This is a genomic window from Stenotrophomonas sp. SMYL11 (genome assembly GCF_036320005.1).
GTDB lineage: Bacteria > Pseudomonadota > Gammaproteobacteria > Xanthomonadales > Xanthomonadaceae > Stenotrophomonas > Stenotrophomonas maltophilia_A.
The window spans coordinates 7,501-63,429 of sequence record NZ_JAWIRS010000015.1 but is presented as its reverse complement, the minus strand read 5'-3'; the positions used below and the strand labels follow the sequence as shown (position 1 = coordinate 63,429).

General features: G+C 67.6%; 52 protein-coding genes (1 of these 52 only partly in view). 18 read left to right on the top strand and 34 right to left on the bottom strand.

Going from position 1 to position 55,929, the window contains the following annotated elements; genetic code table 11:
* Positions 1-53: 53 nt before the first annotated feature.
* From V3B46_RS17895 to V3B46_RS17875, 5 genes are all read right to left on the bottom strand, one after another.
* Entirely contained in the window at positions 54-2,912 is a 2,859-nt protein-coding gene (locus V3B46_RS17895; protein ID WP_329892511.1) for a TonB-dependent receptor plug domain-containing protein, read from the bottom strand.
* 426 nt (positions 2,913-3,338) lie between these two features.
* A complete protein-coding gene (locus V3B46_RS17890) occupies positions 3,339-4,655 on the bottom strand; it encodes an ABC transporter permease (protein WP_329892510.1) in 1,317 nt (438 codons plus the stop codon).
* A gap of 12 nt (positions 4,656-4,667) precedes the next feature.
* A complete protein-coding gene (locus V3B46_RS17885; RefSeq protein ID WP_329892509.1) occupies positions 4,668-5,825 on the bottom strand; it encodes an ABC transporter permease in 1,158 nt (385 codons plus the stop codon).
* Between the two features lie 14 nt (positions 5,826-5,839).
* Positions 5,840-6,529, bottom strand: coding sequence for an ABC transporter ATP-binding protein (locus V3B46_RS17880; RefSeq protein ID WP_004137569.1), 690 nt, complete (start codon positions 6,527-6,529; stop codon positions 5,840-5,842).
* Positions 6,530-6,631: 102 nt separating this feature from the next.
* Positions 6,632-7,885, bottom strand: a complete 1,254-nt coding sequence (locus V3B46_RS17875; RefSeq protein ID WP_154261995.1) for an efflux RND transporter periplasmic adaptor subunit — start codon at positions 7,883-7,885, stop codon at positions 6,632-6,634.
* 202 nt (positions 7,886-8,087) lie between these two features.
* Between V3B46_RS17875 and V3B46_RS17870 the strand changes: the two genes are divergently transcribed.
* Genes V3B46_RS17870 through V3B46_RS17855 form a run of 4 tightly spaced genes read left to right on the top strand, consistent with a single transcriptional unit; the run spans position 8,088 to position 11,577 of the window.
* Positions 8,088-8,984 (top strand): ABC transporter ATP-binding protein, encoded by an 897-nt coding sequence (locus V3B46_RS17870; RefSeq protein ID WP_154261996.1) that lies wholly within the window; start codon positions 8,088-8,090, stop codon positions 8,982-8,984.
* Entirely contained in the window at positions 8,981-9,757 is a 777-nt protein-coding gene (locus tag V3B46_RS17865) for an ABC transporter permease (RefSeq protein WP_329892508.1), read from the top strand. Before V3B46_RS17870 ends, V3B46_RS17865 begins: the two co-directional genes overlap by 4 nt.
* A gap of 6 nt (positions 9,758-9,763) precedes the next feature.
* Complete coding sequence (locus V3B46_RS17860; RefSeq protein WP_329892507.1) at positions 9,764-10,978, top strand: sensor histidine kinase; 1,215 nt, start codon at positions 9,764-9,766, stop codon at positions 10,976-10,978.
* Positions 10,975-11,577 (top strand): response regulator transcription factor, encoded by a 603-nt coding sequence (locus tag V3B46_RS17855; RefSeq protein ID WP_005407733.1) that lies wholly within the window; start codon positions 10,975-10,977, stop codon positions 11,575-11,577. The genes V3B46_RS17860 and V3B46_RS17855 overlap by 4 nt, the downstream gene beginning before the upstream one ends.
* A 555-nt stretch (positions 11,578-12,132) precedes the next feature.
* Here V3B46_RS17855 and V3B46_RS17850 read toward each other — a convergent pair.
* The 10 genes from V3B46_RS17850 to V3B46_RS17805 all read right to left on the bottom strand — a co-directional run bounded on the left by V3B46_RS17850 (position 12,133) and on the right by V3B46_RS17805 (position 20,641).
* Complete coding sequence (locus tag V3B46_RS17850; RefSeq protein WP_329892506.1) at positions 12,133-12,669, bottom strand: cytochrome b; 537 nt, start codon at positions 12,667-12,669, stop codon at positions 12,133-12,135.
* Entirely contained in the window at positions 12,666-13,769 is a 1,104-nt protein-coding gene (locus V3B46_RS17845; protein WP_154262002.1) for a catalase family peroxidase, read from the bottom strand. The genes V3B46_RS17850 and V3B46_RS17845 overlap by 4 nt, the downstream gene beginning before the upstream one ends.
* 136 nt (positions 13,770-13,905) lie before the next feature.
* Positions 13,906-15,273, bottom strand: a complete 1,368-nt coding sequence (locus V3B46_RS17840) for a leucyl aminopeptidase family protein (RefSeq protein WP_329892505.1) — start codon at positions 15,271-15,273, stop codon at positions 13,906-13,908.
* A gap of 3 nt (positions 15,274-15,276) precedes the next feature.
* Complete coding sequence (locus tag V3B46_RS17835) at positions 15,277-15,996, bottom strand: HAD family hydrolase (RefSeq protein ID WP_106466806.1); 720 nt, start codon at positions 15,994-15,996, stop codon at positions 15,277-15,279.
* A 63-nt stretch (positions 15,997-16,059) separates the two neighbouring features.
* Entirely contained in the window at positions 16,060-16,530 is a 471-nt protein-coding gene (locus tag V3B46_RS17830; protein WP_329892504.1) for a hypothetical protein, read from the bottom strand.
* 96 nt (positions 16,531-16,626) lie between these two features.
* Entirely contained in the window at positions 16,627-17,736 is a 1,110-nt protein-coding gene (locus tag V3B46_RS17825; protein WP_329892503.1) for an AI-2E family transporter, read from the bottom strand.
* Between the two features lie 67 nt (positions 17,737-17,803).
* The gene (locus V3B46_RS17820; RefSeq protein ID WP_329892502.1) at positions 17,804-18,265 is read right to left on the bottom strand and encodes a protein sip-5; all 462 of its coding nucleotides are present in this window, start codon (positions 18,263-18,265) and stop codon (positions 17,804-17,806) included.
* On the bottom strand, positions 18,262-18,732 hold the full coding sequence (locus V3B46_RS17815; protein WP_049398102.1) for a phage holin family protein: 471 nt from the start codon (positions 18,730-18,732) through the stop codon (positions 18,262-18,264). Before V3B46_RS17815 ends, V3B46_RS17820 begins: the two co-directional genes overlap by 4 nt.
* Before the next feature lie 8 nt (positions 18,733-18,740).
* A complete protein-coding gene (locus V3B46_RS17810) occupies positions 18,741-19,106 on the bottom strand; it encodes a hypothetical protein (RefSeq protein ID WP_004153835.1) in 366 nt (121 codons plus the stop codon).
* 101 nt (positions 19,107-19,207) lie between these two features.
* Positions 19,208-20,641: a Do family serine endopeptidase gene (locus V3B46_RS17805; RefSeq protein WP_049462587.1), complete on the bottom strand. Its 1,434-nt coding sequence runs from the start codon at positions 20,639-20,641 to the stop codon at positions 19,208-19,210.
* Positions 20,642-21,132: 491 nt separating this feature from the next.
* On the opposite strand from V3B46_RS17805, the gene V3B46_RS17800 reads away from it, so the two are divergent.
* Together V3B46_RS17800 and V3B46_RS17795 are read left to right on the top strand one after the other, a co-directional pair.
* Positions 21,133-22,005: a histone gene (locus V3B46_RS17800; RefSeq protein WP_329892501.1), complete on the top strand. Its 873-nt coding sequence runs from the start codon at positions 21,133-21,135 to the stop codon at positions 22,003-22,005.
* Between the two features lie 107 nt (positions 22,006-22,112).
* Complete coding sequence (locus V3B46_RS17795; RefSeq protein WP_329892500.1) at positions 22,113-22,793, top strand: hypothetical protein; 681 nt, start codon at positions 22,113-22,115, stop codon at positions 22,791-22,793.
* Positions 22,794-22,808: 15 nt separating this feature from the next.
* Here V3B46_RS17795 and V3B46_RS17790 read toward each other — a convergent pair whose 3' ends face one another.
* The gene (locus tag V3B46_RS17790) at positions 22,809-23,168 is read right to left on the bottom strand and encodes a DUF1428 domain-containing protein (protein ID WP_032130337.1); all 360 of its coding nucleotides are present in this window, start codon (positions 23,166-23,168) and stop codon (positions 22,809-22,811) included.
* A gap of 91 nt (positions 23,169-23,259) precedes the next feature.
* Positions 23,260-25,665, bottom strand: a complete 2,406-nt coding sequence (locus V3B46_RS17785; protein ID WP_329892499.1) for a S9 family peptidase — start codon at positions 25,663-25,665, stop codon at positions 23,260-23,262.
* A 210-nt stretch (positions 25,666-25,875) separates the two neighbouring features.
* Between V3B46_RS17785 and V3B46_RS17780 the strand changes: the two genes are divergently transcribed.
* Positions 25,876-26,448, top strand: a complete 573-nt coding sequence (locus V3B46_RS17780) for an OmpO family porin (protein ID WP_032130335.1) — start codon at positions 25,876-25,878, stop codon at positions 26,446-26,448.
* A 190-nt stretch (positions 26,449-26,638) separates the two neighbouring features.
* Positions 26,639-27,316, top strand: a complete 678-nt coding sequence (locus V3B46_RS17775) for a response regulator transcription factor (RefSeq protein WP_329892498.1) — start codon at positions 26,639-26,641, stop codon at positions 27,314-27,316.
* Positions 27,317-27,322: 6 nt separating this feature from the next.
* Here the strand turns inward: V3B46_RS17775 and V3B46_RS17770 are convergent, their stop codons facing one another.
* A complete protein-coding gene (locus tag V3B46_RS17770) occupies positions 27,323-27,712 on the bottom strand; it encodes a DUF6165 family protein (protein ID WP_026347234.1) in 390 nt (129 codons plus the stop codon).
* A gap of 178 nt (positions 27,713-27,890) precedes the next feature.
* Here V3B46_RS17770 and V3B46_RS17765 point away from each other — a divergent pair, with 178 nt between their 5' ends.
* Positions 27,891-28,589, top strand: coding sequence for a TorF family putative porin (locus V3B46_RS17765; RefSeq protein WP_329892497.1), 699 nt, complete (start codon positions 27,891-27,893; stop codon positions 28,587-28,589).
* Here the strand turns inward: V3B46_RS17765 and V3B46_RS17760 are convergent.
* Positions 28,586-29,734 (bottom strand): MFS transporter, encoded by a 1,149-nt coding sequence (locus V3B46_RS17760; protein WP_329892534.1) that lies wholly within the window; start codon positions 29,732-29,734, stop codon positions 28,586-28,588. The genes V3B46_RS17765 and V3B46_RS17760 overlap by 4 nt on opposite strands.
* 144 nt (positions 29,735-29,878) lie before the next feature.
* Here V3B46_RS17760 and V3B46_RS17755 point away from each other — a divergent pair, with 144 nt between their 5' ends.
* Complete coding sequence (locus V3B46_RS17755) at positions 29,879-30,766, top strand: LysR family transcriptional regulator (protein WP_329892496.1); 888 nt, start codon at positions 29,879-29,881, stop codon at positions 30,764-30,766.
* Here V3B46_RS17755 and V3B46_RS17750 read toward each other — a convergent pair.
* Entirely contained in the window at positions 30,735-31,202 is a 468-nt protein-coding gene (locus tag V3B46_RS17750; protein ID WP_005411992.1) for a YehS family protein, read from the bottom strand. The two genes, V3B46_RS17755 and V3B46_RS17750, sit on opposite strands and share 32 nt — an antisense overlap.
* A gap of 86 nt (positions 31,203-31,288) precedes the next feature.
* Between V3B46_RS17750 and V3B46_RS17745 the strand changes: the two genes are divergently transcribed.
* Both V3B46_RS17745 and V3B46_RS17740 read left to right on the top strand, forming a co-directional pair.
* Positions 31,289-31,771, top strand: coding sequence for a hypothetical protein (locus V3B46_RS17745; protein ID WP_329892495.1), 483 nt, complete (start codon positions 31,289-31,291; stop codon positions 31,769-31,771).
* Positions 31,772-31,864: 93 nt separating this feature from the next.
* Positions 31,865-32,617, top strand: coding sequence for an SDR family NAD(P)-dependent oxidoreductase (locus tag V3B46_RS17740; RefSeq protein ID WP_154262019.1), 753 nt, complete (start codon positions 31,865-31,867; stop codon positions 32,615-32,617).
* A 219-nt stretch (positions 32,618-32,836) separates the two neighbouring features.
* Here V3B46_RS17740 and V3B46_RS17735 read toward each other — a convergent pair whose 3' ends face one another.
* The 4 genes from V3B46_RS17735 to V3B46_RS17720 form a co-directional block, all read right to left on the bottom strand.
* A complete protein-coding gene (locus V3B46_RS17735; protein WP_329892494.1) occupies positions 32,837-33,742 on the bottom strand; it encodes an SPOR domain-containing protein in 906 nt (301 codons plus the stop codon).
* 21 nt (positions 33,743-33,763) lie between these two features.
* On the bottom strand, positions 33,764-35,452 hold the full coding sequence (gene argS, locus V3B46_RS17730; protein ID WP_329892493.1) for an arginine--tRNA ligase: 1,689 nt from the start codon (positions 35,450-35,452) through the stop codon (positions 33,764-33,766).
* A 114-nt stretch (positions 35,453-35,566) separates the two neighbouring features.
* A complete protein-coding gene (gene radC, locus V3B46_RS17725) occupies positions 35,567-36,271 on the bottom strand; it encodes a RadC family protein (protein ID WP_154351924.1) in 705 nt (234 codons plus the stop codon).
* Positions 36,272-36,341: 70 nt separating this feature from the next.
* Entirely contained in the window at positions 36,342-36,968 is a 627-nt protein-coding gene (locus V3B46_RS17720; RefSeq protein ID WP_329892492.1) for a response regulator transcription factor, read from the bottom strand.
* A 228-nt stretch (positions 36,969-37,196) separates the two neighbouring features.
* On the opposite strand from V3B46_RS17720, the gene coaBC reads away from it, so the two are divergent.
* Genes coaBC through V3B46_RS17705 form a run of 3 tightly spaced genes read left to right on the top strand, consistent with a single transcriptional unit; the run spans position 37,197 to position 41,287 of the window.
* On the top strand, positions 37,197-38,459 hold the full coding sequence (gene coaBC, locus V3B46_RS17715; protein WP_329892491.1) for a bifunctional phosphopantothenoylcysteine decarboxylase/phosphopantothenate--cysteine ligase CoaBC: 1,263 nt from the start codon (positions 37,197-37,199) through the stop codon (positions 38,457-38,459).
* The gene (gene dut, locus V3B46_RS17710) at positions 38,456-38,929 is read left to right on the top strand and encodes a dUTP diphosphatase (RefSeq protein ID WP_154262026.1); all 474 of its coding nucleotides are present in this window, start codon (positions 38,456-38,458) and stop codon (positions 38,927-38,929) included. Before coaBC ends, dut begins: the two co-directional genes overlap by 4 nt.
* 12 nt (positions 38,930-38,941) lie before the next feature.
* On the top strand, positions 38,942-41,287 hold the full coding sequence (locus tag V3B46_RS17705) for a phosphomannomutase/phosphoglucomutase (protein WP_329892490.1): 2,346 nt from the start codon (positions 38,942-38,944) through the stop codon (positions 41,285-41,287).
* 144 nt (positions 41,288-41,431) lie between these two features.
* On the opposite strand, the gene V3B46_RS17700 is transcribed toward V3B46_RS17705, so the two are convergent.
* The 8 genes from V3B46_RS17700 to pyrE form a co-directional block, all read right to left on the bottom strand.
* Positions 41,432-42,145, bottom strand: coding sequence for a response regulator transcription factor (locus tag V3B46_RS17700; RefSeq protein WP_004153862.1), 714 nt, complete (start codon positions 42,143-42,145; stop codon positions 41,432-41,434).
* Positions 42,126-44,786, bottom strand: a complete 2,661-nt coding sequence (locus V3B46_RS17695; RefSeq protein WP_329892489.1) for a sensor histidine kinase KdpD — start codon at positions 44,784-44,786, stop codon at positions 42,126-42,128. The genes V3B46_RS17700 and V3B46_RS17695 overlap by 20 nt, the downstream gene beginning before the upstream one ends.
* Positions 44,787-44,822: 36 nt before the next feature.
* Positions 44,823-45,473: a potassium-transporting ATPase subunit KdpC gene (kdpC, locus tag V3B46_RS17690; protein ID WP_049421487.1), complete on the bottom strand. Its 651-nt coding sequence runs from the start codon at positions 45,471-45,473 to the stop codon at positions 44,823-44,825.
* Positions 45,470-47,527, bottom strand: a complete 2,058-nt coding sequence (gene kdpB / locus V3B46_RS17685; protein ID WP_329892488.1) for a potassium-transporting ATPase subunit KdpB — start codon at positions 47,525-47,527, stop codon at positions 45,470-45,472. Before kdpB ends, kdpC begins: the two co-directional genes overlap by 4 nt.
* A 10-nt stretch (positions 47,528-47,537) precedes the next feature.
* Positions 47,538-49,244 (bottom strand): potassium-transporting ATPase subunit KdpA, encoded by a 1,707-nt coding sequence (gene kdpA, locus V3B46_RS17680; RefSeq protein WP_329892487.1) that lies wholly within the window; start codon positions 49,242-49,244, stop codon positions 47,538-47,540.
* A gap of 12 nt (positions 49,245-49,256) precedes the next feature.
* Positions 49,257-49,349, bottom strand: a complete 93-nt coding sequence (locus tag V3B46_RS17675; RefSeq protein WP_005407770.1) for a potassium-transporting ATPase subunit F — start codon at positions 49,347-49,349, stop codon at positions 49,257-49,259.
* A 291-nt stretch (positions 49,350-49,640) separates the two neighbouring features.
* Positions 49,641-50,303 (bottom strand): hypothetical protein, encoded by a 663-nt coding sequence (locus V3B46_RS17670; RefSeq protein WP_154262033.1) that lies wholly within the window; start codon positions 50,301-50,303, stop codon positions 49,641-49,643.
* Between the two features lie 19 nt (positions 50,304-50,322).
* Entirely contained in the window at positions 50,323-50,982 is a 660-nt protein-coding gene (gene pyrE, locus V3B46_RS17665; protein WP_010486876.1) for an orotate phosphoribosyltransferase, read from the bottom strand.
* Positions 50,983-51,144: 162 nt separating this feature from the next.
* On the opposite strand from pyrE, the gene V3B46_RS17660 reads away from it, so the two are divergent.
* The 3 genes from V3B46_RS17660 (at position 51,145) to V3B46_RS17650 (ending at position 53,623) form a co-directional block, all read left to right on the top strand.
* Positions 51,145-51,945 (top strand): exodeoxyribonuclease III, encoded by an 801-nt coding sequence (locus V3B46_RS17660; protein WP_014035707.1) that lies wholly within the window; start codon positions 51,145-51,147, stop codon positions 51,943-51,945.
* Entirely contained in the window at positions 51,942-53,315 is a 1,374-nt protein-coding gene (locus V3B46_RS17655; RefSeq protein WP_329892486.1) for an AmpG family muropeptide MFS transporter, read from the top strand. The genes V3B46_RS17660 and V3B46_RS17655 overlap by 4 nt, the downstream gene beginning before the upstream one ends.
* A gap of 77 nt (positions 53,316-53,392) precedes the next feature.
* Complete coding sequence (locus V3B46_RS17650; protein WP_005420465.1) at positions 53,393-53,623, top strand: hypothetical protein; 231 nt, start codon at positions 53,393-53,395, stop codon at positions 53,621-53,623.
* Between the two features lie 70 nt (positions 53,624-53,693).
* On the opposite strand, the gene V3B46_RS17645 is transcribed toward V3B46_RS17650, so the two are convergent.
* Positions 53,694-54,821, bottom strand: coding sequence for an anhydro-N-acetylmuramic acid kinase (locus V3B46_RS17645; RefSeq protein ID WP_329892485.1), 1,128 nt, complete (start codon positions 54,819-54,821; stop codon positions 53,694-53,696).
* Positions 54,822-54,887: 66 nt separating this feature from the next.
* Positions 54,888-55,929, bottom strand: the 3' portion of a protein-coding gene (locus V3B46_RS17640; protein WP_154262038.1) for a M23 family metallopeptidase. 431 nt of this gene lie beyond the right edge of the window; 1,042 of the gene's 1,473 nt are visible here — the last part of the coding sequence; the start codon falls outside the window, past its right edge; its stop codon occupies positions 54,888-54,890.

Sequence of the window (55,929 nt, the reverse complement as noted above, 5' to 3'; positions counted from 1 at the left end):
CTTCCATCCACAGCCAGGAGAGAGTTGGCTGTGACGGGAACGCGGTTGCAGGCTTAGAAGCGCTGCTGGTACTTCATGTACATGAAGCGGCCGATGTCGAAGCCACCGTAGTAGGTGAAGCTGCTGTTCGGCTGGCTGTACATGATCGGACCCTGGTGGTCGAAGACGTTGTTCACGCCCAGCGACACGGTGCCGTCCCACGGCAGGCTGTAACGCACCTGCAGGTCGTGGAAGGTGTTGGAGCCCACCTTGCGGCTCGGCTGCGCATCGGTGTACGGCGAGACGAAGCCGGCCATGTTGCAGTCCGGGCCACCGCCCAGGTCATACGAGCAGGCTTCCTTCATGCCGGAGTAGTAGCGGGCGGTCCAGCCAATGCCCAGGTCGCCGTACTGCCAATCCAGGTTGAAGGTCGAACGTACGCGGAAGTTGCCCTGCCAGCCGGTCTTCTGCTCCACCGGCGTGGTGGCGGCGCTGTCGTTGCGCTGCTCCAGGTAGTCGGTGTAGGTGGTGTTCCAGGTGGCGGCAAAGCGGCCGAACGAGGTTTCCGGCAGGCGGTAGCGCAGGCTGAAATCGTAGCCAGCGGTTTCGCGGTAGCCCGCATTGACCAGCGAGCGGTCCAGCGCCGTCACCTGGCCCAGCGTCTTGGCGCTGTTGGAACGGGTGAAGCGGCCGCAGGCCGAATCCACGCCCTGCACGTAGCACTGGTTGAGGATGTCGGTGGCCGACTCACCCACGATCGCGTTGTCGATGCGGATCTTCCACCAGTCCAGGCTGACGTCCAGGCCCGGCACGAACTCGGGGCTGTACACCAGGCCCACGGTCCAGGTCTTGGCGGTTTCCGGCTTCAGGTTCGCATTGGAACCGGAGTCGAAATCGGCGATGCCCTGCTGGCCCGGACGGTTGGCGACGTTGCCTTCCGACGCGGTCTGCTGGCGGAAGTTCGCCGGCACCTTCAGCGCCTGGCAGCGTGCGGCCACGGTCGAGCTGCTGGCAGCGATGCCGAACGAGGTATCGCACGGATCGGTGAACGAATCACGGCTCTTCACCGCACCGCCGTACAGGTCATCCACGGTCGGCGCACGGAAGCCGGTGCCATAGGTAGCGCGCACCAGCAGGCTGTCGATCGGCTTCCACTTCAGGCCGAACTTGCTGTTGGTGGTCGAACCGAAGGTGTTGTAGTCGGTGTAGCGGCCGGCCAGGTCCAGCGACAGTTCACGCGCGAACGGCATGTCGGCCAGTAGCGGTACCTGCAGTTCCAGGTAGACCTCGTTGAGCGAGTAGTCGCCACGGGTCGGCTGGCCGGTGGTGCCGGCGATCTGGCCCTTCTGCACCATCAGGTCCGGGGTGTAGCTGGCTTCTTCGCTGCGGTGCTCGAAGCCCATCGCGGCCATCACGTCGCCGGCCGGCAGGGTGAACACCGAACCGGAGATGTTGGCGCTGGCGACCTTGGTGGTGCTCTTTATCTTGTCGACGAAGCGGGTGAACAGGTAGTCCTTCACGTCCTGGTTGCTCAGCGAGCCCGGGCCCGCATAGCCCATCGGCGCGGCCGGGTTCCACGGCACGCAGCCGGCGATCACTGCACCCGGGCTGCCGCAGCGTGCCACGCTGCCATCCATGAAGGACGGGCCGACGGCCTGGTCGACGTGCGGCTGGTACATGCTGCCGGTACCGATGCGCTCGCCTTCATTGCGGTTGTACATGTAGCTGACGTTCCAGTCCCAGTAACGCGAACCGGTCTCGAAGCTGCCTTCCAGGCCGATGCTGGCGCGCTTGGTGTCCAGGTTGTTCTCGGTCGCACGCGGCATTTCTTCGGTGCGGTGCGAGAACAGCACGTCCTGGCCCCAGTGGTTGAACGCGCTGTCCTTGGACAGGGCAGCACGGGAACCGTTGCGCGCCTGTGCGGTGGACACCGAGTAGGGGTAGCCGGCCAGGTGCTTGGTCGACTTGCGCTTGCTGTACAGCGCGTCGGCCACGATGCGCAGGTCATCGGTGATCGAGAAGCCACCGTTGGCGAACACCGAAGTGCGCTCCATGCCGCTCAGCAGGCTCATGTTGGTCTTGGTGTTGGCGCCATCGGCCGGATTGGGCGTGTGGAAATTGCCCTTCTGGCTCGGGTCGCCGCCCGGCCCCACGGTCAGTGACTTGCCGTCGACGGTGACGCCGCCCCACTGCGTGGTCTGGTTCAGTGCCTTGACGTCGTCAGGATGGCGCGGGCCCCCCGGGTAACGGCTGAACTCGCGCTCGCTGCCGAGGATCTCGTCTTCCTTGGTGCGCTCGGCGCCAACGCTGAACCAGCCGCGGTCGAAGGTCTTGCCGAAGGTCGCGCTGTAGGAACGCTTCTGGCCGTCGCCTTCACCGTACTGGCCAACGTAGACGCTGGCTTCGCCACCATCGAAGTTCTTGCGGGTGATGATGTTGACCACACCGGCGATGGCATCCGAGCCGTACAGCGCGGACGCGCCATCAGTCAGTACCTCCACGCGCTCGACGATGGCCGAGGGAATCGAAGCCAGGTCGGAGTAGCCACCGGCGCTGACGCCCATGCGGCGGCCGTCGATCAGCACCAAGCTGCGTTCCGGGCCGAGGTTGCGCAGGCTGACGTACGTGCCGCCGAAGTCGCGCGAAGAACTCAGCGACGACGAGCGGCTCAGGCTCGGTGCGCCGGCAGCGGTGACGTCCTGCAGGATGTCGGCGACGTTGATGTAACCCTTCTTCTCGATCTCGGCGCGGCTGAGCGCGACGACCGGCTGTGCGGTCTCGACACTGGCCTGGCGGATGCGCGAGCCGGTGATTTCGATGCGGTCGAGGTTGGTGGGGGTATCGCCGGCGCTCTGTGCGAAGGCGGGGGTGGTGCAGCTGGCGGCCAGCGCGATGACGATCGCGTTGCGCAGCGGAGTGGTTTTCAGGGACATCCGTGAAATCTCGTGTTTCAGGAAAAACATGCGCCCGTTCTATGGGCGCGTGGGGTGCTGCAAACCAACGTGGGGGCGCGATTCTAGAATGTTTCCATTCGTAACTGTTTATCGCTGTGCCGCGGATGTGCGCGAAAATGAATCGCAACCAACAATCCACAGATGTGATGTGCGCAACGTCACGTGCGTTGCGTTTGCGGTGGGCAGAGGCATCGATAGCGGCGGATTCACCGCAATCTGTAGCAGTGCGTGTGCGCAGGCATCCATCACGCATGGCGTGGATCTACTGGACGTACTGGTTCATCACCAGGCCTGGCTGCATCGCCCTCGGTAGATCCACGCCATGCGTGGATGACGCGCAAAAAAAAAAGGACGGAGCCTTCGCTCCGTCCCCTGCGCAATGCGCGTTGTATCGCTGCGTGATGCTCAGGTTTCGCGCAGCGCCGTGGTGATCGGCAAACGTGCCGCGCGCAGTGCCGGGAACAGGCCGCCGACCAGGCCGATGCCCAGCGCCCACTTCAGCCCATTCCACAGCAGTTCCGGCGACACATGGAACTTGAACACCACCGCGCTGAAATTGCTGCCTATGGTGGACACGCTGTAGTTGTTGAACAGCAGCCAGGCCACCGCACAGCCCAGCAACCCGCCCATCAGCGCCAGCAGCATGGTTTCCAGCATCACCGCGGTCACAACCGGCAGGCCGCGGAACCCGATCGCACGCATGGTGGCGATCTCGCGTGCACGCGTCGCGACTGCGGCGTACATGGTGTTGAGCGCACCAAACACGGCGCCCACCGCCATGATCGTGCCGATCACCTTGCCAAGGATGTCGATCAGCTTGGTCAGGCCGCCGCCCTGCTTGCTGTAGTACGCACGCGTGGTTTCCACGTCCAGCTTCAGCCGAGGATCGGCCGCTACGGCCGCCTTGAACTGTTCGAAGCCAGCCTTGCCATCGGTGCGCACGCTGATCGACTGCCATGCACTGCGTTGGTAGGTGGTGGCCAGCGTATCGGCATCGGTCCACATTTCCGAATCGTGCGCATCCCCCGAGGCGAACACACCCACCACGGTCCAGGCTTGGTTGCCCAGGGTCAGCGTCTTGCCGACGTCCAGATCGCGGAACTGTCCCCGCGCGCCCTGGCCGACCACGATCTCGCGCAGGCCAGTGCCGAACGTGCGACCCTGCACGATCTTCACCTTGTCATGCACTGCCCACGCCTGTGGGCCAACGCCGCGGAACTGCGCGTTGACGTCGGTGCCATCGGCCTTGGAGACCAGGTTCACCACCTGCGACAGCTCCGGCGACAGCAGCGGTCGGCCTTCGCCATCGCAGCTGATGCCGGGCAGGGTGGACAGCATCGGCACCTGCTCGCGGGTGATGACCGAATTGGTCTCGGCCTGCGAGCCGCCACGCAGCACGATGGCGGTGGTGTCATCGCCGGTGTTGTTGAGCGTGGCCTGGAAGCCCTCACCCATGGCCAGCATCGCCACCAGCACGCCGACCACGCCGGCAATGCCCACCACGATCACCGAGGAGGCACCCCAGCGCTGCGGCAGGCTGGCGATGCCGATACGGGTGGCCGCCAGCGCCAGTCGCCCGCTGCGGGTCAGCAGCAGCCACAGCGCCACCAGCACCGCCACGGCCAGCACACCGACCCACGGCAAGCCGATCCACAGCACCAGGCCCACCGCCAGCAGCAGCACGGTCAGCGCATTGCCCAACCACTTCTTCATCCTGTTCATCGGGAGTCCTCCTCAGCGACCGGCCAGTGCATCGACGATCTTCAGGCGCTTGGCGCGCAGCGCGGGCAGCAGCCCGACCACGACGCCGATCACCACGATCAGGCCGATGCCCACCAGCCAGGTGGGGGTGGGTACGTGAGGTGGCAGCATGCCCATGCTCTTCGGTGCGATCGCCGGCAGCACCAGTGCGGCCAGTCCCATGCCGATCAGGCCGCCGAGGCCGATCAGCAGCACCGACTCGACCATCACCAGCGTCAGCACGGTGCTGTCCTTGAAGCCCAGCGTCTTCAGCGTGGCCAGCTCGGGAATGCGCTCGCGCACGGCCTGCGCCATGGTGTTGCCGGTCAGCAGCAGCAGGGTGAAGAACACCGCGCCCATGATCGAGGTGACGATCATGCCGATATCCGCGAACTGCTTGACGAAGGCCTGCTGGAACGCCGATTCGGTCTGGGTCTTGGTCTCGTGGTCGGAGTTGGCCGAGATCGCATCGATGGCCTGCGCCACGCGGGAGGCATGTTCGGGGTTGTCCAGGGTGATCGTGTACCAGCTCACCTGGTTCTTGATGTAGTCGTTGGATTCGTCGAAGTATTTCCAGTTCATCATCAGCTGGCGTTCTTCGTTGCTTGCCTGCGCGCGGTCCTTCGAGCGGAAGATGCCCTTCAGCTCCAGCGGCCAGTCATTGCTTCCGCCGCGCGGGAAGATCGTGGCCTGCAGCGGAATGGTGTCGCCGATCTTCCAGCCGAACTGGTTGGCCAGGGTCTCGCCGACGATGGCGCCGGTGCGGGTCTGCTTCCAGTCTTCCAGCTGCGCCGGGTCGATCTGCAGTTCGCGGTAGACGTCGAAGTAGTTGGGCGACACCGAGAAGTTCGGGAAGAAGTTCTTCGGGTCCTGGTAGATGCCGCCGAACCACATGCCATAGGCCACGTCGCGTACGCCATCGACCTGGCGGATCTGCGTTTCCAGGCGGATCGGCAGCGACTGGGTGATCGACAGGCGCGAGGCGGTGACCAGGCGGTTGGCACCTTCCACGCTGCCGCCGGAATTGAACGCCACGCGTACCGAGTCGAGCATGCCGAACAGCAGGAACGCCGCGACCACCGAAAGCAGGGTCAGCAATGTACGGGTGCGGCTGCGGAACAGCTGTGCCCACACCAACGAGAAATATTTCATCGCCGTGGCCTCCGTCAGTGGGCCAGCGGCGCGTCGGCCAGCTCGCCCTTGTCCAGGTGCACCGTGTGCGTGGCGTACTCGGCGGCCTTCGGGTCATGGGTGACCATGATGATGGTCTTGCCGTGTTCGCGGTTGAGCTGCTGCAGCAGGCCGAGGATCTCCTCGGCGGACTGGCGGTCGAGGTCGCCGGTCGGTTCGTCGCAGATCAGGAAGGTCGGGTCGGAGACGATTGCCCGCGCGATCGCCACGCGCTGCTGCTGGCCGCCGGACAGTTCATTCGGGCGATGGCTGCGGCGGTCGGCCAGGCCGACCAGGGTCAGTGCAATCTCCGCGTTGCGCCGGCGCTGCGCGGCATTGAGGTGGGTCAGCAGCAGCGGCAGCTCCACGTTCTTCTGCGCGGTCAGCATCGGCATCAGGTTGTAGAACTGGAACACGAAGCCGACGTGGTGGCTGCGCCAGGTCGACAGCTGGCCACCGCTCATCTGGTCGATGCGCTCGCCTTCGATGCTGATCTCGCCGCCGCTGGGGTTGTCCAGGCCACCGATCAGGTTGAGCAGGGTGGTCTTGCCCGAACCGGACGGGCCCATCAGCGCGACGAAGTCGCCGCTGGCGATGTCCAGGTCGATGCCGTGCAGCACCTGCACCTTTTCGGGGCCACGCTGGTAGGTCTTGGTGATGTTGCGCAATGAAACCAGGGTCGACATGGGTGGTTCTCCACGGAAGGCGGGAAACAGGGAAACGCGCCGGCGGCGGCCGCGGGCGTGCGTCGAACGGTGCTGCCGGCGGCGCCCGTGGGCGCCAGGCCGTTACTGCGCTTGTTTCTGTTGCACCTTGGCGCCATCGCGCAGGGTGTCGGGCGGGTTTACCACCACCAATTCACCTGCGCTCACGCCCTTGAGGATCTGGCGGTCCTTGCCCATCGCCTGGCCGGCCTCGACCGTGCGCTGCTGCACGCGGTTCTCGTCACCCAGCACGAAGGCCACCGAGGCGCCGTCGCGCTGGACCACGGCGCCGCCCGGCACGCGAACGCCCTGCGGCTTGGCCGCGGCCTGCGGCTGCGCCTGTTCCAGGAAGCTGACCCGCACGCCCATCTCCGGCACGATGCGCGGGTCTTTCACCTTCAGCGCCACGCGCACCTTCACCGTGGCCTTGCCGCGGTCGGCGGTGGGGATGATGGCGATCACCTCGCCGGGAATCTTCCACTCCGGATAGGCGTTGAGCGTGGCTTCCACCGGCATCTTTGGCTGCACGCGGCCGATGAAGGCCTCGCCGACCTCGACTTCGATCTCCAGCGAGTCCATGTCGACGATGGTGCCGATGCCGGTACGGGTGAAGCCACCGCCGGCCGACAGCGGCGAAACGATTTCGCCCGGCTGCGCCGCCTTGGCGGTGACCACGCCGGAGAACGGCGCGCGCACGATGTTGTTGTCCACGCCCAGGTCGGCGATGGCCAGCTGGTCGTTGGCAACCTTGACGTTGCGCTGTGCGGTGTCCAGCTGTGCACGCAGGCTGTCGCGCTGGGCCACCGCCTGGTCGTACTGCGAGCGCGACACCAGCTGCTGGCCGACCAGCGCCTGCAGGCGGCTGGCTTCGGCGGCGGCCTGCTTCTGCTGTGCTTCCAGCCCGGCCACCTGGCTGCGTGCGGCCTGCAGCTGCGAGGCATACAGGCTGCGCTGCGCGTCGGCATCGATCGGGTCCAGCGTGGCCATGATCTGGCCCTGCTCCACGCGCATGCCTTCCTCGATCATCACCTCGCGCACCTTGCCGGTGATCTTGGCCGAGACCGTGGCCATGCGCCGCGCAACTACATATCCGCTGGCGTCGAGCACCGAACTGCTGGCGTTGCCCTGCTGGATGGCCACCGCCGGCGCGGTTTCCACTTCCACCGCTGGCGTACGCCCGAACAGGGCGAAAGCGACAGCGGCCAGCAACAACACGACCACGATGATCGCGATCCACAGCCAGCGGCGGCCACCACCACTGCCACTCCCACCGGAGGCGGGCGGCGGGGACTTGCGGTCGATACGGAGTTCCTTCAACAGCTCGGCAGAAGCGTTCATTCGTTCCATCACAGGCATTCGGGCGGGTGTGACCGGAAGGGCAGACGGCGGCGGTTCCGGCGGTGGAGCGTGCGGCACAGCATGAAGGCAGGCACAGCGATGACGGCAGTGACAGCTGTCACCCGATGACACTGACGGCGGCAACTGCGAAATGTGACCACGGCGGCACAGGATGGCAACGTCCCCGCTACCGGTACCGCCCATGGATCCGATCGCCCCATCGCTGGCCCGCCTGCAGCAGGTGCAGGTGCGCTATAGCGACCATACCGCCCTGCATGGCATCGACCTGCAGGTACGCGCTGGCCAGGTGCTGGCGCTGCTGGGCCGCAACGGTGCCGGCAAGAGTACCGCGATCAGCGTGTTGTTGGGCCTGCGCCGCGCCGATGTCGGCCAGGTCGAGCTGCTCGGCGGTGACCCGCAGCAGCGCAGCAGCCGCCTCGGCCTGGGCCTGATGCTGCAGAGCACCAGCCTGCCGCCGATGCTGCAGGTGGACGAACTGGTGGCGCAGGCCAGCGCCTGCTATCCCGACCCGATGCCGTTGCAGGAGGTGCTGCAGCGCGCTGGCCTGCAGGCGCTTGCAGGCCGCCGCTATGGCCAGCTCTCCGGCGGCCAGCAGCGCGCCGTGCAGTTCGCCATCGCGCTGTGTGGGCGGCCACGCGTACTGTTCCTGGACGAGCCCACCACCGGCCTGGACATCCAGGCGCGGCAGGTGATGTGGCAGGCGATCCGGCAGCTGGTGGCCGAAGGCTGTGGTGTGCTGCTGACCACCCATTACCTGGAGGAAGCCGAAGCGCTGGCGCAGCAGGTGGTGGTGCTGGAGCAGGGCCGGGTACTGGCCGACGCGCCGCTGAGCGAGCTGCGCCTGGCCGATCGGCCGCGCCGCATCCGCTGCCGCAGCGGGTTGCCCATTGAGGACGTGCAGCAGTGGCCGGGCGTGCAGCAGGTGCAGCGCGACGGCGAGCACCTGCAGCTGCTGGCGAGCCCGGCCGAGCCGGTGGTGGCGCGCCTGCTGGCCGCCGACGCGCAGCTGCGCGAGCTGGAAGTACAGGGCGCGGCGCTGGCCGACGCCTTCCTCGACATGACCCGGGAGGCCGCATGAACACCCTGATCCGTACCGCCAGCGCGCCAGCAGCCTCATGGCGCAGCGTACTGCGCCCCTACCGCGCCGAACTGCTGGCCGAACTGCGCCGGGCCTGGCGCACGCCGGCGTTCGCGGTGCCCTCGCTGCTGTTTCCGGTGCTGTTCTACCTGCTGTTCGGCGTGCTGCTCGGGCGTGGTCACGCGCCGCTGTATCTGTTGGCCACCTACTGCGTGTTTGGCGCGATGGCCCCGGCCCTGTTCGGCTTCGGCGTGCAGCTGGCGCTGGACCGTGAAGGCGGCCTGCTGACCCTCAAGCGCGCACTACCGATGCCGGCGGCAGCACCGCTGCTGGCGCGGCTGGCGATGGCGGTGATGTTCGCGCTGCTGGTGGCGTTGCTGCTGATCGGCGTCGCGCGCGTGTTCGGTGGTGTGCAGCTGCAGGCGTTGCAGATGGTGCAGCTGCTGGCGGTGGCGGGCCTGGCGGCGTTGCCGCTGGGGGCGATCGGCCTGCTGATCGGCAGCCATGTCAGTGCCAGCGCGGCACCGGCGATGGTCAATCTGGTCTACCTGCCGCTGGCCCTGCTGTCGGGCCTGTGGCTGCCGCTGTCGGCGCTGCCGAAGCTTTTCTCGACGATGGCCCCACTGTGGCCGGCCTGGCATCTGGCGCAGCTGGCGCTGCCGGTGGTCGGGCTGCCGTCGGTGGGCAGCGTGGCCGGCCATCTGCTGGTGCTGCTGGCAGTGACCGTGGTCGCGTTGCTGCTGGCGCGCCGGCGCCTGCGCCGGATCGGCTGAACTGGCATGATCGGCAGCGATCGTCCCCGCCTGGATCCTCCCGTGTCGTCGAGCTGGCTTGCGTCCCTGCTGCGCCCCGCACCGGATTCGGCGGTGGCCGAGCTGCTGCGGCGTGGCAAATCGCCCTGGAGCGGTGCGATCCACCTGCTGTGGTCGGTATGGATCTTCCTCACCCCGGTGCTGGGGAACGGCTTCACCCTGCGCTGGCTGTTGCTGACCCTGGTCAGCTATCCGCTGTTCCTGCTGTTCTACGCCAAGGTGATGCTGGCGCCACGGCACCATGCATGGCGTTACGCGCTGGGCATGATCGTGATGGCCCTGGTACTGCTGCCGTGGTACCCCTCGGGACTGAGCTATTTCGTGTTCGGCTGCGTGATGATCCGCATGAGCAGCCGGGGCGGCTGGTGGCAGTACCTGCTGCAGCTCACCGGGCTGAACCTTCTGTTCTGCAGCACCGCGCTGTACTTCGGTTATCCGTGGCAGGCCATGGTGTGGATGCCGGCGGTCTCGTTCATCGTCGGCCTGGTGGTGAACGTGGAGGCCCTGAGCCAGCAGCGTGACGTCGCCCTGCAGCTGTCCCAGGACGAGGTGCGGCGGCTGGCGACCACCGCCGAGCGTGAGCGTATCGGCCGCGACCTGCACGATCTGCTGGGCCATACCCTGTCGCTGATCACGCTGAAACTGGAACTGGCGCGCAAGCTGCACGACCGCGGTGATGTGCGCGCGCGGCAGGAGATCGGCGAGGCCGAGGACATTGCACGCGAAGCGCTGGCACAGGTGCGCAGTGCAGTGACCGGCATCCGCGCCAGCGACCTTGCTGGCGAGCTGGCATCGGCGCGCCTGCTGCTGGAATGCCAGCAGGTACATCTGCAGTACACGACGCCGCCAGCGATGCCGGTTGAGGTGGAGCGCGGGCTGGCGCTGGTGTTGCGCGAGGCCGCCACCAACATCGTGCGCCATGCGCAGGCGACCCGGGTGCAGGTGGATTTCATGCTTGAGGATCGACAGTTGGTGATGCAGATACGCGATGATGGCCGTGGCGGCGTGCATGCCGAGGGTAATGGATTGAGTGGCATGCGTGAGCGGGCCGCAGCACTGGGTGGCCAGTTGACGCTGCAGTCGCCGCGCGGGGCCGGCACGGTGCTGACGGTACGGGTGCCGTTGATGGCCGCGACCACGCCGCTGTCATCCACGTCGTTGGCGCAGGACGGTGCCGCATGATCCGCATCCTGTTGGCCGAAGACCAGGCGATGGTGCGCGGTGCACTGTCGGCGCTGCTGGGCCTGGAGCCGGATATCGAGGTGCTGGGCAGTGCTGCCGATGGCGAGGCCGCCTGGCGCATGCTGCAGCAGCTGCAGCCGGACATCCTGGTGACCGACATCGAGATGCCGGGCCTGAGCGGGCTGGAGCTGGCGCAACGCATCGCCCGCCACGAACTGCCGATCAAGGTGGTGATCGTGACCACCTTCGCCCGTGCCGGTTTCCTGCGCCGCGCGCTGGAAGCGGGAGTGCTGGGCTACCTGCTGAAGGACGCACCGGCCGAGAACCTGGCGGACGCCCTGCGCAAGGTGAAGCAGGGCATCCGTGCGATCGACCCGCAGCTGGCGCTGGATGCGTGGTCTCAGGCCGACCCGCTGACCGACCGCGAGCGCCGCGTGCTACGGCTGGCGGGCGAGGGCCGCACCGCCAGCGAGATCGCCGAGCAGCTGGGGTTGTCGCACGGTACGGTGCGCAATTACCTGTCCGAGTGCATCGGCAAGCTGGGTGTGGCCAATCGGATCGAGGCGTATCGGCTGGCGCGGCAGAAGGGGTGGTTGTAGTGGCGCCCAGCTGTTCCCAATGATGTCGTTTCCGCGACCGCGGGTGGGTGTCACTTTCTTTGCTCGTGCAAAGAAAGTAACCAAAGAAACACGCCGCCAGATCGCGAGCCGGCGCTGCGCGCCGGTGCCCTGCGCTTCTCGGTGAATCAGGGGACGGCGCCGAACTCGCTGCGCTCAGACATCGGCGCCTCTTCGCCCCTGATTCCCCTGCGATGCTCGGCTCGCTAAAAGGCGGACCCAACGTCAAAAGCCGATGTTGCACCCCGTAGGTCCACGCCATGCGTGGATGCTGTTGCCATTGATCTTGACCTTCAAGTCCGCCTTGAGCGAGCCGAGCACCGCAGGTCCGGCGAGGGCGAAGAGGCGCGGGTGTCTGAGCGCAGCGAGTTCCCGCGCCGTCCCTCGACGGATCGAGGAGCGCAGGGCACCGGCGTGCGAAGCACGTCGGCTCGCGGCCGGCGGAGCGTTTCTTTGGTTACTTTCTTTGCGCGCAAAGAAAGTGACACCCCTCCGCAGTCGCGGAAACGATCCGGCGGGAACTCCCGGCGAACCCGCTCAATCCTTCCCGCGCGCCATCGCCTGGAACACCCCATCACGCCGCACCCACAGGTGGAACAGCGCCGCACCCACATGCATCAGCACCGTGGCGAACAACACATACGCCAGCAGGCTGTGTGCATTGCGCAACGCGGCGTACAGCGCCGGGGTGTGTGGCACGATCGGCGGCAGGTGCAGGCCACCCCACAGCACGATCGGGTAACCGCCGGCCGACAGCATCGCCCAGCCGATCAGCGGCATCGCCAGCATCAGTGCATACAGCATCCAGTGCGAGGCCTTGGCCGCCATCACCTGCCATACAGGAAGATCCGCCGGCAACGGCGGTGGGCGATGGCGCAGCCGGTTGTACAGGCGCAGCAGCACCAGTACGCCGATGGCGATGCCCAGCGGACGGTGCAGATCGATCAGCATCGGCCGCAGCTGCAGCGAGGCGACCATGGTCACGCCGATGAACAGCATAGCGATGATCATCAGCGCCATGGACCAGTGCAGCACGCGCGCGAGCAGGTTGAAGTGGCCGTTGCCGGTGCTCATCGTGCGGCCTCCTTCGGTTGCTCGACGTTGCCGGTGGCGCGCTCGCGTTCGCGTCGGTTGAAGGATTGCGAGTACACCGCCGAGCGGGCGGCCAGGATCGGATCGTCACTGCCGCGCACGCCGCTGGGCAGGATCAGCGGATCGAAGTTGATCTGGCCGCACGCGCCTTGTTCCTGCGACTGCATGCGGTCCAGGCTGAGTACGCCGGCCACCACCTGATCACGCGACTCGGGCCACGGTACCGACGGATCATCGATGGCATCGCCAGGCTCGGCGGTGGTGACGACCAGGTTCCAGCGCACCGGGCCGCTGGCCAGGCGCTGCTGCAGTTCCTGGCTGAGGAAATCGACGCTGGCGTGCTTGCGCGTTTCCGCATCCATCTCCACCACCGGTGCCTGCGGCTGCCAGCGCCAGCGCACCGCGCGTTTCTGGCCCTGCGCGTTGGTGAACCAGAAGCTGTTGACGCTGTTGAAGGTGGTGTCGGCCCAGCTGCTGGTCCACGGCGCCGTCTTGGCCCACTGCTGGAACGCCTGCGCACTGGGGTACCTGGCCAGTACGGCGGCCATCTTCTGCGGGTCGGGCTTGCCGGTGGCAGGGTCCGGGATGGAGGCACGCGTCTGCGCGTAGAACGCCTCGGCGTTGGGCACGGCAAAGAACGGGAAGCTGTTCATCGCCATCCGCCATTCCTGGCCATCATCGCTGACCATCTGCACCGCGAGGCTGCGCACGCGTGCGGTGTTGTCGGCGCCGTAAGGGTCGCCGCCGCCGATCGACAGGCGGCCCATCACCGGTACGCGTGACTGCGAGAACACGCGGGCGCTGGACAGGGTAGGGGCCTGCGCACTGGGTTCGAACCAACCGCTTACACACACGCCCTTGCTGTGCGCACGACGGAACCCGGGATGGGCGGGGCCGGTAGCTTCGATGGTGTCGGTGAAGCGCTGCGCGGTCAGGCGGTCGCCGATCCAGCCGGCCAGCCAGGCGAAGGCCAGCGCGACGGCACCCAGAATGAGCGCGATCAGTGCGATCCAGGGCAGCGGCGAATGCTTGCGCGGTGCGCCCGGTGTCTGGCCGGCGCGGGTGTAGCGGAAGAGCGACATGGTCGGAGTCCTGCCTTCACGGAGCGTGTGGGTGGTCGACCCACACATCCTCGCAGAACCCGGCCGGGGCCGAAATTCAATTTTTCGTCAGATTTGGCGGGGACGGCGTGCCGACCAACGGTCGGCACCCACCCGATCAGCTGTAGCGCTGCTTCAGCATCGCCCACGCCGAACGCAGCGCCAGCGCTTCACCACCGGCCGGACGGCCCGGGCGCTCACCGTCGTTCCAGGCGTACACGTCCAGATGCGCCCAGCGCTGGCCGTCTTCCAGGAAGCGTTCCAGGTACAGCGCGGCGGTGACCGAACCGGCCATGCGCGAACCGGCGTTGGCCAGGTCGGCGATGCCGCTGCTCAGGTAACGCAGGTAGGGGCGCCACAGCGGCATGCGCCAGACCGGGTCGCGGGTCGCATCACCGGCCTGCAACCACTGCTGCGCCACGTTGTCGTCATTGCTGAAGAGCGCCGGCAGATCCGGGCCCAGTGCGATGCGCGCGGCGCCGGTGAGGGTGGCGAAGTCCAGCACCAGGTCCGGTTTCTGCTCGCTGGCGAAGGTCAGTGCATCGCACAGGATCACGCGACCTTCGGCGTCGGTGTTGTCGATCTCCACGCTCAGGCCCTTGCGGGTGGCGATCACTTCGCCCGGGCGGAACGCATCCGGACCGATCGCGTTTTCCACTGCCGGCACCAGCAGGGTCAGGCGCACCGGCAGGCCGCGCGCCATCACCAGGCCGGCCAGGGCCAGTGCATGCGCGGCGCCGCCCATGTCCTTCTTCATGTTGCGCATGCCGTCGGCCGGCTTGATGTCCAGGCCGCCGGTATCGAAGCACACGCCCTTGCCGACCAGCACCAGTGCCGGATCGGTGTCCTTGCCCCAGCGCAGCACGACCAGGCGCGGTGCGCGATGCGAGGCACGACCGACGGCGTGGATGGCCGGGAAGTTCTGCTTCAGCAGCTCATCGCCGGTGATCGCCTCGACCTGCGCGCCGTGCGCATCGGCCAGCGTGCGCGCGGCGTCTTCCAGCTGCTGCGGACCCATGTCTTCGGTCGGGGTGTTGACCCAGTCACGCACGCGCAGGCTGGCGGCGATCAGGTCGGCCACTTCGCCGGTCGGCTCGGCCACCAGGCGCGCCGGCGCACGGTGGCGCTTGCGATAGCGGTCGAAGCGGTAGCTGCCCAGGCCCCAGCCCAGCTGCAGCAGCGCCAGTTCGGCGGCCGGCAGTTCGCTGGCCAGCTGCCACACGCTGCCTTCCGGCAGGGCATGCGGTGCATGCGAATAGCTGTAGGCATCGGCACGATCACCGACACCGATCACCGCTCCGGCCAGGCCATCGGCGCCGGGCAGCAACGCCGTGGTGAAGGCACCGGCGGTGAAGCCCTGCGACGCCAGCCATGCCTGGGTGGCGGCCGGCTGGCCGTCCTTCCAGGCCGCGAACTGCTCGCGGTCCAGCACGTACAGCGGCAGTGCTGCGGCGGTGTCGGCAGTGAAACCAGTGATCTCGCTCATGCGTCAGATACTCCGGGGTGCGGCAGCGTCGAGGTTGGCATCCAACCAGTCGGCCAGGCCGGTGAGGGTGTCGAACTGCAGGTCCGGCTGCAGCTGCGGATGGGTCCAGGTGGCTGCTTCGCGGTTGATCCAACAGCCGCGCAGGCCGGCGGCGATCGCCCCGGCCACGTCCATTTCGGCGTGGTCGCCGACGTGCAGTACCTGTGCCGGCGCCACACCCAGTCGGGTGCAGGCGGCGTGGAAGATGCTCGCCTCCGGCTTGGCCGCGCCGTGTTCTCGCGCGCCCAGCTGGAAGGCGAAATGATGGGCCAGGCCGATCCGCTCCAGATCGGCATTGCCGTTGCTCAGTGCTGCGACCGGTACCCGCGCGGCAATCCGCGCCAGTGCGTCGATCGCATCGGGGTAGCATTCGACCTGGTTGCGCGCGGCGAAGAACACGTCATACGCCGGCTCCAGCAGATCCAGGCTGGCACCGCTGGTGTGCAGCGCTTCGTGCAGGGTCAGCCGGCGCAGTGCGCTCAGGTCGTGATGGAGGTGCGGATGGGCGTGGTACAGGCGCTCGCGCAGTTCGCGCATCGCCGCCACCGGATACATCTCGGCCGTGGCGGGGCTGTGTTCACGCATCCACTCGTGCAGGACCAGGTCGATGCGGGCGCCGATCGGAGCGAACGGCCACAGCGTGTCGTCAAGGTCGAGGGTGATGGCTTGGACGGGGAAATTCACCCCGCCATTCTACCCCTGCCCGCGCGGGCTTTCATGCCGCGCGACGGGCAGGCGCCGCGGCCGTCAGTGGCCGCGCAGATCGTATTCGCAATACAGGATGGTCTGGCCGTCGAGGCGGTTCACGACCAGATCATGCCGGCCCACCTCGCGGCGGTAGCTGCCTGCCACTGGCGGCGGCATCTTCGCCAACGCGGCGACCTTGCTGATCTCCGTGCTGCCGAAGTACGCCGTGTAACTGTCCACGCCATCCTCGCCGCTGGAGCCATCGTAGGCGTTCACATGGGTCACCGGCAGGCCAAGCACCGTCAGTGGCGCGGCCAACGTGTAGCCATTGTCGTGCTCGTCCCTGGCCTTGGCCCCGCCAGGCATCAGTACCTTGGCCATGGCATCGAACTGTTCAGGCGTCAGATGGCGCTGGCAGGTGACGGCCTCCACCAGCTGGGTGCGGGCCACGTCCGCACTGGGCGGAGTTGCGGCGAAGGCGGGGACGGCCAGGCAGGTCAGGGCGAGGCATCGGCGGGCGAAAGAGAACATGAGAGAGGTTCCATCCTGAAAAAAAAGCGGGCACCCATTCTGCCAGCCTTGGCTTTTCCACCGTTGCTTTCCAGCGCACCCGCCGATGGGACGCGATCATTCCAGCAGCCGTGCCCAGCCCTGCATTCCGTCCAGCCGCGCCAACACCAGCTTGATGCAGACCAGCAGCGGCACCGCCAGCAGCAGCCCGATCATGCCCCAGGCCCAGCCGAACACCATCAGCGCAAGGATCAGCACCAGTGGCGACAGTTTCATGCGACGGCCCAGCACGATCGGGGTCACCATCTGCCCTTCCAGGGTGTGCAGGCCCAGGTAGGCGGCGGCAGGCAGCAGGGCCTGCAGCGGGTCGCGGAATTCGACGAAGCCCATCAGCAGCATCAGCGCCACGCCGATCAACGGACCCACATACGGAGCGAAATTCAGCAGCGCAGCCACCGTGCCCCACAGCAGCGCTTCCTGCAGGCCGATGCCGAGCAGCATCAGCACGCCGGCAAACACCAGCCCGACCAGGGTGTTGATCACGCTGATTGTCAGTACGTAGCGTGAGACCTCGCGTTCGATCGAACGCAGGATGTCACTGGTGAAGCGCTGCTGCTGACGGTTCGGGAACAGAGCGATCGCCGCGCGCTGCAGGTTCTGCCCATAGATCATGAAGAACAGGGTCAGCAGCACCACCGCCAGCACCGAGGCGGCCAGCCGCGGCGCACGGGTCAGCATGCGGTACGGGTCGTCGAGCTGGGTGCGGATCACCTGCACCTTGCGGTTGCTGTCACCACCGGCCACGCGGGCGAAGTTCTCCGCCGCCTGGTTGGCCTGCTGCACCGGCTTGGTCAGGTCCTGCACCTGGCGGGCGATCTTGCGCAGCTGCTGCGGTGCTTCCTGTGCCCATTCCATCGCCGGGCCGATCAACTGCACCGCCAGCGAACCGGTCACGCCCAGGCCGGCGCCGAGGATCAGCAGAGCGCCCAGCGCACGCGGAATCCAAAGTTTCTGCAGCAGGCGCAGGATCGGATTGCCGACCAGTGCGAAGAACATCGCCAGCAGCACCGGCAGGATGATGTCCTGCGCGGCCCACAGCGTGTAGCCCACCGCCAGGGTCGCCAGCACCACCAGCGACATCGGTCCGCGCGGACGCGACGGTGGCGGCAACGGGGCGTCGGGCTGTTCGGGGCCGGCCGGTGACGGGGACAGGAGGGACTCACTCATCGACGCACCAACCGGGAAGGGGAGCGCATTATCCGCCGGCCGCGATCGGCGCGGCGGATTCCATGGATCAACGTTCGGACAGCTCGGTGGCCGCTTCGGCCGGACGCGGTCCGCGCGGGTCCGGTTCTGGCTCCGGCACGGAGCGTGGGGCCGGTGCCGGCCGTGGCTCGGCAGCGGAGGCCGCTGCCTGTGCCTGTTCGCTGGCTTCGTCGGCTTCCTCAGCCGCGTCGTCGGCAGTGGCTGCGGCCTGCGCCGCCATCGCCGTGGCGAACGCCGCCTGTGCACTGGCGAACAGGTTCGAGACCGAACCCACCATCTGCAGCCAGCGGGCACCATTGACCTTGCCCGGCACTTCCAGCTTGCCGGCGATGAAGCCACCGGCCAGGCCGACCACCACGATGCGCAGCGGCGACCAGCCCTTTCGCCAGACGTCGCTGAGCGTGGACCAGTGGTCCTGGGTTTCGCCCAAGCGCACGGTCACCACCTGTTCGCAGCGTTTCACCCGCCGTTGCAGCGCGCCGAACTTCATGGCTTGCCCTCGGGCAGCTGCACCTCGGCATCGGGATCGTCTTCGCTAGGTTCGTCGAACAGGCCCAGGCGTGACAGCTGGCGCCGGGTAGCGTGCATGCCGGTGTGGTGGAAGAAGTAGGACACCCGCCAGATCGCATAACCGGTTACGGCCAGGCTCAGCAGCGAGGTGATCAGCAGCGCCTGCAGCCAGCTCAGGCCCCAGCTCTGCAGCAGGGCGATGAGGGTGGCGGCCATCAGCAGCCAGGCCGAGGCACCGAACACGATCGCCACGCCGGCCCAGGCCAGCGCGCGACCGAATGCACTACGCGCCAGCGCGAAGTCGGCCGAGGCCAACCGGCGCAGCGAGCGCAGCGTGTGCTTGGCAGAATCGGCAGCGGCACGACCGGCCGCACCGACCTGGCGGATGCTCTCATCCAGCGGCGGGGTAGCCGCCGGATCAGGCGCTTGCGCGTTGTCTTCGCTCACGCCGCGGCTTACTTGTCGCTGCTGCCGCGGGCCAGCTTGGCGATGATCCAGCCGGCAGCGAAGGCGACACCGAACGAGGCCAGCGGACGTTCACGGATCAGCTCAGCGGCGCTGTCGATCAGGTCCTTGCCCTTGTCCATCAGCGCGTCGACCTGTTCCTTGGCGGCTGCACCACCAAACTCGGCGGCGGCCAGGCCAGACAGGGCGCTGTCGGACAGTTCAGCCTTGACGTTGGCCTTGCCGATGCGCAGTTCGTCGGTCGCGGCACCGGTTGCGCCCTTGATCGCACCGCCGGCGGCCGTGGCGGCCTGCTTCAGGTGGGAACCGGCTTCACCCAGGTGTTCCTTCAGGTTCTCGGTATTGGTGGGGCTCATCGAATCACTCCTGTTGCGATGGGGGAACGGGAGTCGGCGGTGCCGACCTGGACTGACAGCAATAGCATTGCCGGGGTATAGGGGGTGTTACGGCAAGGCGATCAGCGCATCACGAGCTGGCCCTGCTGCTGGCCATTGTTGCGCAGCACGCGTATCACCAGGGTCGGCGGGCGCTGCTGGAAGTTGGCGCGCCAGCTGGCCAGGTCGGCGAATTCGCCCACGGTGGCATCGGTGATGATGTCGCCCTGCTGCAGGCCGTTGGTGGCCGCGCGGCTGCCGCGCTTGACCTCGCTGACCAGCACGCCGCCGACACCGGACTGGCGCAGCGACTCCGGCAGGTCGACGAAGGTGGCCCCGGTCAGGCGCGGGTCCAGGCTCTCACCGCTGACCGCGCGCGCCTGTTCCTTCAGCGTTGCCTTGATCTGCAGCGGCTTGCCCTCGCGGCGCACGTCCAGCGTCAGCGCGCTGCCGACCGCCGCCAGGCCTTCCACGTTGTGCAGGGCTTCTGCGCTGTCCACGCGCTGGCCGTTGGCCGAGACCACCACGTCGCCCGGCTTCAGTCCGGCGGTCGCAGCGGCCGAACCGGCCAGCACGCGGGTGATCAGTGCGCCACGGGTTTCGCCCAGGCCCAGGCCCTGCGCGATCTGCGCGGTCAGGTTCTGGCTCTCCACGCCCAGCGTGCCGCGCACCACCACACCGTGCTTGACCAGCTGGTCGACCACGCTGCGCGCAAGGTTGGAGGGGATCGCCAGGCCCAGGCCGATGTTGCCGGCCATGCTGCCTTGCGGGTTGAAGCTGGCGGTATTGATGCCGACCAGCTGGCCCTGCAGGTCGACCAGTGCGCCACCGGAATTGCCCGGGTTGATCGACGCATCGGTCTGGATGAAGTTCTGGTAGCCCAGCCCGCGGATGCCGCTGCGGCCCACCGCCGAGACGATGCCGGAGGTGACCGTCTGGCTGAAACCGAACGGGTTGCCGATCGCCACCACGAAGTCACCGACCCGAAGCTGGTCGCTGTTGCCGAGCTTGATGTCGGTCAGGTTCTGCGCCGGGATGCGGATCAGCGCGATGTCGGTATCGCGGTCCGAACCGAGGAACTCGGCCTTGACCGTGCGCCCGTCGGCCAGTGTCACCTGCACGTCATCGGCGTTGTCGATGACGTGGTGGTTGGTCAGCACGAGGCCCTCCTTGGCGTCGATGATCACGCCCGAGCCCAGTGATTCGTTGATGCGTTCCTGCGGGATGTCCGGGAACAGGCGGCGGAAGAACGGGTCGTTGAAGAAGGGGTTGCGCACGCGCACCACCTGCTTGGTGTTGACGCTGACCACGGCCGGCATCGCCTTCTCCAGCATCGGTGCCAGCGACGGCACCGCTTGTCCGGCCACCGAGGCCGGCAGTGCCGCCGTGGTCGGCAGCACCGCTGGCAGCGGCGCGGCGTCGGCACGGTTGTCCAGGTGAGCATTGATGCCGGTGGCAACGAAGCCACCGAAGGCGGCGGCGATTGCGAGCGTGAGCAGGGTGGGAAGCGGTCGCATGGGAGTCGGTTCGCTGGCGTGGGTGGGGGCGGTTCGGGCCTACGGTAAAACAAGCTGAATGAGTGTGTCGCGATCTGGATAAATGCGCCATGAAAACCGGGCGCCCGGAACGCGGGTCGGCGTCGCCATCTATGGGGCGGTGGCGACAACGTCGGGCGTGCTTCGCAACGTGCCGGCGTCTACCGAAGCGCGTGTGGATACAGGCCGATACTTGCGCAGTTCTGCGCATCCTGGTGCCGCGATGCGCCATATCGCATGCCTTTCGCCGCATTCGGGCAGGTGCGCGCAGGCAGCACCTGCCGCTACCCGCATCGTGCGGCGCAGCACTGAAAAAAAGGGGTTTCCTGTCAACCCACTGTGCTCGAGAGGGTGCTGGGCTACACCATTGCCGTCGCAGCAGATGCGATTGCGGGCGCACGCCCCGTTCCACGATCGTCAATGTCGGTATAGCATCGCCCCGTTTTGATACTTAAGGCCCGCAGGAGGGCAACATGAGCAACGGTAATGGTGTGTCGGTCGTGACCGACGCCGTCGAGAACGTCAAAGAAACCGCCACCAACGTTGGCGAGACCATCGCCCACGCTGCCGAAGACGCAGTGAAGTCGGTCAAGAAGACCGTCAAGCGCGCCACCAAGGCTGCCGGTACCCGCGTTGCCAAGGCCAAGAAGGCCGTGGCCAAGGTCGAGAAGACCGTTGCCAAGAAGGCCGAGAAGGCTGCCAAGTCGGTCGGCAAGACTGTTGCCAACGCCAAGAAGAAGCTGGAAGCCGCCAAGAAGAACGCCAAGGCCGAAGCCGCTGCCCTGAAGAAGGAAGTGGCCAAGAAGAAGGCGGCTGCAGGCAAGGCTGTGACCAAGAAGGCCGCCGCTGCCAAGAAGTCCACCAAGGCTGCCACCAAGGCTGCTGGCAAGAAGGTCGCCACCGTGAAGAAGGCTGCCACCAAGAAGGCCGCCGTCGCGAAGAAGACCGTTGCCAAGAAGACCGTTGCCAAGAAGGTTGTCGGCAAGAAGGTCGCCACCGCCAAGAAGGCCGTGGCCAAGAAGACCGTCGCCGCCAAGAAGGTCGCTGGCAAGAAGGCCGTGGCTGCGAAGAAGGTTGTCGGCAAGAAGGTTGCCGCCACCAAGAAGGTCGCCACCAAGAAGACCACGGCCGCCAAGAAGGTTGTCGGCAAGAAGGCTGCCGTCGCCAAGAAGGCCGTCGGCAAGAAGACTGTCGTTGCCAAGAAGGCAGTTGGCAAGAAGGTTGCCGCCACCCGCAAGACGGTCGCCAAGAAGGCTGCGCCGCTGAAGAAGGTCGCAGCCAAGAAGGCTCCGGCCAAGAAGGCTCCGGCCAAGAAGGCCGTGCGCAAGGTCGCCAAGCGCAAGTAATCGCGCCGTGACCGAAGGCCCTGCCACCCTCCGGGTGGTGGGGCCTTTCGCGTTTCTGGGGCGCGGTCTGGGGCAAGATGCAGGTTCTTCCTGCTGGAGCTCCTGGCATGCGCGGTATCGATTTCAGTTCCTGGCAGGGCGTGCTGTCCACGTTGGCCGGCCTGGTCCTGATCACCCTGCTGGGCGTGGGCATCCGCCTGCTGGTGATGCAGACCCTGCAGCAGCGTCGCGAACGCGAGAACCGGCAGATCAACGAACGGCTGCGCACGCTGATGGCGGCCTACAAGACCCTGGGCGGTTCGTTCACTGGCGAACTGGGCGTGGATCCCAGCCATCGCCGTGACCTGCGCCAGCGCGAAGATGCCGAAGGCATCGCCGAACCCCGCTCGGATCGCGCGCGCCGCATCCGCGATGCGGTTGAAGCGGCACTGTCGGACATCCTGCTGCTGGGCACCGACGAGCAGGTGCGGCTGGCCGCGCGTGCGGCCAACGAACTGGCACAGGGGCGGCCGGTGCACCTACACGAACTGGTGGTCTCGCTGCGCGACTTCGTGCGCGACGCCTTGGACCTGGCGCCGATTCCGGCCGGACTGCAGATACCGCCGCAAGGGCCGACCCGGCCCGCTGCCAGTGGCGGTGGCAAGGGCCGCAACGATGGCGATGCCAAGGGCGGTCGTGCGGGTGGTGGTGGCGGAATGGGGGCCGGCATGGGCGGCATGGGCCTCGGCGCCGGCGCCGCACTGGGCGCCGGCCATGGCTCCGCCAGCGATGAGGCGGACGCGCGCTGAGCACGTCCGCCGGATTCAGCGCGTCAGCTCGTAGAGCGGCACGAACCCACCGTAGATCATCCGCGCGCCGTCGAACGGCATCGGATTCGTCGCCGGATCAAACCGCGGGTCTTCCATCATCTTCTTCATCCCGGCGTCGCGGGTCGGCTTGTCCGGCCATTCGATCCAGGAAAACACGACCGTCTCATCCGGCGTGGCTTTCACCGCGCCGAAGAAGTCGGTGGTTTTGCCGTGCGGTACGTCGTCACCCCAGCACTCGACCACGCGCAGCGCGCCGTACTCGATGAAAACGGGATCCCCTGTGCGTGCATGGGCGAGGAACTTCTCTTTGTTGGCGGTGGGCACCGCCAGGACGAAACCATCGATGTAGCTCATTGCCTGCCTCCGGATGGACCGTGCCGCATGCACGGCCTTCAAGTACACGACGAACCAGCGCGCCGTGGATCGACATCCTGTGTGTGCCTGTTCAGCCGGGGCCGCCGGGCAGCGGCGCCAGCACCGTCTCTGGTGGCTGCTGGCCGGCCAGGTGGCGCACGAAGTAGTTCCACATGCGGTGCGTGTAGGTGGCGTCGTTGCGGAACAGTTCGTGGTCCTGCCGGGCCAGGTACAGCAGGTCGTAGCTGCGCTGGGCCTTGTTCAGGGCGGCGGCCAGCTGCAGGGTCAGCGCCGGTGGCGCGTTCTCGTCCAGTTCGCCATAGACCAGCAGCAGATGCCCGCGCAGGTTGCTGGCCAGTGCTGCATTGTCGAGTCCGGCAAACGGCGCCGGCACGCCATCGGCCAGGGTTGTTGGCGGCAGCACGCCACCGAACAACCGGTCCATGCCGTGCAATGCCCCGCCGTACATGCCCTGGAAATTGTGGCTGCCGGCCGAGGCCACGCCCACCTTGTAGAACGCCGGATAGCGCAGCAGGGCGCGCGCTGCACTGTAACCACCGAACGAATGCCCATAGATGCCGACCCGCTGCAGGTCGATGCCCCGGTAGCGTTCGCCCAGCTGGCGCAGCGCAGCTACATGGTCATCCAGCTGCACATCTGTCCCGTGCAGGAAGCTGCTGTCATGGAACGCTTTGTCGCGGCCACCGGTGCCGCGCGCGTCGATGCTGACCACCACGAAGCCCAGTTCGGCCAGGCTGGCGCGTGACACCGGATTCAAGGCAGACACCGCCTCGGCGTAGGTCACCGGCGCATTGCTGATGAACGAGCCACCGTACATCGCGTCGATCACCGGGAAGCTGCCGTCATGGCGATAGTCACGGGGCAGGTAGACGGTGGCGAAGATCGGCGTGCGCCCATCGGCGGCCAGCAGTCGCTCGCGCCGTGGTGGGCGCCAGCCGGCAGCAGCGATAGCGCTGTCATCGGCTGTTTCCAGCACCATCACTTCACGGCCGTCATCGCTGGCCCGCAGCACGGTGCGTGGTGGCTGGTCGAGAGGGGAAACGGTATCCACCAGATAGCCACCGCCAGGCGACAGCGCCTGGGGCGCGCGTCCCCCGAACAGCGCGCCGGTACCGGCATCGGCCATGTGGTCGCTGCCATCGGCGGCCAGTCGCTGGATCGGACCGCCCTGCAGCGATACCCGGTACAGGCCGCGCACGTAGGGGTCGCCACCGTCGATGCCACCGGCGCTGAAGTACGCCCAGCCACCCGCAGCGTCCACACCCAGCAGGTCGCGCACCACCCATTTGCCGCGGGTGAGCTGGCGCAGCACCTTGCCATCGGACAGGCGCACCCGGTACAGATGGCCCCAACCATCGCGCTGCGAGAACCACACGGCGGTGTCCTGGCCGGGAAGGATGGCCACCGCTGGCCGGTTGTAGGAATACACGTTGAGCTGCAGGCGAGTGTCGCTGGCTTCTTCCAGAACCGTGCGCAATGCACCCCTGTTGGCATCGATCTCCACCAGGCGCAGCCTGCGCGGTGTGCCGAAGTGCGCGATAACGGCATACAACCGGTCGCCGTCCCATCCGAGTACGCCGGCTTCGCTGAGGGTATTCCAGCCTTCCGGCAAGGCGATGTCATGCTGCTGGCCATTGCGGATGTCGACCACATACACGCTGTCGCGTACCTGCTGTGCATCGCCCAGCACTCCCAGCTTCACCGTATGCACGCGCGGCCGCGCGCTGTTGGCCGGACTGCTTTCCAGATAGGGGTAGTCCTGCAGCGCGCGTTCGTCGTAGCGGATGCCGGCCACGTAGCGGCCATCCGGTGACCAGTCGACCGCGAACGGCCGCGTCGGCGTCCGGCCCTGGCGGCGTGGAATGCCGCGCAGGGTGAAGTCCGGCAGCACGCCATAGCCATGATTGGGTTCACCGCCGCTGGTCAGCGCTCGTGCTGCCATTCCGGATGACTGCAGCCACAGGTTGTGATCGCGTACCTGCAGCCAGGCATCACCGCCGGGCGATGGCAGCGCATCGGCCGCTGGCACTGCATCCTGCGAACGAACGCACTGCAGGCGTGGCCATTGACAGCTGATCGCCGCCTCGCCGCTGAACCGCAGGCGCAGGCCTTCATCCAGTACCTGCACGCTGTTCAAGCGCAGGCGTGGTCCGCTGGCGCCGAGAGGTGCAACCGCAGCGTCCAGCGCATCGGGTTCGAACAGGATCTGGCGTGTGGCGTGTACTGGATCGACCAGTACCGCCTGGCGCCGGCCCTGGGTGTCTTCACGTTCGTACCAGAAGCGGCCGTCGGCCAGCCAGTTGGGCAGGACCGAGGCATTGCGCAGCGCACCGCGCAGATGACTGTCATGCACGCGTTCGGCGCGCTGGTAGTCAGCCGCCTGCTGCGCGTGCGCAGCGTGGATCGGAAACAGGAGGGCAGCGCAGGCCAGGAGGACGGCGCGAACAGGCATCAGCAGCGGATCGGAAACGTGCAAGGCAACCTCCTGTTGCAATCGGCGACGAATCACAAATGCACGCGCGCCGCGCGCGTATGCCAGAGACAGCCTGAATCAAGCCAGAAAATTCAGCAATGCGAAGACCGCTGTTTTCAGGGAGCGTTGTGGCGAATAACGGAGAATTTACATTCCCGATGCGATGGCGCCCTGGCGCTGCTGCACACCATAAGAAAGTAAAGGTGTACCCCCATGAAGAATTCGCTGATTGCTCTGGCCCTGGCCGCTGCCCTGCCGTTCACCGCCTCGGCTGCTGAGAACCTGTCCTACAACTACGCCGAAGCCGACTACGCCAAGACCGACATCGACGCGTTCAAGGCCGACGGCTGGGGCGTGAAGGGTTCGTACGGCTTCCTGCCGAACTTCCACGCGTTCGGTGAGTACAGCCGCCAGGAAATCGACCACACCAACATCAAGCTGGACCAGTGGAAGATCGGCGCCGGCTACAACGTTGAAATCGCTCCGACCACCGACTTCGTTGCCCGCGTTGCCTACCAGAAGCGCGACCAGAAGCACGGCCTGGACTTCAACGGCTACAGCGCTGAAGCGGGTATCCGCACCGCCTTCGGTGCCCACGCCGAAGTCTACGGCATGGTCGGCTACGAAGATTTCTCGAAGAAGCACGGCATCAATCCGGAAGGCCAGTGGTACGGCCGCCTGGGTGGTCAGGTCAAGCTGAACCAGAACTGGGGCCTGAACGGCGAGCTGAAGATGAACCGCGACGGCGACAAGGAATACACCGTCGGCCCGCGTTTCAGCTGGTAATTGCTTCCTCGGCGCGCCTGCGCGCTGAAGATGCCTCGACAGGCCCGGCTTCTGCCGGGCCTGTCGCGTTGTAGCGATCCGAAACCACAGCTGAGCGCCTGCGCGCGTATTTGGTGCGTTGCAATAAATTGGATTCCGCTGCTCCCGGCGCGGGCCTACGGTGGGCACTTCGTACCGCCGGATCCGCGTGATGTCGCCTGCTGTTCCCGCTCTGCCCCTCGATCGACCCCGCCGCCTGGCAATGCTGGCGCCGCACCCCGTGCTGCGCCTGGGGGTGGAGGTAGTGCTGCGCCAGCACGGCGGCGTGCAGATCTGTGGCAGCTTCACCCGCGAAGGTGATCTGCTCGACCTGCTGCATCGCGAACCCGGTGGCGCCGACCTGTTGCTGATCGATCTGTTGGCGCCGCGAGGACCCGAACAGGGCCTGGCCCTGCTGCGGCTGCTGTCACGACGCTGGCCGCTGCTGCCGGTGCTGGTGCTGTCCGAACACTGCAATGCCAGCACGGTGACCATGGCGATGCAGGCCGGTGCGCGCGGGTTCCTGCCCAAGGGCACTTCGCCAGCGATGCTGATGCGTGCGATCGACGTGCTGGCCCGTGGCGGCCGCTTTGTGCCCCCGGAGCTGCGCACGCAGTTGAATCGATCGCGCATGCGGCGCACACCGGCGCCGGTGCTCACGCCCTTGAGCCGACGCGAGCGCGAGGTGCTCCGGCTGGTGCTGCAGGGCTGCACCACCGGCGAGGTGGCGCGGCGCTTCGGGCGCACGGCCAGTACGGTCAGCACGCAGAAGCGGACGGCCTACGAGAAGCTGGGTATCCACAGCGATGGTGAGCTGTTCCGCATCCGGCACCTGCTCGAATGCGGATGAGCGGGCTTATTCGCCCTGGTACTGCTTTTCTTCCACCAGGGCCGAACCCGCCACGCGGTTGATCTCGTTCTTCACCTGCACGCGCTCGCCATTGGTGCCATAGACACCCCGTGCCAGCTGGATGAAGGCATCGTCGAACACCTGGGCCGCTTCCTTGTCGCGCAGCTGGTCCTGGATGTCCCACATGCGTTCGTTGATCGCCTTCAGCTGCTGCTTCAGCACGGCCAGCGCCGGCTGTGCCTGCAGCTGCTGCTGCAGCAACGGCAGCAGGCCGTCCAGCTCGGTGCGCACGTTGCTCAGCTTGGCCGCATCGTCGATGCGCTCGGCCTTGATCTCGAGAATGGTGATCTTGTCGATCAGCTCGCCGATCGATACCGGAGTCAGGATGGCGTCCACACGGTTGGTTCCTGGAAACAGGGCGCCATGATACCGCGCTGCTGGCATGTGGCCCGGATTCACCGGCTTTACGCCGAATTTGCGCCACGGGCCCGGCAGCACCCTCGATCCGTTACGGCCACCGCCTCGACACTGCGTTCCCGGCGGCGTGACCGCCTTCGACGAGGAACACAGTGCAGTGAACAGCAAGGGGATGATGGCGGCGGTGGTGGCCGCCCTGGCAGGGCTGCTCGGGATCGGCAGCGCGCAGGCACAGGTGCAGGTCAGTGGCAATGCCGCATTGACCAGTGACTACGTGTGGCGCGGCAGCTCGCAGAGCGACGGCGATCCGGCGGTGCAGGCGGGCGCAAAGATCTCGGCCGCATCGGGCTGGTATGCCAGCGTGTGGGGTTCCAACGTTTCGTTCAAGCCGGACAACGGCGCGCGCAGCGAGTTCGACCTGGTGGCCGGTTGGAGTGGTGCACTGGCACCAGACTGGACACTGGATGCCAACCTGACCCGCTACATGTACCCGGGCACCGGCCGCGCGCTGGACTGGACCGAGCTCAATACCACCGTGACCTGGAAGCAGCGCGCCTGGCTGCAGCTGGCGCATTCCAACGACGCGCTGGCGGGCGGCCATCGCGGCACCTATGCCCAGCTGGGTGTGCGGGTGCCGCTGCACGAGCGCTTCCGCCTCGAAGCTGCGGTAGGCCAGTACTGGCTGGCCACCGCACAGGGGTCTGATTACCTGCATGGCCAGCTCAGTGCCATCGCCTCGCTGACCCCGGCATGGGAACTGCGCGCCACCGTGCATGACACCGACAACGCAGCGAAGCGGTTGTTTCCGGGCAATGCCGGCGGACGCTGGGAGCTGGCGCTGCAGGGCAGCTTCTAGTCAGTCACCGAAGCCTGGCGCGCGCGCAGCGCGCCGGGCAGCCACAGCAGCAGGGCGAGCATGGCCACCGCAGCACCGGCCACGCAGACGCCGCTCCAGCCGAAGCGCTGGTAGACCTGCGCCGACAGCAGCGAACCCAGCGAACCACCGATGAAGTAGCCGGTCATGTAGCCGGCATTGAGGCGGTTGCGCGCTGCCGGTTGCAGTGCATAGATCAGGTTCTGGTTGCTGACGTGCAGCAGCTGCGCGGCCAGGTCCAGCACCACCACGCCGACCAGCAGCGCCAGCAGCGAGTGTGCCGACAGCCCCAGCGGCAGCCACGACAGCAGCAACAGCAGCAGCGCGATGGCGGTGGCGCGGCCGGTCTGGCCGCGGTCGGACATGCGGCCGGCCAGGCCGGCCGCCAGCGTGCCGGCCGCACCGACCAGCCCGAACAGGCCGATGGTGGCGTCGCTGTAGGCGTAGGGCGGTTGTGCCAGCAGGAACGCCAGCGGCGTCCAGAAGATCGCGAACATGGCGAAGCTGCAGGCGCCCAGCAGCGTGCGCTGGCGCAGCACCGGCTCCTGCACGAACAGCACGCCGATCGAGCGCAGCAATGCGAAATAGCCGAGGCCGGCGCTGTGGTGGAATCGCGGCAGGCCGCGCTGCAGCGCCAGCGCGGTCAGCACCAGTGTGCCGGCGGCGATCGCATACACCAGTCGCCAGTCGCCCAGGCTGGAAAGCAGGCCGGCCACGGTGCGCGCCAGCAGGATGCCCAGCAGCAAGCCACTCATCAATGTGCCGACCACGCGGCCACGATGTTCCGGCGCGGCCAGCGTGGCCGCAAACGGCACCAGCACCTGCGCCACCACCGAGAACAGGCCGGTGATCGCGGTGCCGACCAGCAGCCAGGTCAGCGACGGCGCGCAGGCGCTGATGACCAGCCCGCCTGCCGACAACAGGCTCATCACCACGATCAGGCGGCGGCGCTCGAACAGGTCTCCCAGCGGCACCAGCAGGATCAGTCCGGCGGCATAGCTCAGCTGTGCGGCAGTGACCACCATGCCGACCTGGCCGAACGGCACACCGAAGGCATCGGCAATGGTGTGCAGCAGCGGCTGCGCATAGTAGTTGCTGGCCACGGCCACGCCGGTAGCCACCGACATCAGCAGCACCTGCCAGCGGTGCAGAGGGGGGAGGGACGGGCTCACGCGGTGTTCCAGGAAGCGGGGGTGCACAGTGTCCGCCTGCTGCAGTCATGATGGAAATGAATCATCATCATCCCTGTCATCTGAAAACAAGATGGTTGGATGAATCTCAAGCAGCTCGAATTTGCCGTCGCTCTGGCCGAAGAGGGCAATTTCACCCGTGCCGCCGAACGCTGCCATGTGGTGCAGTCCGCGTTGAGCCACCAGATTGCCTACCTGGAGCAGGAGCTGGGCACGCCCCTGTTCGAGCGCCTGCCGCGGCAGGTGCGGGCGACGGCAGCCGGTGAGGCGCTGCTGGTGCACGCACGCCAGGTGCTGGTCAGCCTGCGCCATCTGCGCGCCGACGTGGCCGCGGTCAGTGGCGAGGTGCGTGGTCTGCTGGCGATCGGGCAGATCTCCTCGCTGACCGATATCGATGTGGTGGCGATGCTGGCAGCCTTCCAGCAGGCGCACCCGCAAGTGGAGTTCCAGCTGCGGGTCGACAAGAGCGAGGACCTGATCGCGCAGGTGCAGTCGCGCGACCTGGATGTGGCGCTGGTCGGGTTGTCACCCTCGGCGGGGCTGGACGGGGTCTGCCACCAGATGCTGCAGGAAGAAGATCTGGTGGCGGTGCTGGCGCCGTCGCACCGCTTGGCCCGGCGCAAGCGGCTGCCATTGACCGAACTGCAGGACGAGGCGCTGGTCGACTTCCCGCGCGGCACCGGTGCGCGGCGGCAGACCGACGATGCCTTCGCCGCCGCTGGCCTGCCGCATACGGTGCGCTTCGAGGTCAATCTGATGGAACTGATCGAGCGCTTCGTCCGCCATGGGCTGGCGATTGGCATCGTGCCAGCGTTGATCGCCGAAGGATTCCAAGGGGTGGTGCAGGTTCCGCTGCAGCCGACCCCGACCCGCCGCGTGCACCTGGTCTGGCAGCGGCTGCCGACACCGGCGGCGCGGGCGTTCGTCGAGGCCGTGCTCAGCCGCGCAGGCGCAGGCTCAGGCCCTTGAGGAAATTGCGCAGCATCTGGTCCAGGCAACGCCGGTAGTTGGTGTGGCCGGGTTGGCGGAACAGTGCGCCCACTTCCGACTTGGAGACGTTGAAGCCGGCGCTGGCGAAGATCTCCATCAGATCGACGTCGCGCAGCTGGAACGCCACGCGCAGCTTCTTCAGCACCAGGTTGTTGTCGATGCGGGTTTCCACCGCACGCTGCGGCTGGCTCTCGTCGCGACCGCGCAGGTGCACGATCAGGCCATCGAGGAAGTGCGCCAGCGCGCTGTCGCTCATCGCTTCGAAACCGGCTTCGTCCTCGCGACGCAGCCAGGCCTTCACCTGCTCGGGATCCACGGCGAAGGCCGGGTCGGCCATCTGGCAGAGGGTCACCACGTGGTGGTCGCCCAGATCCAGGGAGTAGCGCACGCTGCGCAGGACATCGTTGTTGATCATGGCCCAATTGTACCGGCCTGGCGCTTGTCACCGGACTGTCATCATATTGCAGCATCGTGAGCGTTCTCCTGCAGAGATCTTTGCCGATGCGCCGGTACCTCCTCGCCACCCTGCTTGCTGCCAGCAGCTTCGCCGCCAACGCACAGGACCGCTTCGTGCCGGTCGAGCAACGGCTCAATGCGGCCCAACTGGCCGAAGTTGGGCTCAGTGCGGCCCAGTTGCAGGCACTGAACCGTGTGCTGCGCGATGCCGAGGGGCGCCACACGGTGCCGGTCACTGCGGTTGCGGGCGCGCCGGTGCCGGCCAACGTTCCCGCCCCGGCGGCGATGCACCTGGGCCTGGATGAGGGGCCGGTCAGCGCCCGTGTGGTCGGAGACGTCGCGGGCTGGGAACCGGGTACGGTGTTCACCCTGGACAACGGCCAGCAGTGGCAGGTGATGAAGGGCCAGATGACGCTGCGCAAGACCCTGCAGTCACCGCAGATCGAAGTGATTCCGGGGATCGCGGGGCGCTGGTTCCTGCAGGTGGATGAAGACCTGCCCAAGGCAAGGGTGTTCCGCCTGCGTTGAATCTCGCCGGCCCTGACCGCGGCCTGATGCGGCAACGCAGCGACCGGCCGACGGTGCCAGAATGATGGTCTGGTTCCTCACGGAGTTGTCTGCATGACCCGCACCGTCCTGATTACCGGCGCCACCTCCGGCTTTGGCGCCGCAGCCGCTCACCGCTTCGCCCAGGCGGGCTGGAAGGTGATCGCCACCGGCCGCCGCAGCGAGCGCCTGCAGCCCTTGGTTGACCGTTATGGCGAGGACGTGGTGCATGCCGCCGCCTTCGACATCCGCGATCCGGTGGCGATGGAAGCGGCGCTGCTGGCACTGCCGCCGGCCTTCGGCGAGATCGATCTGCTGGTCAACAACGCGGGCCTGGCGCAGGGCACCGCGCCGGCACAGAGTGCCAAGCTGTCGGACTGGACCACGATGATCGACACCAACATCACCGCGCTGGTGACCCTGACCCACCGCCTGCTGCCGCAGCTGGTGGAGCGCAAGGGCGCGATCATCAACATCTCGTCGGTGGCCGGCGTCTACCCGTACCCGGGTGGCAACGCCTACGGTGGCACCAAGGCTTTCGTCAGCCAGTTCTCGCTGGGCCTGCGTTCGGACCTGCATGGCACCGGCGTGCGCGTGACCACGATCGAGCCGGGCATGGCCGAAACCGAGTTCACCGTGGTGCGTACCCATGGCGACCAGGCGGCGTCGGACAAGCTCTATACCGGCGCCAACCCGATGACCGCCGAAGACATCGCCGAGCAGATCTTCTGGGTGGCCAGCCTGCCGCCGCACCTGAACATCAATCGCCTGGAACTGATGCCGGTCAGCCAGTCCTTCGCCGGTTTCCAGGTCGCCCGCGAAGGCTGACCGCCGTCTGTAGAGTCGGGGGGGGGGGGGGGGGGGGGGGGGGGCGGGGGGGGCGCAGGACGCAACAGGACAAAACAAAAACAGCGCCCCCCGCCGCCCGCCGCCTTTTGTTCTCGTGGCGCGGGCCCCGGCCCCCCCCCCCCCCCCCCCCCCCCCACGACTCTACACAGACAAGAAAAAGCCGGGCTGTGCCCGGCTCTTACATTCACTTCGGCAGACTCACTGTGCCTTGATCGCCATCGCCTGCAGGCCGGTGCCATCCAGCTTCTGCTTGGCTTCAGACAGTTCACCTGCACTGCCATACGGCCCCATGCGCACGCGGTACACGGTCTTGCCGTTGATCTGCGCCGATTCCACGCGTGCCGCCAGGCCCATCATCGCCAGCTTGGCCTTGGTCGCTTCGGCATCGCCGGAGGCACCGAACGCACCCGCCTGCAGGATGTAGCGGGCATTGTCGGCGGCAGCCGGTGCCGCAGTGGCCGGGGTAGTGGCCGCGGTCGGCGCGGTTTCCGCACGCGCTGCCGGAGTGGCTGCGGCGGTGCTGGTCGACGCCGTCGGCGTGCTGGCTGGAGGCGTTGCCGCAGCCGGTCGTTCGCTCAGCGGTGCCGGCAGCGGACGGCTGGTGGCGGTCACCGGTGCGGTGCTGGCCACGCTGGCGGTTGCCGTCGGTGCCGGCGTGGTAGCCGCTGGCGGCGGAACCGGCTTGCCTTCCAGTGCCGCCTGCGCGCGCTGCGCTTCGGCCTTGGCCCGGCGCTGGTCCTCGGCACGCGCGCTGGCAGCCAGTTCGGCGTCGGACATTTCAACTTCCTTGCCCGGCAGCAGGGTGTAGAAGTCGTACTGGGGGGCGGCCGGCTTTTCCGGTTCGGCCGGCTTCGACGTGGCCGGCTGCGCGGCCGGCTGGGTGCCGACATCGCTGTCGGCATCAGCGACCGGGGCCGGCTGCGCGTTCGGGTTCGGCTGCGGACCGGCGCGCAGGAAGCCATCGCCTTCGCCCTTGAACAGGTTCGGCGCCGCCAGGAACACCACGGCCGCAATCGCCACGCCAGCGACCAGCCACACCCATCCGGGTGTGCCCTGGCTGCTGCTGTTGCGTCGTGCCTGGTTTTTGCCGCGTCGTGCTGCCATGTGTACTGCGTCTCCTGATGCTTACATTTTTTCCGGGGCGCTGACGCCCAGGAGTTCGAGGCCGTTGGCCAGCACCTGGCGCGCGGCGCAGGCCAGGGTCAGCTTGGCGTTGCGATCCGCAGCGTCTTCCACCAGCACCGGCGTCCCGTGATACCACGTGTGGAACGCGTGCGCCAATTCACGCAGGTACTGCGCCACCAGATGCGGTTCCAGCGCCACGCCGGCCGCTTCGACCACTTCCGGGTAGCGCGAGATTTCGTTCATCAGCAGCAGCGAGGCGTCGTCGGCCAGGCGGCCGAGGTTGCCCAGGCCGTTGCCCTGGTCGTACACCAGGCCCTTCTCCTGCGCCTGGCGCAGCAGGCTGCAGACGCGGGCGTGCGCGTACTGCACGTAGAACACCGGGTTGTCGTTGCTCTGCTGGCGGGCCAGGTCGATGTCGAAGGTCAGCTGCGAGTCGGGCTTGCGCGCGATCAGGAACCAGCGGGTGGCATCGCGGCCGGCTTCTTCGATCAGGTCGCGCAGGGTGAAGTAGCTGCCGGCACGCTTGGACAGCTTCACTTCCTCGCCGCCGCGCATGACGGTGACCATCTGGTGCAGCACGTATTCCGGCCAGCCCTGCGGGATGCCCACTTCCATCGCCTGCAGGCCGGCGCGCACGCGTGCCAGCGAACCATGGTGATCGGCGCCGAGCTCGGTGATCGCGCGCTCGTAGCCGCGCTGCCACTTGGACAGGTGGTAGGCCACGTCCGGCACGAAGTAGGTGAAGGTGCCGTCGGACTTGCGCATCACGCGGTCCTTGTCGTCACCGAAGTCGGTGCTGCGCAGCCACAGCGCGCCACCTTCTTCATAGGTATGACCCGACGCCTGCAGCTTGGCTACCGCTTCGGCCACCTTGCCGTCGGCGTACAGCGAGCTTTCCAGGAAATAAATGTCGAAGTCGACGCCGAACGCGGCCAGGTCCAGATTCTGCTCGTTGCGCAGGTAGGCCACGGCGAAGCGGCGGATCGCCTGCATGTCGTCCGGGTCCTTGGCGCCGACCACGGTGCTGCCTTCCAGATCGACGCTGGCGCCGGCCATGTAGGCGCGGGCGACGTCGGCGATGTATTCACCGCGGTAGCCACCTTCCGGCCAGCCATCCTGGTCCGGCGCGATGCCCTTGATCCGCGCCTGGGTGGACAGTGCCAGGTTCTCGATCTGCACGCCGGCGTCGTTGTAGTAGAACTCACGCTTTGCGTTCCAGCCGTTGGCGTCGAGCACACGGGCCACGCAGTCGCCGATCGCCGCGGCGCGGCCGTGGCCGACATGCAGCGGGCCGGTCGGGTTGGCCGACACATACTCCACGCCCACCGTGCGGCCATTGCCGGACAGGTTGCGGCCGTAGTCGTGGGCTTCCTTGATGACCGAGGCGGCTTCGCGCTGGTACGCGGCCGGCGCCAGGTGGAAATTGATGAAGCCGGGGCCGGCGATCTCGACCTTGCTGATATCCTCGCTGCGCGGCAGTGCCTCGACCAGCGCCTGTGCCAGTGCGCGCGGATTGCTGCGCGCGGCCTTGGCCAGCAGCATCGCGGCGTTGGTGGCGAAGTCGCCGTGGTCGCGGGTCTTCGGGCGCTCGACCACGAAGTCCGGCGGCAGGGAGTCGGCGGGCAGGGTGCCATTGGCGCGCAAGGCTTCGATGCCTTGGCTGATCAGGGCGCGGAGGAGATTTTTCACGAGGCCTGCTGTGAGAATGAGCGGCGGAATCGCCCATTTTAGCGCAGATACCAGCGGCCACGCTGACCGAAACCTGCCTGTGGGGACGACCGATGGCGGCTGAAGGGCGGGCGCTCAGCCGAACAGGCGGGGCTGGGGCGGCGACAGCAGGCCTCGTTCAGCAAACGAAACGGGGCGGCCCTCACCGACCACGAAGTGGTCCAGCAGGCGCACGTCCACCATTGCCAGTGCCTGCTGCAGTTCGTCGGTGATGCGGGTATCGGCGCTGGAGGGTTCCGGGTCGCCGGAAGGGTGGTTGTGGCTGAGGATCACCGCCGCCGCGTTGTGCAGCAGGGCGCGCCGCACCACTTCGCGGGGGTAGACCGGGGCGGCGTTAATGGTGCCGTGGAACAGCTCCTCGCAGGCGATCAGGCGGTGCCGGTTGTCCAGGAACAGGGCCATGAAGATTTCCCGGGCCTGCCCGCGCAGGCGGTGCTGCAGGTAGCGGCCGACCGCGGCCGGGTTGTTGCCGACCGTTTCGCCGTGTTCCAGCTCGGCAGCCAGGTAGCGGTGGGCCAGTTCCAGCCCGGCAGCCAGCGTACAGCTGCGCGCCGGGCCGAGCCCGGGCAGGCGGGCCAGTTCACGCGCGGGGCGGTCCAGCAGCACCCGCAACGGGCCGTGCGCCTGCAGCAGGTCGCGCGCGGTCTGCACGGCATCGCGGCCACCGAACCCGGAGCCGAGAAACAGGGCCAGCAGTTCGGCGTCGGAAAGTGCCGTGGGCCCGCGCGCGATCAGCTTCTCGCGGGGGCGTTCCTGTTCGGGCCAGTCATGGATGGGCATGCCTGCATCATCGCCAGCCCGGCCGGCGGCTCCCATCGGTGCATACCGCAGCACCGGGTCGGACGATGCCTCACCCGCGCCGGGTCTGCAGATAGTCGAACAGTTCCTGGTTGTTCTGCAGGCCCAGCTTGCGCTTGGCTTCGGCCTTCTGCCGGCTGATGGTCTTCGGGCTGCGCCCGCAACGCTCGGCGACGGCATTCACGCTGAGCCCGGCCGCCAGCAGCTCCAGCACTTCCTGTTCGCGTGCCGACAGCGGCGATGGTTCGCGCGGAAACAGCAGGTCGCGCGCCTGCAGGTGGTGGCGCAGCTGCTGGGAGACGAAGACCTGCCCGGCCAGTGCGGCGTTCAGTGCCTGCGGCAGTTCGGCGAAATCGGCGCATTTGTCGACCAGCCCACTGATGCCCTCGCGCAGCAGTCCGTCCAGCAGCCCGGGATGGCGGGCGCCGGTCAGCACCACCACCGGCAGCCCGGGGTGACGCACGCGCAGCGCGTCGATCAGCTCTGGACCGTCCGGGCCGTCACCCGGCATCGACAGGTCGGTCAGCACCGCATCGCAGTCGTGGTGGTCCACCAGCTCCAGCAGCTGGGCGCCGTCACGTGCACTGCCGACGATGTCCATCAGGTGGGTCTGCAGCACGATACGGATGCCATGCAGGACCACGGGATGGTCGTCGGCAATGATGATGCGTGGATGCACGAGGCTCCTCGAAGGTCGAACAGGCCACGGCAGACGGCAGCCAATGCCTGATTCTGCAAAAGCGCAGACCCGTAGAGGTATAGGAAAGGTCCGAAACCGATGCCCGGATAACCCAGGGTCAGGCGCAGCGCGCTCCATCTACTGATAGCTGTCCGCTATGTGCACCCTGCACCGGGACATTACCGACCATCGGGTAAGCTAGCGCCCTCGTTTGCACAGGAATTCCAGGTGGCTGACTCCCCCAACGCTTCCCCCGCGCCGGCCCGCGCGCTGGAAGGTCAGAAACTGCTGTTGTGCGTCGGAGGCGGGATCGCGGCCTACAAGGCCCTGGAACTGGTGCGGCGCCTGCGCGACGCCGGTGCCCAGGTGCAGGTGGCGATGACCGCCGGTGCCCAGCAGTTCGTCACTCCGCTCAGCTTCCAGGCCCTGTCCGGGCAGCCCACCCGCACCACGCTGTGGGACAGCGCCGCCGAACAGGCCATGGGCCACATCGAGCTGGCGCGCTGGGCCGACCGCATCGTGGTTGCCCCGGGAACCGCCGATCTGCTGGCCCGGCTGGCCCAGGGCCATGCCGATGACCTGGTCAGCACGCTGTGCCTGGCCAGTACCGCGCCGTTGACGATCTGCCCGGCGATGAACCATCGCATGTGGCTGCACCCGGCCACCCAGGCCAACATCGCCCTGCTGCGCCAGCGCGGCGCGCAGGTGGTCGGCCCGGTCGACGGCCCGCTGGCCGAAGGCGAGTCCGGTCCGGGGCGTCTGGCCGAACCGGGCGACATCGTGGCCGCGCTGGCCGCCAATGGCAGCAGCGCCGCGGCCGTTGCCGCGCCGGAAACCTGCGCGCTGCAGGGCCTGCGCCTGCTGATCAGCGCCGGCCCGACCTATGAAGACATCGATCCGGTGCGCTATGTCGGCAACCGCAGCAGCGGCAAGATGGGCTTTGCCCTGGCCGCGGCCGCCGCGACGATGGGCGCACAGGTGGTGCTGGTCAGCGGCCCGGTACAGCTGCCGACGCCACCCGGCGTGCAGCGTGTGGACGTGCGCTCGGCCGCGCAGATGCGCGATGCTGTGCTGAAGTCGCTGCCGGCCGACATCTATATCGGTGCCGCTGCGGTGTCTGACTACACGCCGCGCCAGGTCGCGCCGCAGAAGCTGAAGAAGACCGCCGACAGCCAGTCGCTGGTGATCGAGCTGGTGCGCACGCCGGACATCCTTGCCGAGGTGGCCGCGCAGACGCAGTCGCTGAAGCTGGTGGTCGGCTTTGCCGCCGAAACCCACGACGTGGAGAAATACGCGCGTGGCAAGCTGGTCGACAAGCGCCTGGACCTGGTGATCGCCAACCAGGTCGGCATCAGCGGCGGCGGTTTCGAGAGCGACAACAATGCCGCCACGGCCTTCTGGCAGGACGGTGAACAGGTATTCCCGGCCACCTCCAAGCGCGAGCTGGCCGAACAACTGCTGGCGCTGATCGCGCGGAGACTCCAGGCATGACCCAGGCTTCCCTTTCCCAACCGCTGCAGGTCAAGCTGCTCGATCCGCGCTTCGGCGACAGCTGGCCGCTGCCGGCCTACGCCACAGAAGCCAGCGCCGGCATGGACCTGCGCGCTGCGCTGGATACCGCGCTGACCCTGCAACCGGGCGACACCGCGCTGGTGCCCAGCGGCCTGGCCATCCACATCGCCGATCCGAACCTGTGCGCGGTGATCCTGCCGCGCTCGGGGCTGGGCCATCGCCATGGCATCGTGCTCGGCAACGGCACCGGCCTGATCGACGCCGACTACCAGGGCCCGCTGCTGATCAGCGTCTGGAACCGTGGTCGCGAGGCCTTCACCATCGAGCCGGGCGATCGCATCGCGCAGCTGGTGGTGGTGCCGATTGCCCGCGTCAGCCTGCAGGTGGTGGATACTTTCAGCGACAGCGTGCGGGGAACGGGTGGATTCGGCCATACCGGGGTGCGTTGACGGGGGACATCGATGAGCGGCATCGGGGAAGGACAGCGGGGACGGTCGTTGGGACGCAGCGCGCCACTATTGGGGGTGCTGCTGGTCCTGCTGGCTGGCTGGTTCGGATGGAGCGCGGTGCAGCAATGGCGCCAGGAGGCCAACGGCCAGGCGTTGGAAGAAGCACGTGATCAGGCCGTGCAGGGCCTGCAGGAGGCGGCCGCCGGCCAGCTGAGGCAGCTGCAGCAGCAGCTGAAGAACGAACGCGTGCAGCAGGCGTTGCAGGCCGGTGATGCCGCGGCAGCGGCGCTGGCCGTGCGCGAGAGCTGGACCGGCGTGGAGCAGGCAGACGTGCTGACCGCCGATCTGGCCAACGCCTACGCGGACCCGGCCGCCTTTGGCTATGCGCGATTGGCGCTGCTGGAAGCGGCATTGGCCGAAGGCAAGCCCAGCCTGCGCGTGGTCCGCGATGGCGGTGGCAATCGCCTGGGCCTGGCAGCACCGGTGCAACTGGGCAGTCTCGGCCCGGCGGTGCTGTATGTGCGCCAGCCGTTGCTGCGGCTGACCTCACCGTTGGATCAGGTCAGCGCGCCGTCGACGGGTTTCCTCGGATTGCGCCAGGGCGCGCACGACCTCGTCGCCCAGGGCGATTCCGGCCTGGCTGAAAGCGCCGAGGCACTGGCACGGCCGGTCGCCGGTACACCGCTGCGGCTGGTCGCCGCCGTACCCAATGTCGAACCCGGTCCGCTGGGCCTGGGTTCGCTGGCCAGCGCCATCGTTGCGCTGCTGCTGGCGTTCATCGCCGTGCTGCTGGTGGTGGGGCGCGGCCGCCTGCCGAAGTCGCTGCCGCTGCCGCGCCGTGCGGCCGTGGCGGAAGCGGATCATGGCCCGACCCTGAGCGAGAGCCTGCAGATGGTGCCGCCGCCGGTGGCCGAGGCCAGCACAACTGAAAGTGCACCGCCGCCCCCGCCACCGGTTCCGGCTGAGGAACTGGCGGCCGGCATCTTCCGCGCCTACGACATCCGCGGCGTGGTTGGCAGCCAACTGACGCCGAAGACGGCGGCGCTGATCGGCCAGGCCATCGGCACCGTGGCACTGGAGCAGGGTCTGCGCGAGGTGGTGATCGGTCGCGATGGACGCCTGTCTGGCCCGGAACTGGCCGCAGGGTTGGCCGAGGGCCTGAGGCGCGCCGGTTGCGCGGTGATCGACATCGGCCTGGCACCGACCCCGGTCGTGTACTACGCCGCCTTCCATCTGCGTACCGGCACCTGCGTGGCGGTCACCGGCAGTCATAACCCGCCCGAGTACAACGGTTTCAAGGTGGTCATCGGCGGCGAGACGTTGTCCGGTGATGCCATCACCGATCTGTACCAGCGCATCGTCGAAGGCCGCCTGGTACAGGCCGCCGAGCCGGGCGATTACCAGCAGCGCGATGTCAGTGCCGACTACATCCAGCGCATCGCCGACGACGTGCAGCTGGACCGCCCGTTGAAGGTCGTGGCCGATGCCGGCAATGGCGTCGCCGGTGCGCTCGCGCCGCAGCTGCTGGAAGCGATCGGTGCGGAAGTCATCCCGTTGTACTGCGATGTGGACGGTACCTTCCCCAATCATCATCCCGACCCGAGCGAACCGGCCAACCTGGAAGACCTGGTGCAGACGGTCAAGCGCTTCGGCGCCGACCTCGGCGTCGCCTTCGATGGCGACGGTGACCGCCTGGGCGTGGTCACCGGCGAAGGAAAGATCATCTATGCCGACCGCCTGCTGATGCTGTTCGCCGCCGATGTGTTGATGCGCAATCCGGGCGCGATGGTGATCTACGACGTGAAGTGCACCGGCAAGCTGTCCGACCACGTGCTGCGCAATGGTGGCAGCCCGCTGATGTGGAAGACCGGGCATTCGCTGATGAAGGCGAAGATGCGCGAGACCGATGCCGAGCTGGCTGGCGAGATGAGTGGCCACTTCTTCTTCAAGGAGCGCTGGTTCGGTTTCGACGATGGCCTGTATGCGGCTGCGCGCCTGCTGGAGATCCTGGCCCAGCGCGAGGAGGCCCCGGACGAGGTACTGGCAGAGCTGCCGGAGATGGTGGCCACGCCGGAACTGAAGGTGCCGGTGGCCGACGGTACGCCGCACGCGCTGGTGGCGATGCTTGTGGCGGCGGCGCAGTCGCCGGACAACCCGTATGTGGGCGGTCGCCTGTCGACCATCGACGGCCTGCGCGTGGACTTCCCCGATGGCTGGGGCCTGGTGCGCGCCTCCAACACCACGCCGGTGCTGGTGCTGCGCTTCGAGGGCAATGACGAGGCGGCGCTGGAACGCATCCAGGCGCTGTTCCGCAGCCAGCTGCAACCGGTGCTGGGCGACACCCCGCTGGGGTTCTGATCGATCTTGGTGGGTGCCGACCGTTGGTCGGCACGCCTTGCCTGCTCTTGGTAGGTGTCGACCTTGGTCGACACAGTAGATCCAAGCCATGCGTGGATGCTCTTCCGGCTTCGATGATGTCCATCCACGCATGGCGTGGATCTACTACCCCTTGAACCGCAACCCCACGCCCGGTTCGGTGAACAGGTAGCGCGAATCCAGCGCTGAGTCACCCAGCTTGTGCCGCAGCTTGCCGACCAGGATGCGCAGGTAATGGGTGTCGTGCTGGTGGGTCGGTCCCCAGATTTCCTGCAGGATCTGTGGCTGGGTCACCACCCGCCCGGCGTTGCGCAGCAGCAGCGACAGCAACGCGTACTCCTTGCGCGTCAACGCTACCGGCTCGCCATCCAGCGCCACCTCACGGCGCACCAGGTCCACATGCAGGTGGCCATCGTCGAATACCGGCGGCGTGCCATCACTGGGCACGCTGCGCGTGCGCAGCAGCGCCCGCACCCGCGCCATCAGCTCCTGCGTGCCGAACGGCTTGGTCACGTAGTCATTCGCGCCGGTATCCAGCGCACGCACCTTCTCCGCCTCGCCAGCGCGCACGGTCAGCATGATCACCGGCACCTGGCTCCACTGCCGCAGCTGTTCCAGCACCTCGTGGCCCTCCATGTCGGGCAGGCCGATATCCAGGATCACCAGATCCATGTCCTCGCTGGCGGCCAGCTGCAGGCCTTCCTGGCCGGTGGCGGCCTGCCGCACCTGGTAGCCCTGCGCGCGCAGGCTGATGTCCAGGAACCGGCGGATCTGGGTTTCATCATCGATCACCAGCACGCGCGCGGCCGGCACGCTGGCATCAATCGGGGTCGGGCTCATCGTGGGAGGCTGGCTTGAGCAGGGGCAGGGTGATGCGGATCAGGGTACCGCGACCGTCGCGTCCGGGCAGCGCCTGCACGCTGCCGCCATGCGCGCCGATCATGCCCTGGCAGATGGTCAGGCCCAGGCCGGTGCCGTGGCGGCCACGGTCACCGCGCTCCACGCTGTAGAACATGTCGAAAATGCGCGCGCGCTCGTCGTCGGGAATGCCGGGGCCGGCATCGATCACGTCGATGCGCAGCTGGCCGTCCAGCTCGCGCGCCTGGACCTGCACGGCGGCACCGGGCGGCGAGAACTTGGCCGCGTTCTCCATCACGTTGAACACGGCCTGTTCCACCAGGGCCGGGTGCACCCACATCGGCGCCAGCGTGGCCGGAATGTCCAGCTCCAGCCGCACCTTGGGCTGGTAGCGCTGCAGGCGGCGCGCCGCCGAGCCGATCAGTTCATCCACGCCGATCCAGTCGCGGTTGATCTTCAGCCCTTCGTGGCCAAGCCGGGTCATGTCCAGCAGGTTCTGGATGTAGCGGTCCAGGCGCTCGCCTTCGACCAGGATGGTGTCCAGCAGCGCACGGCGATCAGCCGTATCCATCGCCGCACCATAGCTGGCCAGGCTGTCGGCCGAGCCGATCATCGCCGCCAGTGGCGAGCGCAGGTCGTGCGACACCGAAGAGAGCAGCGCCGAGCGCAGTCGCTCGGTCTCGTTGCTGACGTGGGCCTGTTCCAGTTCGGCCACCAGCCGCGTGCGCAGCGCGGCCTGCGCGATGTCGTCGACCATTGCTTCGGCCAGCTGCCGTTGCTCGGGCAGCAGGCGCGCCTGTGCGCCGGGCAGGTACAGGCCGGCCACGCCGATCGCGCGGTCCTCGCCGTCGAGCAGGGGCAGGAACCACCACTGCGCACCGGCCAGGGTATCGGTGAAGCGTCCACTGGGCTGGCCATGGCGCAGCGCCCAGTCGGCGGCGGCCAAGTCGGTGTCGCCGGGCTGGCTGCGGCCACCGGTTGCGGTATCGGCGCCGATCCGCAGCCACGCTGGCACATCCATGGCCTGTTCCAGCGCGTGCCGTCCCGCCTGCGCCACCTCACCGTTGCCGGCGGCGCTGGCCAGCTGCCGGCCCAGCTGCTGGCGCGCACGCGCATGTCGATTCGCCGCACGCAGCGCGATCACCTGCATGCGCAGCCGCGAGGCCAGGCGTCCGGCCACCAAGGCGGCGGCCAGGAACAGGAACACGGTGATCACGCCCTGGCGGGCACCGATGGCGAAGGTGAAACGCGGTGCGATGAACAGGAAGTTGTAGGACAGGAAACACAGGATGGCCGCCATCACCGCCACGCTGGCACGGGTGCGTGCGGCCACCACCACCACCGCGACAATGAACACCATTGACAGGTCAGCCATGCCGACCCAGTGCTCGGCCAGCCATGCCACCGCACAGGCCAGTGCGGTGGCGATCAGTGCCTGCACCGGTTCATGGCTGATGGCACGCACAGGTGGCAGCAGGCCCTGGCGGCGCGAGCGTGCCCGCGCCTGCGGGGTGCTGATGATGGTGATCTCATAGTGGACGCCACGCTGGATCAGCTGCTGGGTCAAGGTACGGTTGAACATCCGCGCCAGGGGACGTTCCCGGGTCCGGCCCAGTACCAGGGTCGATACGCCATTGTGCGCGGCATGGTCGAGCAGGGCATCGGCGATGCTCGACCCATGCAGCAGTTCGGCGTCACCACCCAGCCGCCGTGCCAGTGCGAAGGCCGCATCGATCTCGCGCCGGGTGGCTTCGTCCTGGCGCCGGCCCTGCACGGTCACCACCGTCCAGGGTGCGTCGCGGCGTTCGGCGATGCGCCGTGCCACGCGCACCAGGTATTCGCTCTGGCCGCCGCCATCGATGGCCACCAGCACCCCGCGTCGCAGCGGCAGGTTGCTTTCGCCGCGTGCGGCGCGCGCTTCACGCAGGCTGCTGTCGACGCGGTCGGCGGCTTCCTGCATCGCCAGTTCGCGCAGCGCGGTCAGGTTGGCCGGCGAGAAGAATGCCTGCAGGGCCTGCGCGGCCTGTTCGGGCACATAGACCTTGCCCTGCTGCAGGCGCGCGATCAGTTCGCGCGGCGGCAGGTCGACCAGCACGATGTCATGCAGGCGGTCGAGCACGACGTCCGGCACGGTTTCGCTCACGCGCACGCCGGTGATCCGCATCACCACATCGTTGAGGCTTTCCAGGTGCTGGATGTTGACCGTGGTCCAGACGTCGATGCCGGCGTCCAGCAGCTCCATCACATCCTGCCAGCGCCGCTCGTGGCGGCTGCCCGGCGCATTGCGGTGGGCCAGTTCGTCCACCAGCACCAGCGCCGGATGCCGTGCGAGCACGGCATCCAGGTCCATCTCCTGCAGGGTATGGCCGTGGTAGGCCACGGCCTTCAGCGGCAACTGCGGCAGGCCTTCCAGCAGCGCCTGGGTATCGGCACGGCCGTGGGTTTCCACCAGGCCTACCACCAGGTCGACACCGCGGCGCAGCTGTTCCTGTGCGCGGGTCAGCATGGTGTAGGTCTTGCCCACGCCCGGCGCCGCGCCAAGGAACACGGTCAGCTTGCCGCTGGCTTCGCGTTGCAGGCCTTCAACCAGGGCATCGGCCTGGCGGGTACGTGCATCAGTCATGGCCGCCATTGTGCGCGCAGCCGGTGCAGGTCGGCATCACGGTGCCTTGGCCGCGTGGTCCAGCGCGAAGTTCAGCGTCACCACGTTCACCCGCGGCTGGCCGAACAGGCCCCACTGGCGCCCTTCGGTATGCGCCTGCACCAGTGCCTGCACGCGCTCCACCGGCAGGCCGCGGGCACGTGCCACGCGTGCCACCTGCAGCTGCGCCGCCGCCGGCGACAGCTGCGGATCCAGGCCGCCGGCGGACTGGGTGACCAGGTCCGCTGGCACCTGCGCCGGGGTGACGCCTTCGCGCGCGGCCACCGCAGCGGTGCTGGCGGCAACACGCTCGGCCAGGGCCGGGTTGCTGCGCGCCATGTTGGAACCGGCCGCGGCCATCGGGTCGTAGTTGGCTGCCGACGGACGTGCCTGGAAGTAGCCGTCACCAGTGAACGGCTGCGACAGCCACGCCGAGCCGCGTACCTGGCCGTTGCCATCGCGCAGCAGGCTGCCCTCGGCCTGGGTCGGGTAGGCCAGGCCGGCAAAGCCGGTGGCGATGCCGGCGTAGACCGCGCCAGCCAGCAGCAGTGTGGCCAGCCCCAGGCCGATCGCCGGGCGCCAGCTGGCACCATCCTGCAGGCTGGCCACGCGGGCCTCGGCCTTCTGTTCGCGCGGAAGGGAAGATGAAGTGGAAGCAGTACGGTTCATGCGCCGAATACCAGGACAAGAAGAAGGTCGATCGCCTTGATCGCTGCGAACGGCAGCAACACGCCGCCGAGGCCGTACACCAGCATGTTCCGGCGCAGCAGCGCCGTCGCGGTGGCCGGGCGGAAGCGCACGCCACGCAGGGCGAGCGGGATCAGGGCGGGAATCACCAGGGCGTTGAAGATCAGCGCCGCCAGCACCGCATTGCGCGGGCTCGACAGCTGCATCACGTTCAGTGCGGCCATGGTCGGAACCGCAGCGGCGAACAGCGCCGGCAGGATCGCGAAGTACTTGGAGACGTCGTTGGCCAGCGAGAAGGTGGTCAGCGCGCCGCGGGTGATCAGCTGCTGCTTGCCCACCTCCACCACCGCCAGCAGCTTGGCCGGGTCCGAATCGAGGTCGACCATGTTGCCGGCCTCCTTCGCCGCCTGCGTACCGGAGTTCATCGCCAGGCCGATGTCGGCCTGCGCCAGCGCCGGCGCGTCGTTGGTGCCGTCACCGACCATCGCCACCAGGCGGCCACCGGCCTGCTCTTGGCGGATGCGTGCCAGCTTGTCTTCCGGGCGGGCCTCGGCGATGTAGTCGTCGACACCGGCCTCGGCAGCGATGGCGGCGGCGGTCAGCGGGTTGTCGCCGGTGATCATCACCGTGCGGATGCCCATCGCCCGCAGCTGCGCGAACTTCTCGCGCATGCCGTGCTTGACCACGTCCGACAGCTCGATCACGCCCAGCACGTGGCGGCCCTCGGCCACCACCAGCGGGGTCGCACCGTTGCGTGCGACCTGCTCGACGCGACCTGCAAGCTCCGCAGGCACGTTGCCGCCCAGCGACTGCACATGCGCGCGGATGGCATCGGCGGCACCCTTGCGGATCTGCCGTCCATGTTCCAGGTCCACGCCGGACATGCGGGTCTGGGCAGTGAAGGCCAGATAGTCGGCATGGTCCGGCTCGGCGGTGGCGCAGCCTTGTTCGCGCGCCAGGCGCACGATCGACTTGCCTTCCGGGGTCGGGTCGGCCAGCGAGGACAGCAGTGCGGCCTCGCGCAGCTGGCTGGCATCGATGCCGGCCAGCGGATGGAAGTGGCTGGCCTGGCGGTCGCCGTAGGTGATGGTGCCGGTCTTGTCCAGCAGCAGCACGTCGACATCGCCGGCCACTTCCACCGCCTTGCCCGACTTGGCCAGCACGTTGGCGGCCAGCGCACGGTTCATGCCGGCGATGCCGATGGCCGGCAGCAGGCCGCCTATGGTGGTCGGGATCAGGCACACCAGCAGCGCGATCAGCAGCAGCGGATCGACCTGCACGCCCACGGCCGCGCCGATCGCCGGCAGCGTCGCCACCACCACCAGGAAGGTCAGCGTCATCGCCGCCAGCAGCAGGGTCAGCGCGATCTCGTTCGGGGTCTTCTGGCGGTTGGCGCCCTCCACCAGCGCGATCATCCGGTCCAGGAAGCTGTGGCCCGGTTCGGCGGTCACCCGTACGATGATCTGGTCGGACAGCACCTTGGTGCCGCCGATCACGCCGGAACGGTCGGTACCGGCCTCGCGCAGCACGGGGGCCGATTCGCCGGTCACTGCCGCTTCGTTGATGGTGGCCAGGCCCTGCACGATCTCGCCATCGGCCGGCACCAGCTCACCGGCGCTGACGATCACATGGTCACCCGGGCGCAGTTCGGCGGCCGGCACCTGGGTTTCGGCGGCGCCCGGCTGCGGCGCCGCCAGCCGGCGTGCCACCAGGTCCTGGCGGGCTCGGCGCAGCGAGGCGGCCTGGCCACGGCCGCGCGCTTCGGCTACCGCTTCGGCGAAGTTGCCGAACAACACGGTCACCAGCAGGATCGCGGTCACTGCCAGGCCGAAGCCCAACGGTGCATTGCCGGTCAGGGTGACGATCGCGGCGACGATCGTGCCGGCCATCACCACCGCCATCACCGGGCTGCGCACCAGATGCATCGGCGACAGCTTGCGCACCGCTTCGACCAGGGCACGGCGCAGGCCGGCGCCATCCAGCAGGGCAGGGCGCGCTGCATGGGTACTACGGGTTGAACTTGCTTGGGTACTCATCAGGGTGTCCTTAGTGCAGTCCCAGGCTCAGGTGGTCGGCGATCGGGCCGAGTACCAGCGCCGGCATGAACTGCAGCACGGTCAGGATGACGATCACCGAGACCAGGGTCAGGGCGAAGGTCGGGGTTTCGATCTGCAGGCTGCCGGCAGACTCCGGCGCCTGGCGCTTGGCGGCCAGCTGCGCGGCGACCACCAGCGGAATGATCAGCAGCGGGAAGCGGCCCAGCAGCAGTACCAGCGAGCAGCTCAGGTTCCACCACAGCGTGGCGTCGCCCAGCCCTTCGAAGCCCGAGCCGTTGTTGGCGTAGGCCGAGACGTACTCGTAGAACACCTGGCTGATGCCATGGAAGCCGGGGTTGGAGGTGCCCGCCAGGCCGGGTACGGCCAGGGTGATCGCAGTGAACACCAGCAGGGTGATCGGCTGCAGCAGCACCAGCAGGGCCAGCAGGCGCACCTGTGGCGTCTCCAGCTTGCGGCCGAACAGTTCCGGCGTACGCCCGGTCATCAACCCGGCCAGGAACACACCCAGCAGCAGGTACACGATGAACTGCTGCAGGCCACAACCGATGCCGCCCCAGATCGCGCTGACCAGCATGTTGACCATCGCGATGCCGCCACTCAGCGGCGACAGCGAGTCATGCATGCCGTTGACCGAGCCATTGGAGACCTGGGTGGTCACCGCCGCCCACAGCGCAGTGCCGTCTGCGCCGAAGCGCACTTCCTTGCCTTCCATCAGCAGCGGGGTGGCGGCGCTGGCGCTATGTCCTTCGCTCCACATCATCGCGCCGGTGGACAGCAGCGACATGCCCAGCATGCAGCTGAACACCAGTGCGCCGAAGCGGCGCCGGCCGGTGAAAGCACCGATCATGAAGATCACTGCCATCGGCACCAGCAGGATGCCGACGATCTCCAGCGCGTTCGACAGCGGGGTCGGGTTCTCCAGCGGGAAGCTGCTGTTCGGGCCGTACCAGCCGCCACCGTTGGCGCCCAGCTGCTTGGCCGCGACCATCGCCGCCACCGGGCCCAACGGCAGCTTCTGTTCGGCCATGCCGGCGCTGGCGTCGATCGGCGTGGCCTGCGGCCCACCGGCCATCGTCGACGGCACGCCCTGGCTGGTCAGCACCAGCGTCCACACCAGGCACAGCGGCAGCAGGAAACGCACGCATAGGCGCACCACGTCCACGTAGTAGTTGCCCACCGCCACCTGGCGGTCATCGCCGGTACCCGTCGCCGCCGCCTGCGGCGCACGTGAGAACAACGCGCGCAGCGTCGCCACCGCCAGCGCCAGGCCCATCATCGGCGTCACCACCTGCAGGCCGGTGATGCCAGTCATCTGCGAGAGGTAGGACAGCTGCGCCTGGCCCGAATAGTGCTGCTGGTTGGTGTTGGTCAGGAACGAGATCATCGTGTGCAGCGCGGTGTCCCAGCGCATGTTCGGGATCTGGTCCGGATTCAACGGCAGCCAGGCTTGCGTCATGAACACCGCCTGGGTCAGTACCGCGACCACCACGTTGCTCAGTACGAAGGCCAACGCGTAGCCGCGCCAAGACATCGAACGCGATGGATCGACGCCGAACACCCTGTACAGTGGCTTCTCGATCCAGTGGAACAGCACGTCGACCTTCATCGGCGTGCCACGCATCACGCGGGCCAGGTACAGGCCCAGCGGCCACGCCAGCAGCAGGCTGGCGGCAATAATCACAAGCATCTCAGTCATGGCCGGCTCCGCTCAGAACGACTCGGGCCGCAGCACGACATAAAGAAGATAGGCGGCGGCGACCAGCACCAGCACGCCACACAACAACGACAGCCAGGGGGACATTGCAATAGCGTCCTGGTGGAACCCCTCCACCTCAGGCCGTCATCGTCGTCCTGCCCCCCATAAACGCACTACGCGCCGGACCGGGCCGACGCGTAAAGAGTGCATAAATTCCATGGGCCAACCCGTAACCAACCCCTGCGCCTGCGCTCTCCGTAGATCCACGCCATGCGTGGATGGCGCACCGATCGGGCGAGGCCGCGCGACAACCCGCTTCTGTAGAGCGTAGCCATGCTCGGCGGCTGTTCCCCGCGCTCACGCAGAGCCGAGCGCGGGCCCGGCGCTACAGGCGAATCACGGAGCCTGGCTCGCCGGCACCAGCCCCTTCAGCTCGCGATAGCGCTGCAGGGTGCTTTCAATTTCCGCCTTCAACGCCTGCTGCTGCTGCAGGAACCCGGCCTGCAGGCGTTGCTGCGACTGCAGCTGCACGTGCCGCTGGCGGATCGCCTCGGCCTGCTTGTCGGCCACCTTGCCACCGGCCAGTTCGCGGTCACCCGCGGCCGCCAGCAGCGCCACCAGCGACTCACGCAGGCTGGTGACGTTGTACTCGGCCGTCTTCAGGTTGTTGTCCAGCACTTCCTGGCGTTCGGCGAACACCCGGCGCAGGTCGTCCTCGCTGCCATAGGTGGTCAGCATCGCCTGCTCGGTGCGCTGGCGGGTCTGCGCGGCCATCAGGTCCAGCTGCTGCTGCGCCGCCACCGTGCTGGCGGCGGCGCGCTCTTCGTCGGTCAACGCGCGCTGGACCTGCGCATTGCGCAGGCCGCTCTTCGCGTTGAACTCCTCGCGGGCATGGTTGACCGCGTCGGCCGGCAGCGAATCACTGCAGATCCGCTCCTTGCCCTCGTTCCAGCAGTACAGCTTCTTCTCCACCTTGTCGCCACCCCGCGACTGCGCCGGCAGCGTGAACGGCACGGCCAGCAGCAGGCCGGCAAAGAGAACAGCAGGAACTCGGGACATGACCTTTCCCCTGGGTCGCTCAGCGGATCGAACGGACGCCGTACTGGGCCCGGTAGGCTTCCAGCGGCTGCCGGTAACCCACAAGTTCCGGGTTGCCGGAGGCGAAATCAAGCAGGTCGGCCAGCGACGCCACGGCGATCACCGGAATGCCGGCCTCCTCGGCCACCGACTGTGCCGCCGAACGGCGATCGGTTTCCGAAGCGATCTCCTGGCGGTCCAGCGCCACCACGATGCCGGCCGGGGTGCCACCGGCGGCGCGGATGATGCCCAGCGCTTCGCGGATCGCGGTACCGGCGGTGATCACGTCGTCGACGATCAGCACGCGCTTGCCATTCATGTCGGCGCCGATCAGCTGGCCGCCTTCGCCATGGTCCTTGGCTTCCTTGCGGTTGAACGACAGCGGCAGGTCGCGGCCACGCTGGGCCAGCTCGCACGCCATCGCAGTGGCCAGCGGGATGCCCTTGTAGGCCGGGCCGAACACCACGTCGTACTTGATCCCGGTGGCATCGATGGCATCGGCGTAGCAGGCGCCGAGCTGCGACAGCAGCGAACCGGAGTCGAAACGACCGGCGTTGAAGAAATAGGGGCTCAGCCGGCCGGACTTGAGGGTGAACTGGCCGAAGCGCAGGGCGTCGGCGGTCAGGGCCAGCTGCAGGAAACGGTGGCGGTGGTCGCTCATCAAAACTCGATTCATCTTCATTTGGAGCACAAATCCTAATCCAGCTGGGCGTTTCGCGCTCGTCCGGGGCCCTGTGAAGGGTGTCGCGGCCCGGCCTGGCGGACTGCGCAGCCCCGCAGGCAACCGGTATGCTTGCCCGGTTTCCCGCCGCAGGTCCCCCGCATGCGCATCATCAGTTTCAACGCCAATGGCATCCGTTCCGCCGCGACCAAGGGCTTCCTCGACTGGTTCCGTGCCCAGGACGCCGACGTCCTGTGCATCCAGGAGACCAAGGCCCAGGAAGACCAGCTGACCGACCCGATGTTCCGCCCGGACGGCCATCACTGCTTCTACCGCGACGCCATCACCAAGAAGGGCTACAGCGGCGTGGCGATCTACAGCAAGCGCGAGCCGGACCAGGTGATCACCTCGCTGGGCTGGGCCCCGTTCGACGACGAAGGCCGCTACATCGAGGCGCGCTACGGCAACCTCAGCGTGGTCTCCTTCTATATCCCGTCGGGCAGCTCGGGCGACCTGCGCCAGGGCTTCAAGTTCGAAGTGATGGAATGGCTGCGGCCGATCCTCGAGGAATGGGCGCGCAGCGGCCGCGACTACGTGTTGTGCGGCGACTGGAACATCGTGCGTTCGGCGCTGGACATCAAGAACTGGAAGTCCAACCAGAAGAACTCCGGCTGCCTGCCGGAAGAGCGCGACTGGCTCAACGCCCTGTGCGCCGACCACGGCCAGGCTACCGATGTCGCCGCTGGCCGCGGCTGGGCCGATGCCTACCGCCTGCTCAACCCCACCGGCGAGGACTACACCTGGTGGAGCAACCGTGGCGCCGCCCGCGCCAACAATGTCGGTTGGCGCATCGATTACCAGTTCATCACCCCGGGCCTGCGTGACCGCCTGCGCAGCTGCTCGATCTACCGCGACGAGCGCTTCTCCGACCACGCGCCGTTCATCGTGGACTACGACCTGTGACCGAGGCTGCCAAGCCGCGCCGACCATGGCAGCAGGTGGTGTCCAACCTGAGCCAGCGCAAGGTGCTGGCGATGCTCCTGCTCGGCTTCAGTTCCGGCCTGCCGATCTATCTGGTGGGCAACACGCTCGGCTTCTGGATGCGCAAGGAAGGCATCGAACTGAGCACGATCGGTTTCCTGTCATGGGTCGGGCTGGCCTACACCATGAAGTTCCTGTGGGCGCCGATCGTCGACAAGACCGACGTGCCTCTGTTCGGTCGCTTTGGCCGCCGTCGTGGCTGGATGCTGCTGTCGCAGCTGGTCGTGGTGGTGGGCCTGGTCGGCATGGCGCTGGTCCAGCCCAAGGGGGGCCAGATCCAGTTCCTGGGTATCGCCTGGCAGCACATCGTCGTGTTCGGCGTGATGGCCGTGATCGTGGCGTTTGCTTCGGCCACCCAGGACATCGTCATCGATGCCTGGCGCATTGAAAGTGCTGACAACAGCGAGCAGCTGGGCCTGCTGACCTCATCCTCGGCGCTGGGCTATCGCACCGCATTGCTGGTCACCGATGCGCTGATCCTGATCATCGCGGCCCGCGTTGGCTGGCAGGTCTCCTACGAGATCATGGCCGTGCTGATGGCGCTTGGCGTGGTGGCCGTGGTCATGGCCCGTGAACCCGCGCGGGAAGTGGCTGCCGTGCAGGCACAGGCGACCTCGCTGTGGACGCCGCGCGGATTGTTCGACGCCGTGGCGGGGCCGTTCATCGCCTTCGTCCGCGAGCATCGCAGCGGCGCGATCCTGATCCTGGTGGCCATCAGCGTCTATCGCATGGCCGACTTCGTCATGGGGCCGATGGCCAATCCGTTCTACGTCGATCTTGGCCTGGACGAGGACACCGTTGGCGCTGTTCGTGGCTCGGTGGGCCTGGTGGCGACCTTCGTCGGCATTGCCGCAGCGGGCCTGGTCTCTGTTCGCTGGGGCGTGCTGGCGGCGCTGATGGTGGGCGCCGTGCTGGGTCCGGCCTCCAACCTGGCGTTTGCCTGGCTGGCCTATTCGGGCCCGGACACCACCCATTTCGCGGTGGCCATGGCAATCGACAACTTCGCCAGCGGTTTCGCCGGTACGGCGCTGATCGCCTATATGTCGAGCCTGACCAGCATCGGATACACCGCAACCCAGTACGCACTGCTGAGTTCGTTCTACGCGATGCCCGGCAAGGCGCTCAAGGGACTCTCAGGGTGGTCGGTACAGACGCTCGCACAGGGCCGGACGCTGCTGGAAGGCTACGCGCTGTTCTTCGTCGGTACCGCGCTGGTGGCGATCCCTGTGGTGATCCTGTGCGCTCTGTTGATCGTGCAGCAGCGCCGTCGCCAGGCCGCAAGCGCCACCTGATTGCCTGCCCGCCTGGTCTGCGGGATCATCGCCCCGACGCGCCGAGGGGGCGGTGCCTTGCGAACGGGGAAGTGAGCATGGCCGACGTTGTGCTGCGGGACCTGGACCCGCTGCTGCTGGAACGTATCCGACGTGTCGCGGTTGCCCGCGGCTGGACCCACGAACAGACCTGCGCCGCCTTGCTGGAGCAGGGCCTGTTCAGCAGTGAACTGGAGGTCCGCTCCGGCTTCGGCGATCCCGAAGTGGACGCGCTCTCCGACGCCATCGCCGCCCTGCAGGCCCTGCCCGCAGGGCAGGGCTTCGACTAGCCCCCATGTAGAGTCGAGCCATGCTCGACCGCCGTTCCCGGTAGATCCACGCCATGCGTGGATGACCACCTCACGCCAGGTGGATCGCACCCAGGATCCGCGGCCCCGTCGCCCCGGTCACGCTCGGCAGGTTGCCGGCCAGCCCGTCCATCGTCCGCTGCGCCAGCCAGGCGAAACCCATCGCTTCCACGTACTCCGGGTCCAGCCCATGCACCGCGCTGGACTCCACCTGCACCCCCGGCAGCCGTGCAGCCAGCCGCTTCATCAGCTGCCGGTTGCGCACCCCGCCGCCGCAGACCAGCAGGCGGCGGGTCTGCGGCTGCTGCGCCAGCAGCGCATCGGCCACCGTCGCCACAGTCAGCTCCAGCAGGGTGGCCTGCACATCGGCGGCAGCGTACTGGCCTTCGCCCATGTGGGCCTCGGCCCAGGCCAGGTGGAACTGCTCGCGGCCGGTGCTCTTCGGCGGCGGCAGCGCGAACCACGGATCCGAGCGCCAACTCGCCAGCAGGCTCTCGTCCACCGCGCCACTGGCGGCATACGCGCCGTCGGCATCGAAGGTGCGGCCGGTGTGGCGCTGGCACCAGGCATCCATCAGCGCGTTGGCCGGGCCGGTATCGAAACCACGCACCGCGCCTTCGCGCGGGATCAGGGTCAGGTTGGCGATGCCGCCCAGGTTGAGCACGGCGCGGTCTTCATCAGCCGTGCCCAGCATGCCGAGGTGGAAGGCCGGCATCAGCGGCGCACCATGGCCTCCGGCTGCCACGTCGCGGCGGCGGAAATCACACACCGTGGTGATCCCGGTCAGCTCGGCGATGCGGTTGCCGTCGCCCAGCTGTACGGTGAAGGCGGGGTTGGCCAGCGGACGATGGCGCACGGTCTGGCCGTGCGAGCCGATCGCGCGGACCTGGCTGCGGTCCACCCCGGCCTCGGCCAGCAGCTGGTTGGCGGCTTCAGCGAAGCTGATCGCGATCCGCGCGTCCAGTTCGCCCAGCTCCTCCAGCGAGTCCAGCGGGCCGCCTTCGCCCAGCGCCACCAGCCGCGCACGCAGCACCGGCTGCCAGCGGGCGGTCAGGCCATGCACGAAGCGGCAGCCACCGGCGGCGGGGAACTGCACCAGCGCGGCATCGATGCCATCGGCGCTCGTGCCCGACATCAGGCCAAGGTACAGGGGGGCGTCAGCGTCGGCAGTCGTGTTCATGGCAGGCATAAAAAAAGGACGCGGCAAGCTTGGGCTGCCGCGTCCTTCTTCGTCAACGCAGGGCGCTCAGCCGCGCTTGCGGCCGGTCGCTTGCTTGTCCTTGGCGCTGGCAACCTCGGGGGCGGCCTCGTCGCGGCTGGTCGGTGCCGGGCTGGCGTCGGCGTAGATCAGCTTCTCCATGCCCTGGATGCGCGCCATTGCCGGTGCGGTCTGCGCGCGGAAGGCAACCAGCTCGGCGCCCTTCAGCGGCTCCGGCGGCGGCATGGTCACGGTCAGCGGGTTGCGGTGCTCGCCGTTGACGCGGAATTCGTAGTGCAGGTGCGGGCCGGTCGCCAGGCCGGTCGAGCCGACATAGCCGATCACCGTGCCCTGCGCCACGCGCTGGCCGGTCTTGATGTTCGCAAAGCGCGACATGTGGCCGTACAGGGTGGTGTGGCCGCGGCCGTGGTCGAGGATCACCACGTTGCCGTAGCCGCGCTGCACGCCGGCGAACTGCACGCGGGCATCGCCGGCGGCCATGATCGGGGTGCCGGTGCGCGCGGCGTAGTCCACGCCCTTGTGCATGCGCATCTTGCCCAGCACCGGGTGCTTGCGCGCGCCAAAGGTCGAGCTCAGCCGCGCGAACGGGATCGGCATGCGGATGAAGCTCTTCTTCAGCGAGCGGCCGTTGATGTCGTAGTACTCGGACTTGCCGTTGCGGTCGAAGCGGAAGCCGGAATAGGTCTTGCCACCGGTGGTGAAGGTCGCCGCCAGGATCTTGCTGGTGTCCACCTTCTCGCCTTCGCGCCAGGTTTCATCCATCACCACGCTGAAGCGGTCGCCCGGCTGCAGGTCCTTCGAGAAGTCGATGTCGTACTTGAAGATGTCGTCGGTCATCGTCGCGATCGCCGACGGCGACAGCCCGGCGCGCCGGGCCGCGGCATACAGCGAGCTGGTGATCTCGCCGCTGGTGACCACCGTGCGCGTGGAGGTCTCGCGTTTGGTCACCTTCTCTTTGATGTCATCGCCGGCCAGGCTCAGTTCCACCCGGTTGTCGGCATCGCGGTCGAAGCGGATGCTGCGCAGGTCGCCGGACAGCGGCATGTCGAAGGCGATCTCGGCACCTGGG

Excerpts from the sequence above, each read along its gene's own strand:
- dut (WP_154262026.1), top strand. The coding sequence starts at position 38,456 with ATGACCCAGGCTTCCCTTTCCCAACCGCTGCAGGTCAAGCTGCTCGAT.
- V3B46_RS17860 (WP_329892507.1), top strand. The coding sequence starts at position 9,764 with ATGATCGGCAGCGATCGTCCCCGCCTGGATCCTCCCGTGTCGTCGAGC.
- V3B46_RS17845 (WP_154262002.1), bottom strand. The coding sequence starts at position 13,769 with ATGTCGCTCTTCCGCTACACCCGCGCCGGCCAGACACCGGGCGCACCG.
- V3B46_RS17830 (WP_329892504.1), bottom strand. The coding sequence starts at position 16,530 with ATGTTCTCTTTCGCCCGCCGATGCCTCGCCCTGACCTGCCTGGCCGTC.
- V3B46_RS17895 (WP_329892511.1), bottom strand. The coding sequence starts at position 2,912 with ATGTCCCTGAAAACCACTCCGCTGCGCAACGCGATCGTCATCGCGCTG.
- kdpC (WP_049421487.1), bottom strand. The coding sequence starts at position 45,473 with ATGAACCGTACTGCTTCCACTTCATCTTCCCTTCCGCGCGAACAGAAG.
- V3B46_RS17810 (WP_004153835.1), bottom strand. The coding sequence starts at position 19,106 with ATGAGCCCCACCAATACCGAGAACCTGAAGGAACACCTGGGTGAAGCC.
- V3B46_RS17890 (WP_329892510.1), bottom strand. The coding sequence starts at position 4,655 with ATGAACAGGATGAAGAAGTGGTTGGGCAATGCGCTGACCGTGCTGCTG.
- V3B46_RS17855 (WP_005407733.1), top strand. The coding sequence starts at position 10,975 with ATGATCCGCATCCTGTTGGCCGAAGACCAGGCGATGGTGCGCGGTGCA.
- V3B46_RS17755 (WP_329892496.1), top strand. The coding sequence starts at position 29,879 with ATGAATCTCAAGCAGCTCGAATTTGCCGTCGCTCTGGCCGAAGAGGGC.
- pyrE (WP_010486876.1), bottom strand. The coding sequence starts at position 50,982 with ATGAGCGACCACCGCCACCGTTTCCTGCAGCTGGCCCTGACCGCCGAC.
- kdpA (WP_329892487.1), bottom strand. The coding sequence starts at position 49,244 with ATGACTGAGATGCTTGTGATTATTGCCGCCAGCCTGCTGCTGGCGTGG.
- V3B46_RS17850 (WP_329892506.1), bottom strand. The coding sequence starts at position 12,669 with ATGAGCACCGGCAACGGCCACTTCAACCTGCTCGCGCGCGTGCTGCAC.
- V3B46_RS17795 (WP_329892500.1), top strand. The coding sequence starts at position 22,113 with ATGCGCGGTATCGATTTCAGTTCCTGGCAGGGCGTGCTGTCCACGTTG.
- V3B46_RS17670 (WP_154262033.1), bottom strand. The coding sequence starts at position 50,303 with ATGTCCCGAGTTCCTGCTGTTCTCTTTGCCGGCCTGCTGCTGGCCGTG.
- V3B46_RS17750 (WP_005411992.1), bottom strand. The coding sequence starts at position 31,202 with ATGATCAACAACGATGTCCTGCGCAGCGTGCGCTACTCCCTGGATCTG.
- V3B46_RS17695 (WP_329892489.1), bottom strand. The coding sequence starts at position 44,786 with ATGACTGATGCACGTACCCGCCAGGCCGATGCCCTGGTTGAAGGCCTG.
- V3B46_RS17675 (WP_005407770.1), bottom strand. The coding sequence starts at position 49,349 with ATGTCCCCCTGGCTGTCGTTGTTGTGTGGCGTGCTGGTGCTGGTCGCC.
- V3B46_RS17650 (WP_005420465.1), top strand. The coding sequence starts at position 53,393 with ATGGCCGACGTTGTGCTGCGGGACCTGGACCCGCTGCTGCTGGAACGT.
- V3B46_RS17700 (WP_004153862.1), bottom strand. The coding sequence starts at position 42,145 with ATGAGCCCGACCCCGATTGATGCCAGCGTGCCGGCCGCGCGCGTGCTG.
- V3B46_RS17790 (WP_032130337.1), bottom strand. The coding sequence starts at position 23,168 with ATGAGCTACATCGATGGTTTCGTCCTGGCGGTGCCCACCGCCAACAAA.
- V3B46_RS17875 (WP_154261995.1), bottom strand. The coding sequence starts at position 7,885 with ATGAACGCTTCTGCCGAGCTGTTGAAGGAACTCCGTATCGACCGCAAG.
- V3B46_RS17840 (WP_329892505.1), bottom strand. The coding sequence starts at position 15,273 with ATGAGCGAGATCACTGGTTTCACTGCCGACACCGCCGCAGCACTGCCG.
- V3B46_RS17865 (WP_329892508.1), top strand. The coding sequence starts at position 8,981 with ATGAACACCCTGATCCGTACCGCCAGCGCGCCAGCAGCCTCATGGCGC.
- V3B46_RS17760 (WP_329892534.1), bottom strand. The coding sequence starts at position 29,734 with ATGTCGGTGGCTACCGGCGTGGCCGTGGCCAGCAACTACTATGCGCAG.
- V3B46_RS17705 (WP_329892490.1), top strand. The coding sequence starts at position 38,942 with ATGAGCGGCATCGGGGAAGGACAGCGGGGACGGTCGTTGGGACGCAGC.
- V3B46_RS17825 (WP_329892503.1), bottom strand. The coding sequence starts at position 17,736 with ATGAGTGAGTCCCTCCTGTCCCCGTCACCGGCCGGCCCCGAACAGCCC.
- V3B46_RS17805 (WP_049462587.1), bottom strand. The coding sequence starts at position 20,641 with ATGCGACCGCTTCCCACCCTGCTCACGCTCGCAATCGCCGCCGCCTTC.
- V3B46_RS17780 (WP_032130335.1), top strand. The coding sequence starts at position 25,876 with ATGAAGAATTCGCTGATTGCTCTGGCCCTGGCCGCTGCCCTGCCGTTC.
- V3B46_RS17740 (WP_154262019.1), top strand. The coding sequence starts at position 31,865 with ATGACCCGCACCGTCCTGATTACCGGCGCCACCTCCGGCTTTGGCGCC.
- V3B46_RS17880 (WP_004137569.1), bottom strand. The coding sequence starts at position 6,529 with ATGTCGACCCTGGTTTCATTGCGCAACATCACCAAGACCTACCAGCGT.
- V3B46_RS17660 (WP_014035707.1), top strand. The coding sequence starts at position 51,145 with ATGCGCATCATCAGTTTCAACGCCAATGGCATCCGTTCCGCCGCGACC.
- V3B46_RS17745 (WP_329892495.1), top strand. The coding sequence starts at position 31,289 with ATGCGCCGGTACCTCCTCGCCACCCTGCTTGCTGCCAGCAGCTTCGCC.
- V3B46_RS17800 (WP_329892501.1), top strand. The coding sequence starts at position 21,133 with ATGAGCAACGGTAATGGTGTGTCGGTCGTGACCGACGCCGTCGAGAAC.
- V3B46_RS17775 (WP_329892498.1), top strand. The coding sequence starts at position 26,639 with ATGTCGCCTGCTGTTCCCGCTCTGCCCCTCGATCGACCCCGCCGCCTG.
- radC (WP_154351924.1), bottom strand. The coding sequence starts at position 36,271 with ATGCCCATCCATGACTGGCCCGAACAGGAACGCCCCCGCGAGAAGCTG.
- V3B46_RS17820 (WP_329892502.1), bottom strand. The coding sequence starts at position 18,265 with ATGAAGTTCGGCGCGCTGCAACGGCGGGTGAAACGCTGCGAACAGGTG.
- V3B46_RS17735 (WP_329892494.1), bottom strand. The coding sequence starts at position 33,742 with ATGGCAGCACGACGCGGCAAAAACCAGGCACGACGCAACAGCAGCAGC.
- V3B46_RS17870 (WP_154261996.1), top strand. The coding sequence starts at position 8,088 with ATGGATCCGATCGCCCCATCGCTGGCCCGCCTGCAGCAGGTGCAGGTG.
- V3B46_RS17885 (WP_329892509.1), bottom strand. The coding sequence starts at position 5,825 with ATGAAATATTTCTCGTTGGTGTGGGCACAGCTGTTCCGCAGCCGCACC.
- V3B46_RS17645 (WP_329892485.1), bottom strand. The coding sequence starts at position 54,821 with ATGAACACGACTGCCGACGCTGACGCCCCCCTGTACCTTGGCCTGATG.
- kdpB (WP_329892488.1), bottom strand. The coding sequence starts at position 47,527 with ATGAGTACCCAAGCAAGTTCAACCCGTAGTACCCATGCAGCGCGCCCT.